This is a genomic window from Kitasatospora sp. NBC_00240, assembly GCF_026342405.1.
In the GTDB taxonomy this organism is placed as follows: Bacteria; Actinomycetota; Actinomycetes; order Streptomycetales; family Streptomycetaceae; genus Kitasatospora.
This window is the reverse complement of record NZ_JAPEMU010000001.1, coordinates 341003-398673: the sequence shown is the minus strand read 5'-3', so window position 1 is coordinate 398673 and position 57671 is coordinate 341003. Positions and strand designations below refer to the sequence as shown.

At 74.9% G+C, this 57671-nt stretch carries 43 protein-coding genes, 1 pseudogene and 1 riboswitch (2 of these 45 running past the window's edge); of the genes and pseudogenes, 20 read left to right on the top strand and 24 right to left on the bottom strand.

Going from position 1 to position 57671, the window contains the following annotated elements; genetic code table 11:
- The 3 genes from OG689_RS01660 to OG689_RS01650 form a co-directional block, all read left to right on the top strand.
- Positions 1-1356 carry the 3' portion of an allantoin permease gene (locus OG689_RS01660; protein ID WP_266316887.1) on the top strand. Its footprint begins 309 nt before the window's first position, so the window shows 1356 of its 1665 coding nt (coding positions 310-1665); its start codon lies off the left edge, out of view; its stop codon occupies positions 1354-1356.
- Positions 1357-1519: 163 nt separating this feature from the next.
- On the top strand, positions 1520-2149 hold the full coding sequence (locus OG689_RS01655) for a DM13 domain-containing protein (RefSeq protein ID WP_266316885.1): 630 nt from the start codon (positions 1520-1522) through the stop codon (positions 2147-2149).
- A gap of 133 nt (positions 2150-2282) precedes the next feature.
- Positions 2283-3077, top strand: coding sequence for a metal-dependent hydrolase (locus tag OG689_RS01650; protein WP_266316883.1), 795 nt, complete (start codon positions 2283-2285; stop codon positions 3075-3077).
- Between the two features lie 164 nt (positions 3078-3241).
- Here OG689_RS01650 and OG689_RS01645 read toward each other — a convergent pair whose 3' ends face one another.
- Positions 3242-4336 (bottom strand): DUF3048 domain-containing protein, encoded by a 1095-nt coding sequence (locus OG689_RS01645; protein ID WP_266316881.1) that lies wholly within the window; start codon positions 4334-4336, stop codon positions 3242-3244.
- Positions 4337-4679: 343 nt separating this feature from the next.
- A riboswitch (M-box (ykoK) riboswitch) is annotated at positions 4680-4853 on the top strand.
- 359 nt (positions 4854-5212) lie between these two features.
- Here OG689_RS01645 and OG689_RS01640 point away from each other — a divergent pair.
- Positions 5213-6382: a magnesium and cobalt transport protein CorA gene (locus OG689_RS01640; protein WP_266316879.1), complete on the top strand. Its 1170-nt coding sequence runs from the start codon at positions 5213-5215 to the stop codon at positions 6380-6382.
- Positions 6383-6438: 56 nt separating this feature from the next.
- Here OG689_RS01640 and OG689_RS01635 read toward each other — a convergent pair whose 3' ends face one another.
- The 3 genes from OG689_RS01635 to OG689_RS01625 form a co-directional block, all read right to left on the bottom strand.
- Entirely contained in the window at positions 6439-6588 is a 150-nt protein-coding gene (locus tag OG689_RS01635) for a hypothetical protein (RefSeq protein WP_266316878.1), read from the bottom strand.
- A 222-nt stretch (positions 6589-6810) separates the two neighbouring features.
- Positions 6811-8913: a TerD family protein gene (locus OG689_RS01630; protein ID WP_266326790.1), complete on the bottom strand. Its 2103-nt coding sequence runs from the start codon at positions 8911-8913 to the stop codon at positions 6811-6813.
- A 342-nt stretch (positions 8914-9255) separates the two neighbouring features.
- Entirely contained in the window at positions 9256-11124 is a 1869-nt protein-coding gene (locus OG689_RS01625; protein ID WP_266316876.1) for a serine/threonine protein kinase, read from the bottom strand.
- A 178-nt stretch (positions 11125-11302) separates the two neighbouring features.
- On the opposite strand from OG689_RS01625, the gene OG689_RS01620 reads away from it, so the two are divergent.
- The gene (locus tag OG689_RS01620) at positions 11303-12307 is read left to right on the top strand and encodes a YdcF family protein (RefSeq protein WP_266316874.1); all 1005 of its coding nucleotides are present in this window, start codon (positions 11303-11305) and stop codon (positions 12305-12307) included.
- A 126-nt stretch (positions 12308-12433) separates the two neighbouring features.
- Here the strand turns inward: OG689_RS01620 and OG689_RS01615 are convergent, their stop codons facing one another.
- From OG689_RS01615 to OG689_RS01605, 3 genes are all read right to left on the bottom strand, one after another.
- Positions 12434-13090, bottom strand: coding sequence for a DUF4360 domain-containing protein (locus OG689_RS01615; RefSeq protein ID WP_266326788.1), 657 nt, complete (start codon positions 13088-13090; stop codon positions 12434-12436).
- Positions 13091-13273: 183 nt separating this feature from the next.
- The gene (locus OG689_RS01610) at positions 13274-13729 is read right to left on the bottom strand and encodes an anthrone oxygenase family protein (protein WP_266316872.1); all 456 of its coding nucleotides are present in this window, start codon (positions 13727-13729) and stop codon (positions 13274-13276) included.
- A 119-nt stretch (positions 13730-13848) separates the two neighbouring features.
- The gene (locus tag OG689_RS01605) at positions 13849-15360 is read right to left on the bottom strand and encodes an NAD(P)/FAD-dependent oxidoreductase (protein WP_266316870.1); all 1512 of its coding nucleotides are present in this window, start codon (positions 15358-15360) and stop codon (positions 13849-13851) included.
- Between the two features lie 182 nt (positions 15361-15542).
- Between OG689_RS01605 and OG689_RS01600 the strand changes: the two genes are divergently transcribed.
- Together OG689_RS01600 and OG689_RS01595 are read left to right on the top strand one after the other, a co-directional pair.
- Positions 15543-16274 (top strand): TetR family transcriptional regulator, encoded by a 732-nt coding sequence (locus tag OG689_RS01600; RefSeq protein ID WP_266316869.1) that lies wholly within the window; start codon positions 15543-15545, stop codon positions 16272-16274.
- 163 nt (positions 16275-16437) lie between these two features.
- Positions 16438-17544, top strand: a complete 1107-nt coding sequence (locus OG689_RS01595; protein ID WP_266316867.1) for a DUF5954 family protein — start codon at positions 16438-16440, stop codon at positions 17542-17544.
- A 147-nt stretch (positions 17545-17691) separates the two neighbouring features.
- Here the strand turns inward: OG689_RS01595 and OG689_RS01590 are convergent, their stop codons facing one another.
- Positions 17692-21234, bottom strand: coding sequence for a LodA/GoxA family CTQ-dependent oxidase (locus OG689_RS01590; RefSeq protein ID WP_266316866.1), 3543 nt, complete (start codon positions 21232-21234; stop codon positions 17692-17694).
- Between the two features lie 295 nt (positions 21235-21529).
- On the opposite strand from OG689_RS01590, the gene OG689_RS01585 reads away from it, so the two are divergent.
- The 3 genes from OG689_RS01585 (at position 21530) to OG689_RS01575 (ending at position 26496) form a co-directional block, all read left to right on the top strand.
- Positions 21530-22216 (top strand): maleylpyruvate isomerase N-terminal domain-containing protein, encoded by a 687-nt coding sequence (locus OG689_RS01585; protein ID WP_266316864.1) that lies wholly within the window; start codon positions 21530-21532, stop codon positions 22214-22216.
- A 212-nt stretch (positions 22217-22428) separates the two neighbouring features.
- Positions 22429-22968 (top strand): membrane protein insertion efficiency factor YidD, encoded by a 540-nt coding sequence (gene yidD / locus OG689_RS01580; protein WP_266316862.1) that lies wholly within the window; start codon positions 22429-22431, stop codon positions 22966-22968.
- Between the two features lie 405 nt (positions 22969-23373).
- A complete protein-coding gene (locus OG689_RS01575; protein ID WP_266316860.1) occupies positions 23374-26496 on the top strand; it encodes a phosphocholine-specific phospholipase C in 3123 nt (1040 codons plus the stop codon).
- Positions 26497-26578: 82 nt separating this feature from the next.
- On the opposite strand, the gene OG689_RS01570 is transcribed toward OG689_RS01575, so the two are convergent.
- The 4 genes from OG689_RS01570 to OG689_RS01555 form a co-directional block, all read right to left on the bottom strand.
- On the bottom strand, positions 26579-26911 hold the full coding sequence (locus OG689_RS01570; RefSeq protein WP_266316859.1) for a hypothetical protein: 333 nt from the start codon (positions 26909-26911) through the stop codon (positions 26579-26581).
- A gap of 73 nt (positions 26912-26984) precedes the next feature.
- Positions 26985-28679: a SpoIIE family protein phosphatase gene (locus tag OG689_RS01565; protein ID WP_266316858.1), complete on the bottom strand. Its 1695-nt coding sequence runs from the start codon at positions 28677-28679 to the stop codon at positions 26985-26987.
- A gap of 297 nt (positions 28680-28976) precedes the next feature.
- Entirely contained in the window at positions 28977-29798 is an 822-nt protein-coding gene (locus OG689_RS01560; RefSeq protein ID WP_266316856.1) for a DUF4184 family protein, read from the bottom strand.
- Positions 29799-29923: 125 nt separating this feature from the next.
- Positions 29924-31204, bottom strand: coding sequence for a DUF5685 family protein (locus OG689_RS01555; RefSeq protein WP_266316854.1), 1281 nt, complete (start codon positions 31202-31204; stop codon positions 29924-29926).
- A gap of 221 nt (positions 31205-31425) precedes the next feature.
- Between OG689_RS01555 and OG689_RS01550 the strand changes: the two genes are divergently transcribed.
- From OG689_RS01550 to OG689_RS01540, 3 genes are all read left to right on the top strand, one after another.
- Positions 31426-31635, top strand: coding sequence for a hypothetical protein (locus OG689_RS01550; RefSeq protein ID WP_266316852.1), 210 nt, complete (start codon positions 31426-31428; stop codon positions 31633-31635).
- Positions 31628-33190, top strand: a complete 1563-nt coding sequence (locus tag OG689_RS01545; RefSeq protein WP_266316850.1) for an MDR family MFS transporter — start codon at positions 31628-31630, stop codon at positions 33188-33190. Before OG689_RS01550 ends, OG689_RS01545 begins: the two co-directional genes overlap by 8 nt.
- A gap of 191 nt (positions 33191-33381) precedes the next feature.
- A complete protein-coding gene (locus OG689_RS01540) occupies positions 33382-34125 on the top strand; it encodes a 3-oxoacyl-ACP reductase family protein (RefSeq protein WP_266316848.1) in 744 nt (247 codons plus the stop codon).
- A gap of 75 nt (positions 34126-34200) precedes the next feature.
- On the opposite strand, the gene OG689_RS01535 is transcribed toward OG689_RS01540, so the two are convergent.
- Together OG689_RS01535 and OG689_RS01530 are read right to left on the bottom strand one after the other, a co-directional pair.
- Entirely contained in the window at positions 34201-35229 is a 1029-nt protein-coding gene (locus OG689_RS01535; RefSeq protein WP_266316846.1) for an aminoglycoside phosphotransferase family protein, read from the bottom strand.
- 252 nt (positions 35230-35481) lie between these two features.
- Positions 35482-36798 carry a DUF2252 domain-containing protein gene (locus OG689_RS01530; RefSeq protein ID WP_266326786.1) on the bottom strand — a complete coding sequence of 439 codons (1317 nt, stop codon included), beginning with the start codon at positions 36796-36798 and terminating at the stop codon, positions 35482-35484.
- Between the two features lie 281 nt (positions 36799-37079).
- Here OG689_RS01530 and OG689_RS01525 point away from each other — a divergent pair, with 281 nt between their 5' ends.
- On the top strand, positions 37080-37517 hold the full coding sequence (locus OG689_RS01525; protein ID WP_266316845.1) for a DUF2809 domain-containing protein: 438 nt from the start codon (positions 37080-37082) through the stop codon (positions 37515-37517).
- Between the two features lie 40 nt (positions 37518-37557).
- Here OG689_RS01525 and OG689_RS01520 read toward each other — a convergent pair whose 3' ends face one another.
- Positions 37558-39705 (bottom strand): MMPL family transporter, encoded by a 2148-nt coding sequence (locus OG689_RS01520; protein WP_266316843.1) that lies wholly within the window; start codon positions 39703-39705, stop codon positions 37558-37560.
- A gap of 209 nt (positions 39706-39914) precedes the next feature.
- Here OG689_RS01520 and OG689_RS01515 point away from each other — a divergent pair, with 209 nt between their 5' ends.
- Complete coding sequence (locus OG689_RS01515) at positions 39915-40553, top strand: MarR family winged helix-turn-helix transcriptional regulator (protein WP_266316841.1); 639 nt, start codon at positions 39915-39917, stop codon at positions 40551-40553.
- A gap of 65 nt (positions 40554-40618) precedes the next feature.
- On the opposite strand, the gene OG689_RS01510 is transcribed toward OG689_RS01515, so the two are convergent.
- The 4 genes from OG689_RS01510 to OG689_RS01495 form a co-directional block, all read right to left on the bottom strand.
- Positions 40619-41863 (bottom strand): NAD(P)/FAD-dependent oxidoreductase, encoded by a 1245-nt coding sequence (locus OG689_RS01510; protein WP_266316840.1) that lies wholly within the window; start codon positions 41861-41863, stop codon positions 40619-40621.
- Positions 41864-41959: 96 nt separating this feature from the next.
- Positions 41960-42958, bottom strand: coding sequence for a MerR family transcriptional regulator (locus tag OG689_RS01505; RefSeq protein WP_266316839.1), 999 nt, complete (start codon positions 42956-42958; stop codon positions 41960-41962).
- A gap of 344 nt (positions 42959-43302) precedes the next feature.
- Positions 43303-43938, bottom strand: a complete 636-nt coding sequence (locus tag OG689_RS01500; RefSeq protein ID WP_266316837.1) for a hypothetical protein — start codon at positions 43936-43938, stop codon at positions 43303-43305.
- A 144-nt stretch (positions 43939-44082) separates the two neighbouring features.
- On the bottom strand, positions 44083-44751 hold the full coding sequence (locus tag OG689_RS01495; RefSeq protein ID WP_266316836.1) for a hypothetical protein: 669 nt from the start codon (positions 44749-44751) through the stop codon (positions 44083-44085).
- 210 nt (positions 44752-44961) lie between these two features.
- Between OG689_RS01495 and OG689_RS01490 the strand changes: the two genes are divergently transcribed.
- Positions 44962-45177: a hypothetical protein gene (locus OG689_RS01490; protein ID WP_266316835.1), complete on the top strand. Its 216-nt coding sequence runs from the start codon at positions 44962-44964 to the stop codon at positions 45175-45177.
- 148 nt (positions 45178-45325) lie between these two features.
- On the opposite strand, the gene OG689_RS01485 is transcribed toward OG689_RS01490, so the two are convergent.
- The 5 genes from OG689_RS01485 to OG689_RS01465 form a co-directional block, all read right to left on the bottom strand.
- A complete protein-coding gene (locus OG689_RS01485) occupies positions 45326-46108 on the bottom strand; it encodes an SGNH/GDSL hydrolase family protein (RefSeq protein ID WP_266316834.1) in 783 nt (260 codons plus the stop codon).
- A gap of 118 nt (positions 46109-46226) precedes the next feature.
- Entirely contained in the window at positions 46227-46958 is a 732-nt protein-coding gene (locus OG689_RS01480) for a hypothetical protein (RefSeq protein ID WP_266316832.1), read from the bottom strand.
- On the bottom strand, positions 46958-51205 hold the full coding sequence (locus tag OG689_RS01475) for an NEW3 domain-containing protein (protein ID WP_266316830.1): 4248 nt from the start codon (positions 51203-51205) through the stop codon (positions 46958-46960). The genes OG689_RS01480 and OG689_RS01475 overlap by 1 nt, the downstream gene beginning before the upstream one ends.
- Positions 51206-51274: 69 nt before the next feature.
- On the bottom strand, positions 51275-52315 hold the full coding sequence (locus OG689_RS01470) for a LacI family DNA-binding transcriptional regulator (protein WP_266316829.1): 1041 nt from the start codon (positions 52313-52315) through the stop codon (positions 51275-51277).
- A 323-nt stretch (positions 52316-52638) separates the two neighbouring features.
- Entirely contained in the window at positions 52639-52944 is a 306-nt protein-coding gene (locus OG689_RS01465; protein ID WP_266316828.1) for a hypothetical protein, read from the bottom strand.
- A 382-nt stretch (positions 52945-53326) separates the two neighbouring features.
- Between OG689_RS01465 and OG689_RS01460 the strand changes: the two are divergent.
- The 4 genes and pseudogenes from OG689_RS01460 to OG689_RS01445 all read left to right on the top strand — a co-directional run.
- Positions 53327-53764, top strand: a pseudogene (locus tag OG689_RS01460) (glycosyl hydrolase-related protein); the annotation flags it as partial.
- A gap of 142 nt (positions 53765-53906) precedes the next feature.
- Entirely contained in the window at positions 53907-56345 is a 2439-nt protein-coding gene (locus OG689_RS01455) for a SpoIIE family protein phosphatase (RefSeq protein WP_266316827.1), read from the top strand.
- Positions 56346-56671: 326 nt separating this feature from the next.
- Complete coding sequence (locus OG689_RS01450; RefSeq protein ID WP_266316826.1) at positions 56672-57457, top strand: electron transfer flavoprotein subunit beta/FixA family protein; 786 nt, start codon at positions 56672-56674, stop codon at positions 57455-57457.
- A 44-nt stretch (positions 57458-57501) separates the two neighbouring features.
- Positions 57502-57671 carry the 5' portion of an electron transfer flavoprotein subunit alpha/FixB family protein gene (locus OG689_RS01445; RefSeq protein ID WP_266316825.1) on the top strand. Its footprint extends 793 nt past the window's final position, so only the first 170 of its 963 coding nucleotides appear in the window; its start codon is at positions 57502-57504; its stop codon lies beyond the right edge, outside the window.

Sequence of the window (57671 nt, the reverse complement as noted above, 5' to 3'; positions counted from 1 at the left end):
GACCTCGACCTGATCACCCGGGGCTCCGGATTCGGGTACTACGGCTCGGTCCTGACCAGTGTGATCTTCGCCAGCTTCACCTTCATCTTCTTCGCGCTCGAAGGCTCGATCATGGCCCAGGGGCTGAAACTGGGGCTCGGGCTGCCGCTGTGGCTGGGGTACCTGGTCTCCACCCTGATGGTCATCCCGCTGGTGGTCCACGGGATGAAGGCGCTGAGCAAGCTCCAGGTCTGGACGACACCGTTCTGGCTGCTGCTGATGGTCGGTCCGCTGGTGTACCTGGTCGCCTCGGACCCGGGCACGGTGGACCGCTTCCTCTCCTACGGGGGCTCGGACGACGGCGGCGGGATGAGCACCGGCCAGGTGCTGCTGGGCGCGGGCGTGTGCCTGTCGCTGATCGCCCAGATCGGGGAGCAGATCGACTACCTGCGCTTCATGCCGCCGAAGACCGCGGCCAACCGGCGCGCCTGGTGGACGGCCGTGGTGATGGCCGGCCCCGGCTGGGTGGTGCTGGGCGCGCTGAAGCAGGCGATCGGGGTCTTCCTGGCGGTCTACATCCTGGCCGAGGCCGGCCCGACGGCGGCCACCGAGCCGATCCGGCAGTTCACCGGCGCCTTCGACGCGATGATGCCGTCCTGGCTGGTGGTCCCGCTGGCGGTGGCGCTGGTGGTGATCAGCCAGATCAAGATCAACGTGACCAACGCCTACTCGGGATCGCTGGCGTGGACCAACTCCTTCACCCGGGTCACCAGGCACTACCCGGGGCGGATGGTGTTCGTCCTGGTCAACCTCGCCTTCGCGCTGATCCTGATGGAGGCCGACATGTTCAGCTTCCTCAACAGCATCCTGGGCTTCTACTCCAACTGCGCCATCGCCTGGATCGTCACGGTGGCCACCGACATCATGGTCAACAAGTACCTGCTGAAACTCTCCCCGCGGGCACCCGAGTTCCGCCGGGGCATGCTCCACCCGGTCAACCCGGTGGGGCTGGTCTCCTTCGTCGCCGCGTCCGGCCTCTCGATCGCCATGTACTTCCACGCCCTGGGCGACACCCTCCAGCCGTACTCGCCGGTCGCGGCGGCGCTGATCGCCTTCGTCCTCACCCCGCTGACGGCCGCCCTGACCGGGGGCCGGTACTACCTGCGGCGCACCACCGACGGGATCGACGCACCGCACCTGGACGCCGACGGCAACCCCAGCGCCGCGACGTACGAGTGCCACGTCTGCCGGCAGGAGTTCGAGCGACCGGACCTCGCGGCCTGTCCCACCCATGACGCGGTGGTCTGCTCGCTCTGCCTGAGTACCGACAAGGTCGGCGACCACGTGCTGCCGGCGACGGCGCCGTTGGGCGGCTGACCCGCACGCGCCGGGGCGACGTACCGGGGCCGACCCGCTGAACTGCCCGCCCGGCCAGGCATTGTCGAATCCTTACGGCCGTGCCCGGCGGCCCCGGCGGCCGCCGGGCGCGGTGTATCCATGGGCGCAGGCAGCAGAGTGCTGCGCGCTCCTGGAGGCTGAGATGTCCGCTCGTCCGCCGCTGTCCGTCCGCCGTCCTCGCCGGTGGCCGCTGCCGGTCGCCGTCCTCGTGCTGCTGGCCGGCGGCTTCGGCCTGTACCTCTTCCAGCCCTGGAAGGCGTTCACCAGCACCAGGGTCGACGAGGCGCCGCCGGCCGGCGCCGCGCCCCTCGCCACGCCGGCCGCCGGCACCCCTGCGGGCGGCGCGTCACCCTCGTCGTACTCGTCGCCGTCGCCGTCACCCTCGTCGTCACCCTCGCCGTCGGGGCCCGGGCCGGCCGAGTCGGCCTCTTCGGCCGGCGGGTCCTTCCAGTCCGGCGAGCACCCCACCACCGGGACCGCCCGTCTGGTCCGCCTCGCGGACGGCAGCACGGTGCTGCGCCTGGAGAACCTGCGGACCTCCGAGGGCCCCGACGTCCGGGTCTACCTCTCGGCGGCGCCGGCGGCCGAGTCGAAGCTGGACTCCCTGGGCGACGCCCCGGTCGAACTCGGCCGGCTCAAGGGGAACCTCGGCAACCAGAACTACGCCGTCCCCGCCGGCACCGATCTCACCCGCCTGCACAGCGCGGTGATCTGGTGCGCACGCTTCTCGGTGGGCTTCGGGGCCGCCGACCTGCCGGCGTCCGACCGGTAGCCGGGCGGGCCCGGCGGGGGAGCGGGACGCCGGCAGGCCGGGGGCGTGTGCCGGGGAAGATCACGGAGGGATAGGCTGCCGCACCGTCAGGTGCCGATCGGCCCCTGCGACCTACTGAGGGGTGGAGAACGCCATGATGGGACCGGCGCACGCGCTGTCCGGCGCAGCGGCCTGGCTGATGGCGGGGGCGGCCTCGGCCGCGCTGGACCGGCCGATGCCCTGGCCCGTGCTCCTCGCGGGCGCGCTGATCTGCGCCGGAGCGGCACTGGCCCCCGACCTGGACCACAAGGCCGCGACCATATCGCGGGCCTTCGGGCCCGTGTCGCGCACGCTGTGCGAGGTCGTCGACAAGCTGTCGTACGCGGCCTACAAGTCGACCCGGGGGAAGGGCGACCCCCGCCGCAACGGCGGTCACCGCACGCTGACCCACACCTGGGTCTGGGCGGTGCTCTGCGGGGCCGGCGCGGCCGCGATCGCCGTGTACGGCGGCCGCTGGGGTGTGCTCGCGGTGCTCTTCGTCCACATGGTGCTGGCCATCGAGGGCCTGCTCTGGCGGCACGCCCGGGCCTCCAGCGACGTGCTGGTCTGGCTGCTCGGCGCGGCCAGTGCCTGGATGCTTGCCGAGACCCTCGACAAGCCCGGCAACGGCTCGGACTGGCTGTTCACCGACCCCGGCCAGCAGTACCTGTGGATCGGCCTGCCGATCGTGCTGGGCGCGCTCGTGCACTGCCTCGGCGACGCGCTGACCGTCTCCGGCTGCCCGGTCCTGTGGCCGATCCCGATCGGACGCAAGCGCTGGTACCCGATCGGCCCGCCGAAGGGTATGCGCTTCCGGGCCGGCAGCTGGGTGGAGATGAAGGTCCTGATGCCGGTCTTCATGGGCCTGGGCGGGGTGGCCGCCCTCGGCGCCCTGGGGTTCATCGGCTGAGGCCCGGTCGAACCGCACGCCCTCGTCGGCGGGCCGTCGACCGCCCGGCCGGGCCGGCCGACGTCCCGTCCTCGCCTCCCGTCCGGGCCGGCCGACGTCCCGTCCTCGCCTCCCGTCCGGGCCGGCCGACGGCGGTCGGCCCGGTCCGCCCGGCCGGGCTCCCCTCAGCGGGGCTCCAGTACGACCCAGACCTGGCCGGGGTGGAAGGTCATCGGCTGCCCCGCGTACGAGAACGTGGTGCCGGCGTCCGGTCCGGTCCGGGACCAGGTGCCCTGGTAGGCCCTGCCGTCCCGGAGGACCACCGCCTCGCCGCTGCCCACGGTCGGGGCGAAGGGCACCAGGTGGCCGGCGGAGTCCCGGAGTCCGAGGGGCGAGGTGCGTTCGTCCACCCGCTGGACCACGACGGTCGGCGCCCCCAGCTGCCCGCCGTCCGTCGTCCGGGCCGGCTTGCCGTCCAGCGCCACCAGGTACCTGCCCGCGGTCGCGGACCAGTTGAAGGTGAACGAGGCCGCCGGCATCCGCGCGCCGAAGCTGTCGGCCGGGACGCCGCCGGTCGGCGGGTCGCCGAACCGGAAACCGATGTCGCGCGCCGTCGCCGCGTCCGGCGAGGCGCGCAGGATGCCCGAGGGCACCACGTACTCGTTGTAGGGCGCGGGCCTGGAGGTGCCGCGGAAGAACGAGTCGCTCTGCAGCGGGGAGCGGTTGAAGACGTCGGCGCGGTCCAGCACCGGCAGGAACCTGCTCTGCGCCCCGGAGTACACGAAGGCCGCCCTCCCGTACTGCTGGAGGATTTCGAGGTCGCTCTCCCGGGCGCTGCGGACCGGGCCGACGGTGTCGCCCGGCGGCAGGTGGTCGGAGTCGTAGACCGCCAGGAAGCGCGAGATGCCGCCCTCGACCTCGATCGCGTAGACCACGTCGGCCGCGTCGAGGCCGGTCTGCGGGCGGGCGTTCACGATGTTGTCGATCTTCACGGCGATGATCCGGCCCGTCCCGCCCGGGAGCCCGGTGAGGGGCGAGACCGCTGTACCGGACGTCCCGGGGCCGACGGACGGTGACGGGCCGCCGGACGGCGAAGGGCTGCCGGGCGGGGCCGCGGGGACGGCCGGTGGAACGGTGTCCACCGGCAGCGGCGACCGGCCGCCGGCGAGGGTGAGCACCACCGCGAGGGCGACGGCGGCTCCGGCGAGGAGGACGGTGCCGACCCGGTGGGCGAGCGGCAGGGACCGCCAGCCGGCCAGGACGCGTTCGAAGGTCTTCATCTGCGGGATCACCTCCGGGCAGCGGCGCCGGTTCACGGGCGGGGCTGCTGCTGGTCCGGAATGCTGTACCCGGGAAGACGAGACGGGCCCCGCGGGTGGTTCCGTCCTCGGGCGACGCGGGAAGCCAGGCCCGACCCGCTCGGTGCCGTCCGGTGCGGCGTTCCGGTGCCCGGCAGGCACACGGGGCAGGCAGGCAGGCAGGCAGGTCCGGTGCCGGTCCGGCGCGGGGCAGGCGCGGGGCAGGCGCGGGGCAGGTACGGGCTGCGAGGGGCGCCGGGACGATGCTCGCGCGCCCTCCTGCGTCCCGCCGGCGCCCGGCGGGGCTAAGCTGGGCGAAGTTGTGAAGGCACCTCGTTCGGTGAGGCGTCGCCACGGACACAGGCCACTGACCCCACGACGTCGAGAGACGCCCAGGTTCAGGACAGGTCTCCCCGGCCTAAGGGGTGACCCCAAGTGGCTGCACCCCCGGGTGCTACGCCGTGGCGTGCCAAAGCTCTGACGAGTTCAGGGGTGCCCGCCCACTTCCCGGCGCGCCCTGCGCGCGGGCGAGGCGGGGCCTCCCCTGACCGCCGCGATCCGGCGCCCCCGAACGGGTGCCCGACGGCAGGGAGGTGAGAGCGGTGGAGTCCAGTAGTCCGGGCCGAAGTCGGCCCCGCCCCCGAACGTGCTCCTCGTCCCCCCGCACCGCGCGCCCGTCCCCGTACGCCCTACGGCCCTCCCGCACCGCCCGGCGCTGACCGTGCCCGGCCGGCGAAGGCCGCCCCGGCGTGCGCCGGACGGTGGCGGCGCTGCCCCGCCGGTGCCCCGGCGACGCCTGCCGCAGCGGGCGTCGCCCGGTGTGTTCGCGGCGGACATCCACCTGTGGAGGTTCCTGCCATGTCCGACTGGCGTGTGCGCGCCGTGCGCGCGAGCAAGCGTCCGTTCAGCCGTCCCGCCACCGGGGAGGCCGGCGCGCCACCCGTGCCCGCTCCCGAGCACTCGATGGACCCGAGGCCCGAGCCCAAGGCGGACACCGTCTCGCTGGAACGCTCCGTGGTCGACGCCGCCGTCTACCGCGCGGGCCGCCGCACCGGGACCCCGGCCACCCTGTCCGACATCTACCGTGAGCTGCCCGGCAAGCCCGGCACCATGGCCTGGATCGGCCTGTTCCGCCCGGCGGACGCCCAACTGCTGGAGGCCGCGGAGCGGTTCGGCCTGCACGAGCTGGCCGTCGAGGACGCCATCGTCGCCCACCAGCGTCCCAAGCTGGAGCGCTACGGCGACACCCTCTTCGTCGTCCTGCGCGCCGCCCGCTACCTCGACGACGTCGAGGAGGTGGACTTCGGGGAGATCCACCTCTTCGTCGGCCCCGACTTCGTGCTCACCGTGCGCCACTCCCAGTCCCCGGACCTCTCCGCGGTGCGCCGGCGCCTGGAGGGCGACCCCGAACTGCTGGCGCTCGGGCCCGAAGCCGTCCTCTACGCCGTTCTGGACGCTGTCGTCGACGGCTACGCGCCGGTGATCGCCGGGCTTCAGCACGACATCGACGAGATCGAGACCGAGGTCTTCGGCGGCGACCCCAAGGTCTCCCGGCGCATCTACGAACTCTCCCGCGAGGTCATCGAGTTCCAGCGGGCCACCCGGCCGCTGCTGGACATCATGAAGAACCTGGAGGCCGGCTTCGGCAAGTACGGCACCGACGAGGAACTCCAGCGCTACCTGCGCGACGTCGCCGACCACGCCACCTACGCCGCCGAGCGGGTGGACGGCTTCCGCCAGATGCTGCAGAACATCCTCACTGTCAACGCCACCCTGGTCTCCCAGGCCCAGAACGAGGAGATGAAGCAGCTCGCCGAGGCGGGGCACGCCCAGAACGACGAGATCAAGAAGATCTCCGCCTGGGCGGCCATCCTGTTCGCCCCGACCCTGATCGGCACCGTCTACGGGATGAACTTCTCGACCATGCCGGAGCTCCAATGGGCCTTCGGCTACCCCTTCGCGATCGGCCTGATGGGGTTGGTCTGCGCGGGCCTGTATGTCGTCTTCAAGCGCCGCGACTGGCTGTAGCCGTCCTGCGGCGGCGGCACGGCGCCGTCGGCGGTCACCGCGCCGGGCACCCGGTGTCACCAGGTCCGACGGCGGGCCGGGGGAGCGGCCGCGACGGCACCGAAGGCGGGGGCCGCCGGCCGGCGGTACGGGAGCCGGGCGTGCACGGTCTTGCCGCTGCCCGGGTCGAGGGTGACCCGGACCGGCCCGCAGAGGGCGGCCACCACGTGCAGTCCCAGGCCGCCCGTACACCTCCGACGCTGTCGGGGGCGGCGGTGAACCCGGCCTGCCGGCGTCCCGACCCGGCGGCCTGGCCGGCCGGCGTGGTCCGGGTGAAGTGGTCCTGTCGGGGTCGGTTCGCTGGTCCCTGGCCATGCCTCGCACGGGTTCCCGCGCCGCGTCCGGCCGAGGCGGTTCGTCCGGGTGGGCGGGTCGCGGATGGGCGACGATCAGTTCGCAGTGGTGCCGGGCGGCGCGGCGTCACCGGTCGGGCGCCGGATCGCCCGGCGGTCCAGCCGGGTCACGATCCCGGTGTGGAACCGCTCGACGGCGGCGTCGACGGTCCGGATGAAGCCCGTCTCGGCATTGCCGCGGGTACTCCCGACACTCTTGGCCAGGGTCAACCGGAACCCGGTGATCCGGGAGGCGTCCTTGGGCAGCAGGTCGCCCGGTTCAGGCCGCAGCCTCTCCAACGTCCCCCGGGGGCCGGGCAGGGCGCCGTCGGTCAGCGTCTCGACATGCAGATCGGCCGGCGCCTCGGCAAGCTGCCGGACCAGCCGCTTGACCCAGCTGAGCGGGTAGCCCTGCTCCGGGGAGGGGATCTCGACCGAAGTCCGCAGTTTGCCGACCCTCAGGTCCGCGACGATGGAGAGGTTGCCGACGGCGTCCTCGATCCTGATCTCCGCGTGCAGTCGGCCGTCTGCGCAGAGGCTGTCGGCGAGGGCCGCCCGCCGGGCCCGCGGGTCCTCACCACGGCGGCTCCGCTGCACCGGCAGGACCTTCACCCCCAGCTCGCCGCCGAGTTGGAGGCAGACCTGGCGAACCAGCCGCTCCCAGCTCTCGATGACCTGGGTGGCGCGCTCGTCCCCCTGGCAGAGCGTCTCGTCGTCGATCCCGTTTCGTACCGGGACCCAGGCCGGACCCATGTTCTGGAAGCCGTGGCAGCCCGAGTTGTCGTGCTGGAGGTAGTGCAGCAGTTCCTGCAGCAGCCAGGCATGGGCCGGGTTGACGACGCCTTCGTGGCGGATCAGCATCTTCGCCTGGTAGGCGACCTCGGCCCAGGAGAGGTGCCAGAGCGACACCTTGTGCTTGCGGCGGCCGTCGACCTTGACCGGGACGAGCGGGCTCCCCTCGAGCGCGACGTCGTTGGAGAGCGTGATCACCGCCTCGTAGCCGCGTCGGGCGGCGATGTCCATGTAGTCCTGGACCTGCTCGGCCTTCAACGGGTTGCCGTTGGTCTTGCTCTCCACCAGGGCCGTCCAGAGCCGGCCCGCGCGTTCGACCCGGATCACCCCGTCGGGGCGCTTGGGCGAGTCGCCGTGCGGCAGCGAGACTTCGGTGAAGGTCTCCATCCGACCGGCGGGCGCCCCGAAGGCCGCGGTGAGCCGCCGGCCGAACTCCGGCACCTGCGCCATCACGGAGAGCAGCACGGAGGTCGCCCGCACTTCGCGTTCCCGGTCGCTTTTGAGCGTCGTGGCGGGGAACAGCCTGGCCGACCGCCAGGCGTCGTTCTCGGCCAGGGATTTCTTCGGCTCCCGGGGCAGCGTGACCTTCCGCCTGGCGGTCTGCAGCCGCTTCGGGGCGGCCGGCTCCGCGGCCACGCCCGCGGCCCGGGTGGGGAGCAGGTTCTTGGCGTCGGTCGACGTACGGCCGGTCACGGAGGCCTCGTCGTCCGAGCGGTGGGGGGTGGTGGCCGGATCGGGGCGGTCCGCTGCTCCGGAGCCGTCGGCGGGTGGGCCGGCGACCGACCCGGTGGCGCCGTCCGCCGCGGGGCCGCTGTCGGGATCGGCTTCCGCATCGTCGTCGATCTCGATGCCGAAATCGGTGGCCAGCCCCGCGAGGCCGGTGTCGTAGCCCTGCCCGACCGCGCGGAACTTCCACTCGGGGCCGCGGCGGTAGATCTCGCCGAAGACGAACGCGCTCTCCAGGCTCGCGTCCGCGATGGAGAAGCCGAGCAGGTGTTCGCCGGTGCTGTCGGCGAGACCGAGCCGGAGGTTCTCCAACTGGCCGAACACCGCGCGCTGGTGTCGGCTTGCCGCGATCACGAGGCGCTCGACGTCGGAGGGCACCGCCGTCAGGTCGAGCTGGATGCGGTCCTCGCTGCCGTCCTCGGTCGGGGTTTGGCCCAGAAGTTGCACACTGCCGTCCGAGGCGGCCGGGTTGTTGTAGAAGAAGAAGTCGTCGTTGCTCCGGACCTTGCCGTCCCCGGCAAGCAGCAGCACCGACACGTCGGCGTCACCGTCACCGGCCGGGCTGGTCCAGCCGAGGCTCACGATGAGGGAGTCGATGCTCTCGCCCAGTGTGGCGAGCCCGACGTTGGCACCCTTGACCATTTCCTGCACTGATGTCCCCCCAGAGGAACCGGGCTGCGCGTCGGAGGTCGAGCAGCCGTCCTGCCATGGCAATCGCGGGCGGCACCGGTCCGCTCGGCAGCTCGGAGCCTAGCCCTCCGGGGCCCTGGTCAGGTGGGGTGTTGAGCAGATTGTGTGTGCGCAACCGGAATGTGACCTTCGGACGCCCAGCGTGCACCGCGCGTGCTACGGCGCACGGCTCGGCCGGAGCGCACGGCCGGAGCGCACGGCCGGTCGCCGGTGGTGCTCGCCCGGTGCCCTGCGCCGCCCGCCGCCGAAGGGTCGTCAGGACGGTGCGTCAGGTGAGAGAGATGCTCGGGCGGGTCAGGCCCCGCGCGGGACGGTGCGGATGACGGTGCCCTTGACGTCGGTCGAGAGGTAGCCGCCGCCGTAGTCGTCGGACAGGTAGACGGCGATCGAGGGCTTCTCCTCGATGATCTCCGGCCCGATGATCAGATAGCGGCTGGTGGGGTTGGCCACGTTCAGGGTCTGCTCGGCCTTCTTGATCAGGTCCGGCAGGATGTCCCAGTTGTAGAGCTGCAGGTCGGCCAGCTTGTCGCGGGAGGTGAGCGTGGCGCCGGGGGTGCGGGTCGTCCTGCCGTCGCGGTAGGTGATCCGGTCGTAGACGGAAGGGTCCGACGCGGTGGGCGCCTCCGCGATGGCGTACTCGGGGTAGACGACCAGCCGCTTGATCTTGGTGCCGGACATCAGCGGGCGGATCGCGTCGATGGTGGCGCGGACGCCGTCCGGGGTGAGCAGGTTCTGCTTGCCGGCGGGCGGGGCGGCGGGCTTGACGGTCGGTGCGGCGCTGGTGTCGGAACCGCCGCCGGTGGGCGAGACATCGGTGCCGGGGGTGCCGGGGGCGGTGGTGGCCGGGGGCTTGTCGAGGGACTTGGTGTTGGTCCCGGTGCCGTTCGGCCACAACGTCCAGGCGAGCAGGCCGGTCAGGCAGACCGCGACCACCGAGAGGGTCACGACCGCGCCGCGGTGGCGGCGCGCGGGCGCCGGCGGCCGGCCGGGCCCGGTCGGCCCCGCCGGCAGGATGTCGTGCGGCCCGCCCGGGTAAGGGCTGTTCCCGTACGGGTGGTTGCCGGTCGGTCCGCTGTCGTAGGGCGGGGCGGCGTACGGGCCGCTGCTGTACGGGCGGACGTCGTGCCGTCCGCTGTCGTAGGGCGCGCCGGCCACCGGGGCGCCGGAGTACGGGTTCGACGGCTGGGCGGGGTACGCCCCACCACCGGGCTGCCCGCCGGGCTGGGGGTGCGCGGGGGTGAGCGGTCCGGTGAAGTACTGCGGGGTCTCGGCCGGGGCCGGTGCGCCGCCGAAGCCCGCGACCGGGGAGCCGGGGGTCGGCGTGGCGGTCTCGGCCGCGGCGAGGATCCGGTCGATCGTCGCGGCGTCCGGCCGCTGCGCGGGGTTCCTGGCCAGCATCGCCGAGAGCAGCCCGCCCAGCTGCCCGGAGTGGACCGGCGGCGGCAGCGGTTCGTCCAGCACGGCCGCGAGGGTGGCCAGCGAGGTGGCCCGGCGCAGCGGGTGGTGGCCCTCGACCGCCACGTAGAGCAGCATCCCGAGCGACCAGAGGTCGGAGGCCGGGTTGCCCTCCTCGCCGCGGATCCGTTCGGGAGCGATGTACTCCGGGGAGCCGATCAGCGAACCCGTCGCGGTGAGCGCGGTCGCGTCGTGCATCGCCGCGATGCCGAAGTCGGTGAGCACCGGGGTGCCGTCGGTGCGCAGCAGGACGTTGGCGGGCTTCACGTCCCGGTGCTGGATGCCGGCGGCGTGCGCGGCCCGCAGGGCGGCCAGCACGCCGCGGCCGGTCCTGGCCGCCTCCTGCACGCCGAGCGGCCCCCGGGCCAGCCGGTCGGCCAGGCTGCCGCCCGTCACCAGCTCCATCACGAGCCAGGGGTGGGCGTGCTCGGCGCTGTCCACGATGTGGTGGATGACCGCGACGTTGGGATGCTGCAGCCGGGCCAGGGCGCGCGCCTCGCGCAGCACGCGCTCGCGGGTCTCCCGGGCCGCCGTCGGGTCGGCGGCCTCCGTCGCGGGGTCGAGCGCGCGGACCTCCTTGAGCGCGACCTCGCGGTGCAGCGCGTTGTCGCGGGCGCGCCAGACCAGCCCCATGCCACCGCCGCCGAGGCGTTGCAGCAGTTCGAAGCGGCCGTCGATGAGCCGCGTGTCGGGCCCCCCAGTGTTCATGACGGTCATCGTAGGAGACGGGAGTGACGTCCGTGCGCCACGGTGGCGCCGTCGCGGCCGCCCGGGCGGCCGCGATCCGGCCCGCTGAGCCGCGACGGTCCGCGCCCGGGGCAGGCGGCGGGCGACGCGCCGACCGCCGCGGGGGCTCCGTGCCCGGCCCGTCCGTAGGATCCTGCGCATGCCCGCCTATCTGCTGTCCGTCGCCTTCCTGCTGCTCTTCGCCGTCGGTGTGCGGCGCGACCGGCGCCGGTTCGGCAACGCGGTGCTGCTGGGCCTGTCGGTGCTCTTCCTGGCGGCCGGCCTGTTCGGCGAGCTCGCCCGTCTCCCCGACGGCCTGGTGGACGCGGTGCTGGTGGTGATCCCGGCCGCGGCCGGGCTGGGCCTGGTGGCGTCGGCGGTCTTCCTGGTCGCCAACGGGGTCACGATGGTCCGGCAGGAGGGCGGCCGGCTGGCCAATCTGCTCTCGCTGACGGCCGGGCTGGCGATCCTGGTCCTGATCGCCCTGCTGCTGGCCGCGGTGCACTTCGACTCGCGTGCGCTGCGGGCCGTCGCGGGCGGCACCCTGCTGGTGGCGGGGTACCTGGGCTTCCTGTTCCTCTGCTTGCTGGGCTACGCGTTCCTCTACGGACGGCTGACGGTGCGCCGGGAGGTCGACTACGTGCTGGTGCTGGGCGCCGGCCTGGTCGACGGCGACCAGGTGCCGCCGCTGCTGGCGGGCCGGCTGGAGCGGGCGTACGGCATCTACCGGGCGCAGGCCGCCCGTGGGCGGCCGCCGACGGTGATCGTGTCCGGTGGCAAGGGCAGTGACGAGCGGGTGCCGGAGGCGCAGGCGATGGCCGGCCACCTGGTGGCGCTGGGGTGCCCGGCGGAGCGGATCGAGCAGGAGGACCGTTCGCGCAGCACGGAGGAGAACCTGGAGTTCAGCAAGGTGCTGATGGAGCGGCACGGGACGCCGTACCGCTGCGTGGTGGTCACCAACACGTTCCATGTCTTCCGGTCCGCGGTCACCGCCCGCCGGGCCGGGGTGCCGGCCCACGTCCTGGGCGCGCACACCGCGCCGTACTACCGGCCGAGCGCGACGATCCGCGAGTTCGTGGCGGTGCTCGCGCTGTACGGGAGGCTCAACGCGGCGGTCTGCCTGCTGCTGGCCGTGCTCGGTGCGTTGGCCGGCTGGGCGTCCTGACGGGGCGGGGGCTCGCGGTCCGGGTCACGCGGTGCGGGTCACGACGTCGTGGTCACGACGCCTTGGTCACGCAAGGTGCCCGGCCGCGGGTGTGCGGCCGGGCACCTTGCTCCTGGGCCTGCCGGGTCAGGGGCAGTACTCCCAGGCGAGGTGGTAGGTCGTCCGGATGCTGCTGTCGGTCGAGTCCATCGTCATGAAACTGGTGGTCTTGGCCGGGTCCGAGGTGCCGGCGTTGACCCGCAGTTCGGTGTTGATGTTGAAGTTCCGGCTCTCGCCGCAGGGCGCCCAGACCAGCGCGGCGACCGGGACGGTGTCGGTCGCCTGCCAGCTGTCGTCGAGCGCGCCGGTGAACCGGTGGCTCCGCGAGGCGGTCTGGGCCGACCCCTGGAAGTAGTAGTTCGCCTGCTGGATGCCGACGGCGCCCTTTTCCAGGTGCGCGTAGCCGCGGTAGTCGGCGGAGGCGATCGCGTAGGTGAAGCCCTGCGGGACGTGCACCCGCAGGTTGAGCTGGCAGTTCTTGCGGAAGTCGGTCGGCTTGGAGCCGAGGCCGACCTGGGCCATGTAGTCGCTGTACGTGACGGTGAAGGCGGTGCTGTCGGGGGAGACCGCGATGGCGGCCGTCCCCGCCGGACAGCCCGAGCCGTTGACGGTCGCCACGTCGATGACGATCTTGTCCGGCGGGGGCGGGGTGGTCCAGCCGGAGCCCGCTCCGGTGTCCAGTCCGGTGAAGGAGCTGCCGAGCAGGGCGGCTGCGGCGCCGCCGGTGGCGAGCATGCGTACGATCATGGGTTTTCCTTCCGATCGTCCAGGAGTCCCCGGCCGCGGGGGTGGTGCTGCGCGGCGGGACTTGGCGTGTACATGTCAGCACACCGTCACCGTCGACGTACAGAGGGCGATTCCCGGAGGGCCGGAAGCCGCCACGGGGCGGCTCGGCACCCGTGGCGGCCGCCGAGCACCGTCAGCCGGTCAAGCGAGCCGCCGGGCCACGGCCGCAAGGAGCAGGGCGAACGCCGTGACCGCCGCCAGGGCGCGGACGGTGTCGAGCCGCTCCCAGCGCCGGATCCGGTCGTGCCAGTCGAGCGGTGGGGCGCCGGGCGCCCAGTCCAGCAGGGCCTTGTTGATCGGTACCGTGCCGGCGAAGGTGACCACCGTGAAGACCAGCAGGGCGGCCAGAGCGGCGCAGCGCAGGGTGAGGCCCGGCTCGGCCCGGCCCCCGACGGCGGCCGCCACCGTGCTGAGCAGCGCCGGCCCGTACACGGCCGGCACCAGCACCCGCAGCCTCCGGACCAGCGCCTGCCGCAGCCGTATCTGGTCGTACCCGTCGGGGACGTTCAGCGCGCCGCGCACGCCGAAGCGGACCACGAACTCGATGCCGGCGAGCAGCCCGGCGAAGAACAGATTGACGATGTCGAGGCTGTGCACGGGGTGTCCTTCGTTCCGTGGTCGGTGCCCGTCCCGTCCCGGGCCGGTGTGGCCGGATGTGGAGGGCGCGCCGGGGTACGTGCTGGGGGCGTGCGAAGTCGGATGCGCGCCGTGGGTGCTCAGGCCCGTTGCCGGGTGGCCGTGAAGGGGAGCGACATCGTCGCCGCCTCGATCGTGCCGCTCATGGCATCGCCCGTGACCGCGGCGGTGCACCGGACCGTCATCGGGAACGGTGAGGTCAGGCGGGCCGTGAAGGTGACCTCCGCGCCGTCCGCGCCGGCCCGGGCCGCCTCGATCGCGCGGCCGTCCAGGGTGCCGGTCAGCTCGCCGTCCCGGGTGCCGCCGGCCGGGTGGAGGATCAGTTCGGCCCGCTTGGTGCCGCCCGGCGTGCGGAAGGTGACGGTCCAGCCGCCGACGGCCGACGCCTCCCCCGGGGTGGGCATGGCGTGCCGGAGCCGGTACTCCGCGGCCGCCCGCTTGTACCTCTCCCCGGCGGCCGCCTGGTCCGGGATGTCCGCGGGGTCCGGCTCGGAGTCGGCGAAGAAGCCGTCGAGCGCCTGGTTCGCGCCCACCGCGAGCGGGCCGGAGCGGCCCAGCATGACCGACTCGTAGCGGGCGACGGCGGTGTCGACGTCGGCTTCCTCGGCGAGCGCCCGGGCCAGCTCGGCGCCGTCGAGCAGGGCGAGGTTCATACCGTACCCGCCGAAGGGTGACATCAGGTGGGCGGCGTCACCGAGCAGGGTCGCGCCGGCCGTGTGCTCCCAGGCGAGGGGGGCCGGCAGGGCGTGCAGCGCCCGGTTGCCGAAGGCCTCGGCCTCGGTGATGAAGGGCAGCAACTCGGCGGCCCAGCCGTCGAACTCCCGGAGCAGGTGGCGCCGTACGGCGGCGGTGTCGGTGAGGTCCACGCCGGCCTCGGTGTGCCAGTCGAGCCCGGTGCGCAGGCCGATGAGACCCCGCACGACACCGTTGCTGTTGCGCTGGCCGATGATGGCACGGCCGTTCCGGCCGTTGGCGAACATGTGGCCGTCGCCGACGAGTTCGGCGATCTCGGGGTGTCGGGTGTCGACGTCCTCGAAGCGGACGTCGAGGAACGAGACGCCGCTGTACACCGGCACCGCGCCGGTCAGCAGGGGCCGCACCCGGGACCACGCGCCGTCCGCCCCGATGACGAGATCCGTCTCCTCGGTGGCGCCGTCGGCGAAGCGGAGGCGGTGGGCACCGCCGCCGAGCGGGGTCGCGCCCACCAGTTTGCGGCCCCAACGCACCGTGCCGGGCCGTACCCGGCCGGCCAGCAGCTCGCGCAGTTGCCCGCGGTCGATCTCGGGCGCGGCGTCCTCGTCCGGGCCGGGGAGGTACTCGGCGAGCACGGTGCCGTGCTGGTCGAGGGTGCGCTTCGCCTGGCCCTCGATGCGGGCGACGGCTCGGAACGCGTCCAGGAGTCCGGCCGTCTCCAGGGCGATCTGGCCGGTGTCGGCGTGCAGGTCGAGGGTGCCGCCGGCGTCGCGCGCGGTGGGGGAGGCGTCGGCGTCGTGGACGGTGACCTCGATGCCGTGGCGCTGCAGGACGCGGGCGCACAGCAGGCCTCCCGGGCCGGCGCCGATGACGGATATCCGTGGGGTGCGGTTCTTCATGAGGGGACTCCGGGTCGTTGTTTCGGTGGTGGCGGCCGCCGTGGATCGGCGGGGACCGCCGGTGGCAGGCGTGGCAGGCGTGGCAGGCGGGTGTGACGGGCGGGCCGTACGCCCCCAATAGTTACTGTCACTAAAAAAGTACTGTAGCAGAAAGGTTCTAGGGGCTGGATTATCCTTGCGGCATGAACCCACGCACAGTCGACTGGTCCGCCGGGCGCCCCGCCCACGACGCGGCCGGCCGGGCCGAGGGCCTGCGCGAACGCAAGAAGCGCCTGATGCGCCAGCAACTGTCCGACACGGCCACCGAGATGTTCGTGGAACGGGGTTTCGAAGCCGTCCGCGTCGCCGAGGTCGCCGCCGCCTGCGGAGTGTCCGAGAAGACCGTCTTCAACTACTTCCCGACCAAGGAATCGCTGGTCCTCGACCTGCCGGAGGTGACCATGGCCGCCCTGCGTACGGAGCTGGCGCGGCCGGACCGCACTCCCGTCGACGCGGCTCTGGCGGTCCTCGAGGACGAACTCGGCGCACTGACCTCCTGGCTGGAGCAGCACGAGGACCCGGCCCGGGCCGCCGCCCGGCTGCGGCAGTTCGGCGCGATGATCCTGGCCACGCCGTCCCTGCGGGCCCATCAGCGCGACATGACGGACCAGCTGGTCGCCGCGGCGGCCGAAACCCTCGCCGAACGGGCCGGGGCCGGCCCGGAGGATCCGGAGCCGCAGATCGCGGCCACCGCCCTGCTCGGCCTCTGGCCGATCCAGTTCAGGGCGCTGCGCACGCACCTGGACGGCACCCGGACGCCCGCGCAGGTCCGCGCGGCGGTCACCGCCGACGTGCTCCGCGCGGCGAACCTCCTCGCGGCCGGGCTCGACGGCTGGGCGCCCACCGGTACGGGGCCCACGGCGGCGCAGCGGTAGCGCGGCGGAGGGGGCTGGGGGCGTCCGCCGACGGGGCGAGCTCCCCCGCCGGGCGGGCCGGGCCCGCGCAGGTCCGCCCCCGGTCGGCGCGGGCCGGCCGGCGCGCGCCCTGAATTCGCCCATTCGGCTGCGGAGGGTGACCGCTCGGGAGCATTGTGCATGCATGACTGAGTACGGCGAGGACGTTCCCGGCTACCGGACGATCAGGGTGGGAGCCTCGCAGGCCCCGGTCGCGGACCTGGCGGACCTGGCGGCCTGGCAGGCGAGGGAGCCCTACCCCGAGGTCCTGTCGGCCGGACACCCGGTCTTCGGCGTGGCCCACGAGCGCGAGCAGGGCGGATGGGAGCTGCACGCCGGTTTCGGCTGCATGACGCCGCAGGGCTCCCGCGAGAACATGTCGATGGCCTTCCGGCGGCTGGCCGCCCGGGCCGAGCAGGACGGCGACCGGGCGGCGCAGCGGGAGTGCCTGCGCGCGGCGGAGCACCTGGACCGGGAGAAGACCGACGAGATGACCGTCCTCGGCACCCGCTACCGGGTGGTGCGGGCCGAGCGGTTCGTCCGGACCGGGCCGGACGGCCCCGAGCCGCCCCGCTCCACCGATCCGGACCCGGTCCTGCCCGCCCGATCGGTCCGGGCGCACGACCCGGCCGCCGGGTTCGTCATCGACCCGACCGTGCCGACCGGCATGTCCGAGGCGATCCTGAAGGCCGAACTGCTGGCGCTGGTCCGGGCGGCGGGTACGGTGCCGGCCCCGGTCCGCAGGGACTCGCGATCGGCCGCCCGCTCGCACCCCGGCGGGGTCCTGCTGCCGGCCGCGTTCATGGTCGCGGAGCGGATCGGCGGGCAGTGGGCACCGGAGTCGCACACGGACTCCAGCACCCCGCAGGGCGCCCGGGACTCCCTCGCCCTGGGCCTGCGGGTGATGGACCCGGTCCGTCGCGGGCTCTCCGCGGCCGAGCGGGTCGAGTACGCCCGCGCCGCCGACCGGCTCGACCAGGAGCGCGGCTCCGACCTGCGGGTCGTCGGCCGCCTGCTCCGGGTGGTCCGGACCGAACGGCTGATGCGGATCGGCCCGGACGGTCCCGAGGGCCCCCGCCCCAGCGACTTCGACCCGGAACTGCCCGTCCTGGAGCAGGACCGTCAGCTCCGCGAGCAGGGCGACGGTCCGGACGAGGACACTCCGATCGAACTCGACGAGGCGAACCAGGAGTTGGCCCGTCTCTTCGACGCCGAGGAACGGCGCCGGCGGGAGCGCCCGGGCCGCTCCTGACCGGAACCCGCTGAGAAGACGGGCCGGGTGGCGGCGGGCCCGGACACCCGTCGGGGTCCGCCACCGTCCGCCCGGCCCGGCCCGGCCCGGTACGCGCACGGGCAGCAGCACGGGCACCCGCACCGGCGGAGGCGTCGCTGCCCGCCGTCAGTGCACCGCCCCCATGCCGGTGATCCGCGGCCGGACGCCCTCCGCCGCGGCCTCGTCGAGAGCCACTGCCTCCGGCCCGCTCCCGGCCGGCGCCCCGGTGGCCGCTGCGCCCACGCCGACGGCTGCTCCCACCCCGACCGCCCCGTTCACCGCGGCCACCGCCCCCGCCCCGGCCGCGACCGGGCCCGCCTCCGCCGCCGGGACCGGCAGCGGAGTGGAGAGGAGTACCCGGGACTCCGGCGCCTGCAGGGTCGGGAGCGGGCAGCCCGCGGTGATCCACTCCATGGCGATCTCGCGCCCGTCCTTGCCGGTACTTGGCACCACGGCGCGGAACGCCCGCCCCATCGAACCGCTCGGCGCGAGCAGGTCGGTGACGAAGCTGCTCTGCTCCGGGCGCCCGGGCGTGACCAGCCGGTTGTCCGGGTGCGCGATCGCCGCCAGCAGTGAGCCGGTCGGCTGGGTGAACCACCAGGCGACGGTGTCCTTCCGGGTCGCCGACGGGTCCATCGGGTCCGGCCCGGTGAGGACGGAGCCGATGTGCCCGGCGGTGCCGGTCTGCCGGGGCCGCAGGGTGTCGACGAGGCGGATCATCGCCTCCAGCGGCGAGAGCACCGGGGGAGCGACCGGCGGCCCGGCGGTGAGGGAGCGGGTCCACTCCCGCCACAGCTCCAGCTCGCCCTCGGTGAAGACCTTGTACATGGGCCCGGTGAAGGCGGTCAGTTCGAAGAACGGGCTGCCCTCCGGGTCGCCGGGAAGGATCAGCCCCGACTCCTGCAACTGTCCCAGCAGCCCGTAGGGGTCCAGGAACCAGTCGTTGAGCCGGTTGTCACCCAGCTGCTTCCCGTCGTGGTTGACCGAGGCGTACGGAGCCTTGCGGAGGATCAGCTCGACCAGCCGGTCCTGCGGGGTGGGCGGGTTGAGCGCCAGCCCGGTCAGGTCCTCGCCGAGGGTGCCGGTGATCTGGAACGCCACGTAGCCGTTCCAGATCCGCTGCCACTGCTGCTGCACGGCCTCGTCGCCGCCGGCGTCGTAGATCGCCTCCAGGTAGCGCGCGACCGCGTCGCGGGCCTTGGCACCGTGCCCGGAGGCCGCGTTGTCGATGCCGACGTGCATCTTGTAGAACTGCGAGTTGATCCCGTAGTAGTCGAACAGCTCCACCGTGGGCTTGATCCCGACCACCTCCCACTCCAGCTGCAGCGTCATGCCCAGGATCTCCGGGAAGAACCGCTCGGAGTAGAGCGAGATCGCCAGCTGGAAGGCGCTGACGGTGTAGGCCGAGTCGAGCATGTCGGGCAGCATCGCGAAGTCGTAGGAGTCGACCGGCGGCAGGTACAGGCCCACGCTGCGCAGCAGGTCGTTGTAGAGGTTCGAGTGGTTGAGGGCCGGGTCGCCGCCGCCGACCTCGTCCACCCAGATCGAGAACAGCAGGGCGTGGATGTCGCTGATCGGGCCGACCGGGGTGGCGTTGCGCAGCCAGGCGCCGTCGAGCAGGTTGAAGGGCGCGAACTGCCGGATCCGCTCGATCAGCGCGGGCCGGTTGCGGAAGGTCGGGTCCTGCGCCGGTGCGGAGTTCTCGGCCTGCTGGACCAGCCTGGTGTAGATCAGCTGCAGGCGGGCCTCGAACGCCTCCTGGGTGTACCGGAACGGGCGCAGGGTCAGCGGCAGCAGCGGATCGGCCTGCTTGGCGACCGCGCCCGCGAGCACGCCCTCCACGTACTGGGCGGCGGCCTCGACCTGCTTCGGGAACCGGTCGGGGTGCTGGAGCATGTAGAACCACTCGCGGTCGGTGAGCCCGACCCGCTCGGCGCGCTCGGTCTCCACCAGCACGGTCTCGCCGGCGGTGCCGGTGCGGGCGACCACGAAGCCGAGGCTGCTCCACTTCTCGACCATCTCGTTGTCGCCCGCGTGCTCCCGCAGGACGCGCCAGCGCCGGTTCATCCGCTCCAGGTAGGCGCGGGTGGTCTCGCTCGGGCGCCGCTCGAGTTCTGGGCGGTAGACCGCCTGGGTCCCGACGCCGCGGGCCCAGGGCCTGCGGTAGGCGTCCGGCTCGCCGGGCTGCCCGGAGGAGCCGGCGGCCCGGACCAGGTTGCGGTACTGCTCCTCCGGCAGTACGTCGTCCGGGCGCTGGGCGGGCCACCAGTAGGTGTTGCACTCGTAGAAGTCGGCCTGCCAGGGCACGGCCATGTGCTTGGTCACGTCCCCGGCGGCGAGGCCCTCGCGGAGCCGGAACGCCCCGGCCCAGGTCGCCGGGTCGTCGGCGATGTACGTCATCTCGATACCGGGGAAGAACGGCCCTCCGACGCACGGCTCGAGGGCTGCCCGGACCAGCGCGTGCGGCTGTTCGGCGAGCGGCAGGTCGGGCAGGGGGGCGGGCCCGGCGGTGGTCGCGGCGGTGGGGTCGAAGTCCGCGACGAAGTCGCCGGCGGCCCAGCGGCGCAGCCGTTCGTACTGGCCGGGCAGCAGGGTGAACCAGGTGCGGGGCTTGCCCTCGGTCGGGCTGCCGTCGTCGCCGGCGAGCTGCGGCATGAACGCGAAGTTCGCCTGGGTGACGTCCTCCACGGCGGGGGTGCGCAGCCGGTGGAAGACGGTGCCTCGTACCACCGCGTCGTCGGAGGCGTCGGAGGCCAGCCGGGCCAGCAGTCCGGGATCGAGGAAGTCGCCCTGCTCGCCCGGGCCGTGGCCGCGCAGGGCGTTGAGGTTGACCCACTGGTAGCCGCTGATCCGGGTCAGCAGCGGCAGGACGTCGCGGGTGAACGACACCTCCGGCGGCGCCGTCAGCCAGCCCTCGCCCTCGGCGACCTCGCGGGCCACGTCGTAGAGGGTGACCAGGTTCGTGGTGTCGGGGGCGAAGTCGGGCGGCGCGACGAGCACCCAGGCGGGGGTCACGGGGATGCTCCGCCCGCCGGGCACGGTCACGGTGGCGGTCACCGGGCCGTCGGAGGTGTCGTCGTGCCAGAAGTCGTTGTTGGCGTAGGTGGTGAGCGGATTGTCGGGTTTCGCGCTGGCCGAGTGCCCGTGGCCGCCGAGCACCAGCAGCCGGCCGTCCTCGTCGGTGCGCAGTTCCCCGAGCGGCACGGGGATGCCGAGGAAGGTGCCGGTGTCGAAACGGGCCTCGCTGCCGTCCGCGTCCGCTCCGCGCACGCTGCGCGGCCCCGGGGCGATCACCAGGGTGGCGCGGGCCGCCGGGTCGGCGGGGTCGACGGACCGGTTGCGCAGGTTGTCGGGCGACTCGGAGCGGTTGAAGCGGCCGTGGAACCGGTACCAGGCGGCCTTCGCGTTGGTGAGCTCGGCGGTCCAGGTGATCTCGGCGTCGTCGGCGGTCACCTCGCCCAGGACGGTGCCGTCCTTGTCGTAGCCGTAGAGCCGGAAGCGCGCGGCCTGGCGTTTGACCCGCCCCTCGGCGTCCTTGAAGCCGCCCTCGGGGTGCGCCCCGCCGCCGGGTGTTTCCGGGCCGACGAAGTAGCCGCCCGGACTGTTGCCGACGCGGGCGACGCCGATGGTGGGGTGGATCTCGCAGTAGGCGATGTCTTCCAGGTTCACAGCGGCCTCCAGGCGGGGACACGGCGGTCACGACCCAGAGCACGGCGTCCGTCCGGGGTCCGCGGATCTGTGGGGGACCGCACCGGGCTCTGACGATGCGTCATAAGGATCGCATACGTACGAACTGGTCGGGCGTCGCCACGCCCGAGCTCCACCCGGCGGCCTCCCGGGCCGGGGCGACGGCCCTGAGGAGTGGGGCGGCCTTCGAGGCGAGCGAACCGGAGTGATTCAGTCCACTCATACCGGATTGGCCCTGTCCGGCGGAGCTGCCACGCGGCCAGAATCGGCAGTGATCATGGCACGGAGCAAGGAGTACGGGATGGACGCGACGGACGGCATGTCGGCGGTGCGGCGGGCCTACCTGGAGACGGCGCGGACCGCCCGGGACCTGCTCGCCGAACCCGCCGTCGCCGCCGCCTGGCACGCACCCGGCGCGCTGGACCTGATGACCGTCGGGGACCTGGCCGGCCACCTCGCCGGACAGACCTTCCTCGTCCCCCAGGTCCTCGCCGAACCCGTCCCCGCCGCCCACCGGGCCCCGCTGCCGCTGCTCGACTACTACGCCGCCGTCCGCTGGATCGGCTCCGCACCCGACCACCCCGTCAACCTCCGGATCCGCCGCGCCGGTGCCGAGGCCGGTGCCGAGGGCCCGCAGGCCCTGGCCGCCCGGACCACCGCCACGGTGGACGCGCTGCGCCGCACCCTGCCCGCCGAACCGCCCGACCGCCTGGTCCACCTGCCCCGGGGCCCGTGGACCCTTCGGCTCGACGACTTCCTGGTCAGCCGCATGATGGAACTCGCCGTCCACACCGACGACCTCGCCTTCAGTGTCGGCCTGCCCACCCCGCCGATCCCCGCCGCCGGCCTCGACACCGTGATCCGCCTCCTGACCCGGCTCTCCGTCCGCCGCCACGGCCCGACCGCCCTGCTCCGCACCCTCGCCCGGGCCGAGCGGGCCCCGGCCACGGTGGCGGCGTTCTGACCTCCGGCCGCCTGCCGGACGGTCGGACCGAGGCCGGCCCGCTGCCGGCCGCCTCGACGGAGCCGGCCGTCCGGGACGGCCTCGACCGGCCCCGGGCCGGGCCCGCGCGGGAACCACCGGCACCGCTCCGGTCGTCACAGTGCCGAGGGCAGCACCGGTATGCCGTACCTTGGGCGGCTGCCGCAGTGAACCGAACCGAAAGGCCGTCAGCCGTGTCCCCTTACGACTCGTACGGTGCGCAGCAGCAGTCGGGCCCGCCGCGCCGGCCCGCCCCGGCCTGGTGGTGGCTGCCCGAGCAGGAGCGCCGGCGGCGGAAGGAGCAGCGCCGCCTTCGGCAGGAGCACCGGAGGCGGAACAGGAAGAGCGACCGGGACTGCTGCGACGGCTGCGACTGCCTCGGCGAACTGGCCGATCCGTGCATGATCGCGCTGATCCCGGTGATGCTGCTGTCCGCGCTGAAGGCCGCCACGGGTGCGGCCACCGGCCGGCGCGGCACCCGGGCGGCGGACCCGGCGGCGCCCGCCCCGGACGGGGTGCTGGCGGCCGGGATGTACGGCGCGGTGCACTATTACCGCACCCGGATCAGCCCGGGCCGCGCCCCGCGCTGCCCGTACACGCCGTCCTGCTCCACGTACGCCGTGCAGGCGCTGCACCGGCACGGGGCGGTCCGAGGTGCCCGGCTGACGGTCGGCCGGCTGGTGCGCTGCCGCCCCGGTACGAAGGGCGGGTCGGACCCGGTGCCGGGTCGCTGACGGCCCGGGGTGTCGACGGGTCTGCCGGTGTGCCGCCGCTGATGGACCGGGGGCGGGATGTCCGCGGCGGTGGACCGGCTCGACGGGGCGGCGCCGGTGCTGCCCTTCGAGCCGAACGGCACCGCGGAGAACGGGGTGGACGGTCCGTCGGCCCGCGCGTTCGACGGCCTGACACCCGGCCGTTCGTGGCCGCCCCGTGGTCGACCCGGCGGCGGGCGCCGCAGGTCCGGCGGGCCCGTGGGCTGCCCTGGCCCGCCGGACCCCGTTCAGATGTCTATACAGGTTGGGGACCGCCATCGGTCATCGAGCCGTTACCCAACACCTCGTCCATGGTCACCTTGGGGCCATAGACATAACGGGTCTGGACCAAGCAGACGGCCAGCACCGTGATCGAGGAGCCATCCCATGAGTCCGATCCCCGAAGTCTCGCGCCGCACCCTGCTCGGCGGCGCGGCGGCGGCCGCCGTGCTGTCGGCCCTCCCGCTCAGCGTGCGCGAGGCACTCGCCGCGCCGGCCAGGCCCGGCCGGCTCGCGGACATCGAGCACGTCGTGGTCTTCATGCAGGAGAACCGGTCGTTCGACCACTACTTCGGCTCGCTGCCGGGCGTCCGCGGCTTCGGTGACCGGGCCGCCGTGCGCGGGGTCAACGGGCGCTCGCTCTTCCACCAGCCGGACCCGTCCCGCAAGGAGGGCCACCTGCTGCCGTTCCCGATGAACGCCGCGCACACCAACGCGTACCAGCAGGGCGCCCCCGCCTTCGGGTTCGTCGACTCGATGAACGCCTGGAACAACGGCCTGGCCGACGGATCGGTGACCCGCCGCTCGGGCGGCTGGCTCGGCCAGGGCTACTACGAGCCCGCCGACATGCCCTTCTACAACGCGCTGGCCTCGGTCTTCACCACCTGCGACGCCTACCACGCGTCGGTGCAGTGCAACACCAACACCAACCGCGAGCACCTGATGACCGGCACCAGCGGCGGCACCGTCCGCGACACGCCGGTGACCGACAACACCGAGATCCCCGGCGGCTACGAGTGGACCACCTACGCCGAGCGGCTGGAGCAGGCCGGCGTCAGCTGGAAGACCTACCAGGCGCTGGACAACTTCGACGACAACGCGCTCGCCTGGTTCGCCCCCTTCGTCAAGGCCAAGCCCGGCGAGCCGCTGTACGAGCGCGGCATGCGGGCGGTCGGAGACCCGGCGAAGAGCAATGACCCGTTCGCGATGGGCGACGCCCTGGTGGAGGCGTTCACCGCCGACATCCAGGCCGACACCCTGCCGCAGGTCTCCTGGCTGATCGCGCCCGCGGCCCTGTCCGAGCACGCCAACTACGCGCCGCCGAACGGCGAGCACCTGACCGCCCGGCTGCTGTCCGCGCTCGCCGCCAAGCCCGAGGTGTGGGCGAAGACCGTCTTCATCCTCAACTACGACGAGCACGGCGGGTTCTTCGACCACCTGCTGCCGCCCGTGCCGCCGCTCGCGGCCGGCCGGGGCAAGTCCACCGTGCCGGTCGACGGCGAGGTGGTGGTCCGGGTCGGCAAGGGCGGCAGCACCTACCACCGAGTGGTCGGCCAGGACGGCAGATACCGGGTGAAGGCCGCCGACGGCTCGCTCACCTGGTCCGACACCCTGCCGGCCGGCGAGAGCCTGGTCTCCGGCCCGTACCCGATGGGTCTGGGCGTCCGGGTGCCGATGATCGTCGTCTCGCCGTGGACCAGAGGCGGCGTGGTGGACTCCACGGTCTACGACCACACCTCGGTGATCCGGCTGCTGGAGAAGCGCTTCGGCGTCCAGGAGCCCAACATCAGCCCCTGGCGCCGCGCCGTCACCGGCGACCTCACCGCCGTCTTCGACTTCTCCGGCCGTGACCCGCAGTGGCCGCAGCTGCCCGACACCAGCGGCAACCGGCAGAAGGTCACCGACACGGGCAAGCTTCCCGCGCCGACGGTGCCCAGCCCGCAGGCCCTCCCGCAGCAGCAGCGCGGCACCCGCACCGCCCGCCCCACCCCGTACAACCTCACCGTCAAGTCGCGGCTGAAGGACGGCGTGCTGACCGTCGACTTCGTCAACCAGGGCCGCCAGGGCGCCGTCTTCGCGGTCTACCCCGCCCCCGGCGGCGCGCCCCGGCACTACACGGTCGGCGCCAAGGACCGGCTCTCCGACACCTGGACGGTCGGCCCCGAGGGCTACGACCTGCGGGTGCACGGCCCCAACGGCGCCCTCTGGCACCTGCGCGGCGACGCCGCCGCCCTGTACGAGGCCTCGATCTCGGAGGAGCAGAACGGGCGGGTGCTGGAGGTCGACGTCATCAACCGGACCCGCACCGCCCAGACCTTCCTGGTCGGCGACCTCGGCTACGGCGACGGTCTGCGCGAGGTCCGGGTCGCGGCCGGCGACGACAGGACCGTCAACGTCGCGGTGGGCCGCGAGGGCTGGTACGACGTCACCGTGGCGCTGCGCGGTGACCTCACCTTCCGCCGCCGGCTGGCCGGCCGGTTCCCCGGCGACGAGCAGGGCGTCACCGACCCGGCGATGGGCCTGGCCGAGCCGCTGACCGTGGACGTCTCGCTGCAGGCCGCGTCCACCACCATCGACGAGGCGATCCTGCTGCCCGGCCGCCCGGCCCGGATCACCGCCCGCTTCGCCGCCCCCGCGACGGCCCTCACCGCCGTCGAGGCGCAGCTGGTGGTACCGGCCGGCTGGACGTTCAAGGCGCTCACCCCGCCGCCGGCCGCCCTGGCCGCCGGCGCCGTCGCCACCGGCGAGTGGGACGTGACGCCGCCGGCCGTGCTGCCGGTCGGCGCCACGCACCGGATCCTGGTCACCGCGCGAGCCCTGGCCGGCGACCGGTTCGCGATCGCGGACGGCGAGGTGGGCGCCCGCACCGCCCCCGCCATGACGGGCCATCTGCTCGACGAGGACTTCGAGTCGCTGGCGGGCGTGCTGCAGCCGCTCGGATCCGTACTGGGCTGGACGGCGCAGGCCCCACAGGGCTGGTCGGTCGTCAACGCGCCCGGCATGCCGCAGGGCACCGCACGCCTGCAGGGCTGGACCTTCCACACCAAGCGCGCCTGGTCCACCCCGGCGGGCCAGGACCGGGGCAACTTCAGCCGCGGCCTGGGCGTCCTCGCGGTCGCCGACCCGGACGACTGGGACGACACCGGCGCGCCGTCCGGCAAGGGCCGGTTCGACTCGACCCTGGTGTCGCCCGCCGTGCCGATCCCGGCCGGCGTCGGCACGCTGTACCTCGGTTTCGACTCGCACTACCGCCAGGAGGCGCCGCAGAAGGCCTCCGTCACCGCGGTGTTCGACAACGGCACCGAGGTCCGGCTGCTCTCCTACAGCAGTGACGCCACCGGCAACGACAACGCGGGCCAGGACGTGCAGAACGCGTTCGTCTCCCGGCAGATCGCCGTCCCGGCGGGCGCCGGCTCGGTGACCCTGAAGTTCCGGATGTACGACGCGGGCAACAACTGGTTCTGGGCGGTGGACCACGTCCGTCTGGACAGCAAGCCGGTCACCGGCTGACCCGTCCGGACGGACCGGGGCCGGCCTCGCACCGTTCGGGTGCGGGACCGGCTCCGGCCGCGCGGGACCGTGCCGGCGCGGTTCAGGCCCTTGCCGTACCGGTGTGCGGCGACCAGTCGGCCGGCGGCAGCCCGGAGAGCACGTCGCGCAGTCCGTCCGCCTGGTCCGTCAGACCGGCCCGGTCGAGCAGGTCCGCCAGCAGTTCCGCCACGGCACGCGCCTGACCGCCATGGGCGGTGGGAGCCTCGGACGCCAGCCGGGTGTAGATCTCCGCGGCCTCCGCCGTCATCCGCAACGCCCACGGCAGGTCGTACCCCGCGTCGGCATGGACCTCGGCCGCCACCCGGAGGGCGCGGGCGAGGCCGGGTTCATGGGCGGCGGGGTTCGCCGCTGCCAGGCGGCGCAGCAGGGCCACCGCCTCCTCGACGGCGGCCAGCCCCTCCTTCGGCCGGCCGGCCGCCGCGCCCGGTCGACCCGGCCGCGGCCGGTCAGCGCCGCCGGACCCGCGCGGCCAGCAGGGCGATGTCGTCCTCGGCGGCCCGCGGGGCCAGTTCGCCCAGGACGGCGTCGAGCAGCGCCGGCAGGGCGCCCGTCGCCGGCAGCCGCAGGCCGGCCAGCCTGGCCAGCGAAATGTCGATGTCCTCGCCGCGCCGCTCCACCAGGCCGTCCGTGTAGAGCAGCAGGACCTGCTCCGGCAGCAGGTCGCGGGTGGCCTGCTCGTAGCCGCCGAATCCGGTGCCGAGCGGGGGGCCGGTCGGCACCGTCACCAGCTCGGTCGGCTGCCCGGCGACGATCAGCGCGGGCGGCAGGTGGCCGGCGCTGGAGAAGGTCCAGCGCCCGCGCCCCGGGTCGGCGAGCGCCAGCAGGCAGGTCGCGGGCCGGGCCGCCTCGTCCTCGGAGATGAGGGTGTCCAGCTGGCGCAGGATCCGGTGCGGCGGCAGGTCCATCGCGGCCACGTAGCGGAGCATCGAGCGGTAGTTGCTCATGTCGACGGCGGCCTCGACCCCGTGACCCATCACGTCGCCGATGACCAGCAGGGTCCGACCGAACGGCAGCCGGACGGTCTCGTACCAGTCGCCGCCGACCACCGAGGTGGTGCCGGAGGCCAGGTAGCGGGAGGCGAGCTCCAGGTTGGGGTGCGGGTTGCCGGGCTCGGCGAGCAGCGCCCGCTGGAGCTCCAGCGCGATGTCCTGCGAGTGGGCGTAGCGGCGGGCGTTGTCGATGCTGACGGCCGCCCGGCCGGCCAGGTCCTCGACCAGCGCGATGTCGTCCTCGGTGAAGCCCAGGGACGAGCCGCGCAGCCGGGCCAGCGACAGCACGCCGTTCAGCCGGCCGCGGGCGGTGAGCGGGACCACCAGGAGGGAGTCGATCCCGGCGGCCCGGTACGCCGCGAGGTCGCCGGCGTCGGCGGCCGCGGCCGCCAGCCCGGCGTCGGTGAGCAGGTTCGCGGCCACCGGCCGGCCGGTGGCCAGGCTCCGGGCGGCGGCGGAGCCGTCCCGGTGGCGCACGCTCTCGCCGGGCCGGGCGAGTGCGTCGAGGTGCCGGCGGAGCTCGGGCGCGCACGCGACCGCGGTGCGCGGCAGCCGTGGCACGCCGAGGGCGGTGCCGCCGTCGCGCTCCGCGCTCCCGGGCGGCAGCACCTCGACGGTGGTCAGGTCGGCCAGCCCGGGCACGGTGAAGTCGGCGAGCTCCACGCAGGTGGTGTCGATGTCCAGGGTGGTGCCGATCCGGCCGGCGGCCGCGTGCAGCATCGCCAGTCGGGCGCGGGCATGCTCCAGGTCGTGCCGGCTGCGGTCCTCGGGCCGGGCGTCCTCCAGCAGGACGGCGATCAGCCCGGCCGGTCGGCCGTCCAGCTCCAGACGCTGGTAGCGGGCCCGTGGCCCGCCGGCCGCCGCCTCGCGGGGGCGCCCGTCGGCCAGCACCAGGCGCAGGGTGTGCGCGGCGGTGGCCTGCGGTGTGTCCGCGAGCGGCCGGCCCACGAGTTCCGCCGGTGCCAGGCCGGTGGCCAGGACGAACGCGGCGTTGACGTACTGCCAGCGGAGGTCCGGGTCGAGCAGTCCGACGCCGACCGGGAGCTGGCCGAGCACCTGGCCGAGCAGTTCGGTGCTGCCGGTGGCCAGGGCGGCGGCCGCAGCGTCGACCGAGGCGTCGGCGGCCTCCCGGCCCGAAGCCTGCGGGTGCACCGGGCCCTCCTCGCTCGCCGTGCTGCTACGGGACACTGTCCATGATCAGGCGACTCCGCCCGAGCCGCATCCACGCCGGCCCAGTCTGCCGCAGCGGGCTGGCCGGTCCCGCACCGGGCCAAGCGCCGCCCGCCCCGATCGCCCGCGCCGCGGGCCGGCCGGCGGCCGTCGCTCACACCAGGTGACCCGCGCAGCACCGTGGGCCAGGACATCGACGAGCCCGGCGGCGACGGGAGTGGCGTTCGGGGACGGGCGAGGCGCCGGCCTGTCCGCCGGGGCCGCCCCGCGGCCGGTCGCTCAGCTCCGGGACGCGGGTCGGGGACGGAGCCGTACGGCGTGCGCCAGGACCGCGTAGCCGGTGAGGGCGAGGGCCGCGCCCGCCGCCGCGCCGAAGGCCGTGGTCGGCACCAGCTGGACGAGGGGGCTGTCCGGCAGCAGGCTCCAGCGCCGGACCACCCGGTGTGCGGCACCGAGCAGCGCCGCGCCGGCGGTGACGCCGAGCACCAGCGACCGCGGCCAGGGCGCCGGCCGGACGCCACCGGGGACGGCGAGGTCCCCGGCGGTCCGCAGCAGCCGGCCCAGGCTGTAGCCGAGGACGCCCAGCGCCAGCGCCGAACTGCCGTACTGCAGAACCTGGTACAGCGGAACACCGGCCACCGACCGGGCCAGTACCGGCAGCAGCCGGACGCCGGCCCGGTCGTGGTGGGTGAAGGCGTCCCAGCCGACATGGGTGCCCGCGCCGATCGCGGCCGAGACGGTGAACCAGGCGACGGCGGCCGGTCCGGCCCAGGCCCGGCGGGGCCGGACGGGCGCCGTGAGGGCCTCGGCGGCGGCCGCCGCCCGGGCCGGCAGCAGGGCCACCAGCGGGGCCCGCAGCAGCGCGTGCCACACCAGGACGACCAGGGCGGTCAGGACGACGTCCACGGTGGGCACGCCCCACCAGGCATGGGTGACCGAACCGAACCCGAACACGCCGTGCAGCACCGAGTCCGCGAAGTACGGCAGGTCGGGCGCGGTGGAGCCGGCCACCAGGGCGGAGGCGACCAGCGGGCCGCCGCGGGCGCCGGTGCGACCGAGCAGCGGCAGGACGGCGGCGGGGTGGCTCAGGGTGAAGGGCATGAGGTCCACCCAAGCACGGCGGCGGGGGAGGCCGAGCCCCCGCCCGGCCGCCGACGGGGCCCGCTGCCGGGGCGGCCCGACCGGCCAGGCTGCCGGGGGTCAGCGGTCACGCCCGATGCCGGGGGTCAGCAGTCGCACCCGCAGTCGCATCCGCAGCAGTCGCATCCGTCCCCGCAGCACTGGCAGCCGTCGCCGCAGCAACTGCAGCCGTCCCCGCAGCACTCGGCCTTCTCGCAGCAGTCCTGCCGCGCGCACCAGCCCTGCTGGCGCTGCCCGTCGAACGGGTCGTTGTGCTCGCAGCACATCAACTGGCAGCTGCAGGCCATCAGCGTCCACAGCGCGCAGCCGGCCAGCAGGTTGCGCGGCGGGCGGCCGTTGCCGCCCGGGGGCGGGCCGAAGTCGTGGTCCGGCGGCTGCTGGTAGGGGTTGCGGCCGGGCGGGGCCTGCTGCTGGGAGGCCTCGGCGGGGTGTCCGGCGGGGTGTCCGGGAGCGTGCCCGGCGGTGGGTGCGGCGGTGGGTGCGGCGGTGCAGGCCTCGGTGTGGGCGTGCCGGCGGCCGAAGACCCGCTCGACCGCGCGCTCGGTCTCGCGCCCGAGCAGGGCGTGCGTCAGCGAACGATCGGTCAGCTCCACCTCACGCAGCGCCAGCCGGATCCCGTGGACGGCGTCGCGGCAGAGCCGTTCGGCCTCCGCCCGGTCGGTGCCGGTCGCGGTCAGCGGGTTCCAGGCGCCGGTGGCGGCGTCCTGGGCCTGGTCCTCGGCGGCGTCCAGCAGGTGGGCCAGCCGTCCGAACAGCCGCCCGGCCTCGGCGAGCGGGGCCGCGTTGCCGGTACGCCCGGCGAGGACGGCGGTGTGGGCGAAGGCGGCCGCCGTCGCGCTCTCGGTCGGCTCGGTGACCAGCAGCACCGAACTGCCGGGCCGGGCCGCCCGTTCCAGCTCGCCCTGGCGCGCACCGGCGGTGAGCAGCACGCCGGTGTCGAAGCCGACGGCCGAGCCGCTGCCGGCGCTCTGGCGGTCCCACCGCCGGGTCACCGCGCGGGCGCCGACGGCTATCGGACGGCGGGCGAACAGGCCGTCCCGGTCCTCGACGTGGTCGCGCATCTTCACGGCGGCGAGCGCGAGCGAGACCGCGGCGGCCAGCTTGGCGCCCTCGCCCCTGGCGACCTCGGCGGTCCGCATCCCGCGCAGCGGGCAGGGCCCGGCGGTGCGCCGCCAGGAGCCGTCCGCCTTGGCGGCCTGGGCCTCCACCAGGACGGAGATGATCAGGCCGTCGTAGTTGGTGGCCGTCCGCGCCAGCTGTCCGTGGTTGTCCCGCAGGGCCAGGCAGAGCCCGCACAGGTGCGCCGTCCAGGAGCTCCGGAGCCGCTCGGACAGCCCGTGCCGACAGGGTCTGATGATGCCGAACATGATCCCCCTCGTACCCACGGGCCACCCGGCCCGGCTGATCGAGGGCCAATTGTACGATCACCGCCCGCCCCGTCGTGCCGCCGTCGACAGCGGATCCCCGCCCGGGTGTTCGGGGCCCCCGGGCGGCCGACCGGGCCGGCGGCGGTGCCCGCCGGGCGGCCGGCGCGGGCCGGCCCGAAGGCCCTCTGGCGACCTCCCGGGGGCGGGATACCATCACAGAAATGGGAATGTTCGACAGCACGCCAAGTCCCGGCCCACAGGCCGGGTATGCCGTCGCCACCGCGACCGGGACCGGCTCCACCAGCGCCGGTACGACCGGGACCGGGACCGCGACCACCGCCGTCACCGCCGCAACCGCCGGGTACGCCGTCACCGCCGGGTACGCCGTCACCCCCGGGAGCGCCGCAACCGCCGGGGTGCGCCGTGGCTGAGCGCTTCGCCCCGGCCGGGCGGCGGGTGCTCGCCGTCTGCATCGCGGCGGGGTTCACCACTCTGCTCGACCAGTCCGTCCTCAACACCTCCGTGCCGGCCCTACGGGACGCCCTGCACGCCCGGTCCGACCAGATCCAATGGGTGGTCGCCGGGTTCTCGCTGGCCTTCGGCCTCGCCCTGGTGCCCGGCGGGCGGCTCGGCGACGTCCGGGGGCGCCGGACGCTGTTCATCACCGGTCTCGCCGTCTTCACCGGCTTCAGCCTGCTCTCCGCCACGGCCACCCACCCGTGGACGCTGGTCGCCGCCCGGCTGCTCCAGGGCGCCGGCGCCGGCCTGGTCAACTCCCAGATGATCGGCACCATCCAGGACGTGTTCACCGGTCAGCAGCGGGCCCGCGCCCTGGGCCTCTACGCGGTGACCGGCGGGCTGGCCACCGCGCTCGGGCCGCCGGTGGGCGGGCTCGTGCTCGCCGTGGCCGGCGCGCAGGACGGCTGGCGGCTGACCTTCCTGCTGAACGTCCCGTTCGGACTGCTCACGCTCTTCCTCGCCGCCCGCTTCCTGCCGCCGCCGCGCTCCAGCACCGGGCACCCCGACCTCGACCCGGTCGGGCTGCTGCTGGTCGCGGCGCTGACCCTGGTCGTGATGGTGCCCTTCGTCCAACCACCGGGCGTGGCGGGCGCGGGCGCCTACCTGCTCGCGGCGGGCGCGCTGGCCCTCCTGTTCGTCCATTGGCAGCGCCGGTACGCCCGGGCGGGCCGGCACCCCCTGGTCCATCCGGCGCTGGCCCGTTCCCGCCCGTTCGCGCTCGGCACGGTGGTCGCGATGGCGCAGTTCGGGTCCTCGATCGCGGCCGGTCTGGTGCTGATCATGTTTTTGCAGGACGGCCTCGGGATGTCGCCGATGGGCGCGGCCCTGGTCAGCCTGCCGGCCGCGTTGGCGATGGGCCTGTCCTCCGCGCTGGCCTGGCGGGTGGTCCGGCGGTTCGGCCGGCACACCGTCACCGTCGGGATGGCGCTGTCCGCCTTCGCGCTGCTGGCCGGCGGCCTGATCGTGCTGCGGGCGCCGGTCGCCGTGCTGCCGGTGGCCCTCGCACTGGTCCAGTTCTTCGCCGGGATCGCCGTGGGGCTGGTCAACGCGCCCAACCAGGCCGCGGTGCTGCGGCACGCGCCGGCCGAGGCGGCCGGGGTCGGCGGCGCGATCCTGCAGATGTCCCAGCGGATCGCGGCGGCGGTCGGGGTCTCGGCGCTGTCCGGGGTCTACCTGCGCGGTACCACCGCCGGCGGCGGCTCCGGGCACCGCACCGCGTACTTCTACGCGAGTGCCACCTGCGCGGCGATCGCGGCGGCGGCCGTGGTGGTGTCGGTGTTCGCCGCGCGGGCGGCCGAGGCGTCCCCGCTCGCTGCCGGGGAACAGCCCTTGCCGGCCGTACCCCTGCCGTCCCTACCTTCGGTGCCGCTCGTACCGTCGCAGTCCGACGGCCGAGGGCCGCGCGACCCGGCCGCCCGGGTGCCCGCCGCCGGACCGGGGCGGCCGGACGGGCCCGCGCCGGGCTGAGCCGCCGCCGGCCCCCGTGAGGCCGTCGCCCCTGCCGGGCGCGGTTCCTGCGGAGCCGTCACGTCCACGCCCGCGTCCGGGACAAGGCGCCCGGACGCCGCCGAACGCCACGTCCGATTGCCGCCGGACTCCTCGTGGGCGAACCGACAGCATCGTCATGTCCGCACGACCGACGAGGAAGAGGAGCGAACATGACTGCGGTACTGGACGGCAAGGTGGCGCTGGTGACCGGCGGCAGCCGGGGGATCGGGGAGGCGGTGGCCCTGCGGCTGGCCGAGGACGGCGCCGACGTCGCGCTGACCTACCTGGGCAACGCCGAGCGGGCGGCCGACGTGGTGGACCGGATCAAGGCGCTCGGCCGCCGGGGCCTGGCGGTGCAGGCCGACAGCGCGGACCCGGCGGCCGTGCGCGCGGCGGTGGACCTGACCGCCGCCGAGTTCGGCCGGCTGGACATCCTGGTCAACAACGCCGGGACGGGCGTCCTCGGGCCGGTCGAGGAGCTGTCGGCCGCCGACGTGGACCGGGTGCTGCACGTCAACGTCCGGGCGCCCTTCCTGGCCGCCCAGGCGGTGCTGCGGCACATGGCCGAGGGCGGCCGGATCATCACCATCGGCAGCTGCATGTCGGAGCGCAGCGCCTTCGCCGGCGGGTCGTTGTACGGGATGAGCAAGAGCGCGCTGAACGGGCTGACCAGGTCGCTCGCCCGTGAGCTGGGCCCCCGGGGGATCACCGCCAACCTGGTGCAGCCCGGCCCGATCGACACCGACATGAACCCGGCCGACGGCCCGGCCGGTGAGTTGCAGGCGGGCCTGACCGCCCTCGGGCGGTTCGGGCAGCCCTCGGAGGTGGCCGCCATGGTGGCACACCTGGCCGGGGACGGCGGCCGGTACGTCACCGGCTCGGCGATCCTGGTGGACGGCGGGTACGCGGCCTGAGCACCGGAGGGCGGGCCGGCTCGGCCGGTCGGTACGCCCTCCGGCCCGGCGCCGGGCCGTGGCAGGTTCGGTGCGTCAGTCGCCGGTCGGCCCCGCGGGCGCCTCGCGGAGCCGGTCGACCGCGGCCCGCAGGTCGGCCCGGACGAGTTCGGCGAACGGCTCGTGCCCGGCCGGGTCGTAGCCGCGCGGGGTGGCCTCGACCAGCATGATCACGTCCAGGTAGATCCGGTACAGGTCGATCCGCCCGGCGGCCTCCGGGGTGATCTCGAAGTCCGGCCCGACCACCGCGCGGTACCCCGCCAGGAAGTCGGCGTCCGCCGCGATGTCGCCGAACAGAGAGGGGGAGACCAGGTCGGCCAACGGGTCGCCCCAGAAAGCACGTTCGCCGTCGATGACACCGCTGATCCCGGGCCGGCCGGTCTCCTCCGTGAGCAGGACGTTGCCCTCCCAGAGATCGAAGTGGACCAGCGAGGGGACGGTCACCGCGTCGAGCAGCCAGGCTCGTTCACGCACGAGGGCCAGCAGGCTGCCCGGGTCGACCGGCAGGGCCACGGCGTACCGGGCGGCGTCGGCGAGCACGTCGTCCAGCATCCGGCCGAAGGCAGCCCGCCAGCCGGGCAGCAGCCCGTGCTGCGGGTAGCCGAAGCCGGTGCCCCGGACGGCGCGCAGCCGGGCGGTCAACTCGCCGAGGTCCCGCCGCAGTCGGGCCTGGTCGGTGTCGCTCAGATCGGGGCGGGCGCGGTCCCAGCCGGTCCCGGCAAGGTGGGACATCAGCAGGTAGTCGCCGTCGACCAGCCGCCGGTCGAAGTCGGCTGCGATCACCTGGGGGACCGTCACCTCGGTCTGCGTGCCGATCAGTCGGTAGAACTCGGTCTCGGTCCGCATCAACCCGTGCTCGTAGGTGAGCAGCGGGGTCGCCGGCGGTGGCGAGATCTTGAGGACGGCCGTCCGCCCCGACGGGCCGAGGGTGAGCCGGTAGGCGGCGTTGAAGGTGCCGCCGGTGAGCTCCTCGACCTCGGTCACCTCGGTGCCCGGGGCGCAGGATGCGGCGACGACGGCGCGGATCTCCTCCAGGCCGAGCTGTTGCTTCGTGGCGCTGTGCATGGGGCCCTCTCGCGGCTGGTGCTCCCAGGCCGGCCGTGCCGGCGCGCCGGTGCCGCCCGTGCCCGTGAGGTGCCGGCCCGAGGCGTCCGTCCGGCGGGGGCGGCGCAGCCGGAGGGAGAGCGTTCTCCGGGACATCGGGACGCTACCGGGAGCCCCCCGCCGTGGTCAACAACGGGCGGACGGCCGTCGCGTGGGCGACGGCCGTCCAGGTCCTCCGGGCCGGATCGCCCGGTCCGGGCGGGACCGAGGTGCTCAGACCCCGCTCTCGGCGGCCAACCGGCCGCTGCGGATGGCGGCGACCAGATCGGCGTGGTCCGCCTCGGTCCGGTCGGCGTAGGCCACCGCGAAGGCGGCGACCGCCTCGTCCAGCGCCTCGCTCTTGCCGCAGTACCCGCTGATCAGCTCCGGCTCGGCGGTGTGCGCGTGCGCCCGGGCGAGCAGCGCACCGGTGATCCGGGCGTAGTCGTCCAACTGGGCGGGCAGCAGCGCGGCCGGGTCGACGCTGCCCTTGCGGTTGCGGAACTGCCGTACCTGGTACGGCAGTCCGTCCACGGTGGTCCAGCCGAGCAGGGTGTCGCTGACCACCTGCATCCGCTTCTGGCCCAGCACCACCCGCTGACCCTCGTGCGCCGGCACCTCGCGGACGGGGTAGCCGGCCCTGGCCAGGTGCGGGAGGAGCACCGACGGCCTGGCCTCCTTGACCTGCAGCACCAGCGGCTTGTCCCGGTGGTCGGTCAGCAGCACCACGTACGAACGGGTGCCGACACTTCCGGTGCCGACCACCCGGAAGGCCACGTCCTGCACATGGTGCCGGGAGAGCAGCGGACGCAGCTCCGCCGGCACCGTGTCCGCGTAGGGCGCGAGCGAGGCGGCGACCGACGCGGCGAGCTCGTACGGCACCTGGCTGAGCACCGGGGGAGCGGCCGTGAAGCGCCAGTGTCCCTCCGCCTCGCGCACGGTGGACTTGGCCGCGAAGCGGGCGCTGGTGTTGCCCAGTGCCTTGGCCGAGACCTTGTTCAGCACCTCGGTCAGCTCGTGGGCGTCGGTGACCGCGACCAGGTGCTCGTCGGCGACCGCGTTCCAGGCGTCCAGCGCGGGCAGCTTGGCCAGCGCGCGCATCGTCCGGCGGTAGGAGCCGGCCGACTCGAAGGCGGCCTGCCGGGCGACCTGTTCGTCGGCGCCCACCTCGCGCGCGGCGAGCACCAGGCTGGCGGCGAGCCGCTTGAGGTCCCACTCCCAGGGGCCGGGCACGGTCTCGTCGAAGTCGTTGATGTCCATCACCAACCGGCCCCGGGCGTCGCCGTACAGGCCGAAGTTGGCCGCGTGCGCGTCACCGCAGAGCTGGGCGGTGATTCCGCTGGTGGGGGTGTGCGCGAGGTCCGCTGCCATCAGGCCGGCCGAGCCGCGCAGGAAGGCGAACGGCGTGGCCGACATCCGGCCGAGCCGGATCGGCACCAGGTGCTCCAGCCGGCCGGCGTTGGAGGCCTCGATGGCCTCGACCGCGCCGGGCCGGTCGGCGGCCGGGGCGAACTCGGCGTGCTGCTCCCGGGTGGCGTTCTGCCGCAGCACCTTGCCCCGGCGCTTGGCCGAGGAGCCGCCGGGTCTGGGGGCGAACCCCGCCACCGCGAATCCGTGCGCCGGCGTCGGCGTGCCCGCCGCCCCGTCGGCGTCCGCCACATATGTCGTTTCCGTCAGCCCCACCGCTACCGCCCCGTCCGATCCACGCGCCGCCGCCCACGGCGGGCCGCCCCTGTCGCGATGAAGGCTACCCACCTGCGGCGGGCCGCCGACAGCCGGAGTCCGGGGTAGCGGCGCAGGCCGCCCGTCCGGGCCGTCGTAGGGTGGCGGCCATGAGTGATCTCCGGGGGGACACCGGGCTGGTGCGGGTCCGGGCGGGCGCGGGCGCGGCGGCCGTGCTGACGCTGGTGGCGGGCCTGGGCGTCCGGGCGGTGGCCGCCGGGGAGATGGCCAAGTACGCCGGTGACGCGCTCTACACCGTGCTGCTCTGCGCACTCGTCGTGCTGCTCGCGCCGCGGAGCCGCCCGAGGTCGGCCGCCGCCGTCGCGCTGGCGGTCAGTTGGGCGGTGGAGTTCGCCCAACTCACGGATGTGCCGGCCGAACTGTCGGGGCGCAGCACCCTCGCGCGGCTGGTGCTCGGCTCCACCTTCAACCCGCCCGACCTGTTCTGGTACCTGGTGGGCGCGCTGTTCGCGTGGTCGGTGCACGCGGCGGCCCTGAGCCTCGCCCGCGGGGGCCGCCGGCCGCACGGTGCGGCCGCCGGCCCCTGACGGCCCCTGCGTAGCGCCCGTGCGCCCCTTCGCCCGGCCGTCAGCCGCTGACGCCGTCGGCCAGCGGGGCGGCGGCGGCCGGCTCGGCGGAACCGCCGTCCTGCGGGGGGCGACCCGGGCCGTCGGGGCCGAGCCGGGCGGGCCACCAGGTGCGTTCGCCGAGGTCGTACACCAGCGCGGGCACCAGCAGCGAGCGCACCAGGAGGGTGTCGAGCAGGACCCCGAAGGCGACGATGAAGGCGATCTGGGCCAGGAAGGCCAACGGGATCACACCCAGCGCCGCGAAGGTCGCCGCCAGCACCACGCCGGCGGAGGTGATCACCCCGCCGGTGGCGGTCAGCCCGCGCAGCACGCCCTCCCGGGTGCCGTGCCGTCGCGATTCCTCGCGGACCCGGGTCATCAGGAAGATGTTGTAGTCCACGCCGAGCGCCACCAGGAACACGTACCCGTACAGCGGCACCGAGGGGTCCGTGCCGGTGAAGCCGAACACGTGCGGGAAGACGATCGCGCAGACGCCGAGGGTGGCCAGGTACGAGAGTGCGACGGTGGCCGCCAGCAGCAACGGGGCGACCAGCGAGCGCAGCAGCAGGACCAGGACCGCCAGGATGCAGAGCAGCACCACCGGGATGATCTTCGTACGGTCGTGCCGGGCGGTCGTCCGGGTGTCGAACTGCTGGGCCGTGTACCCGCCGACCTTGGCGTCCGCGCCGGGCACCGCGTGCACGGCCGCCCGCAGGCGCTGGACGGTGGCCATCGCCTGGTCGCTGTCGGCGGCGTCCGCCAGGGTGACGTCCAGTCTGATCCGCCCGTCCTCCACCCGGGCCGGCCCGTCCGGCGCGCCGCCGGTGTAGGCCCGGACCCCGCTCACCCCCGGTACGGCCGCAGCCGCGGCGGTGGTCCGCTCCGCCGTCCCGACCTCGGCGATCACCACGGCCGGGTTGCCGGACCCGCCGGGGAAGTGCGCCGACAGCAGCTGCTGGGCGGTCACCGAGGGCTGCTTCTTGATGAAGAGTTCGCTCTGCGGCACGCCCTGCGCGTTGAGGGTCGGGGCGAACGCCGCGCAGGCGGCCAGCACGGCGAGCGCGGCCACCCAGGTGGCCCGCGGCCGGCGGCCGACCAGGGCGGCGACCCGCCGCCAGACGCCGTGCACCGGGACGCGGCCGTCGGCGGGCGGCCTGGCCGGCCAGTAGGCGGCCCGGCCGAGCAGGACCAGCGCGGCCGGCAGGAAGGTCAGCGCGGAGAGCACGGCGCAGCCGATGCCGATCGCTCCGACCGGCCCCAGCGACCGGTTGTTGGTGAGGTCGGAGAGCAGCAGCACCAGCAGGCCGAGCGCCACCGTCAGCCCGGAGGCCGTGATCGGCTCCACGGACCGGCGCCAGGCGATCCGCATCGCCGTCCAGCGGTCCGGACGCAGCTGCAGCTCCTCGCGGAACCGGGCCGAGAGCAGCAGGGCGTAGTCGGTGGCGGCGCCGATCACCAGGATCGACAGCAGGCCCTGGATCTGGCCGTCGACCCGGACGATCCCGTGCTTGGCCAGTACGTAGACGATCGCGCAGGAGACGCCGAGCGCGAACACCGCGCCGATGATCACCAGCAGCGGCAGCACCACGCTGCGGTACACCGCGAGCAGGATCACCAGCACGACGCCGAGCGCCACCCCCAGCAGGATCCCGTCGATCCCGGCGAAGGCACTGCCCAGGTCGCTCTGCAGGGCGGCCGGCCCGGCCAGCCCGACGGTGGTGCCCGGCACCCCCTGGACCTGCGTCCGCACGGCCGTCACGCTGTCGCCGACCGTCCGGCCGAGGTCGGCGCGGAGCGCCACCACGCCGGACAGCGCCCGCCCGTCCTCGGAGGGCAGGGCGGGCGAGACGGCGCCGGTCGCGCCGGGCACCCGCGCGGCGGCGCGCAGCGCCGAGTCGGCGGCGGTCCGCTGCTCCGGGGTGATCCGCCCCTCGCCGTCGGCCTGCCAGACCACCACGACGGGCAGCGTCGCGTCGCGCTCGAATGCCTTCCGCAGCCGGACCACCTCGGTGGACTCCGCGCTCTGCGGGAGGAAGGCCGCGCTGTCGTTGGTGGAGACCTCGCCCAGCTTGCCGGCGTAGGAGCCGAAGGTGCCGCCGAGGCCCAGCCAGGCGACCAGCAGGAGCAGGGGGATCAGGAATCGCGTACGGCGGGTGGATCTCGTCATGGCGGAAGTCCTTCGTGCGTGTCCGGCGTGCTGCTGCCGGCGGCGGGCCCGGCGCGGGAATGATATCTCAATGATTGAGAGACTTAATCGTTGAACTTCTTTTGCCCGGGCCGGGCGCGTTCGGCGGCGCCGCGGGCCCGGTCACGGCCGGCGTCTAGGCTGGGGCCCACGGCGGGCGCGTCCGGCTCCTGCGACCGTACGGACGGAAGGTGACCTTGCCCCAGCAGCACGCGCCGGTACCCGGGCCCGAGACCAGCGGCGAGGACGACGGCGACCGGCAGAACGAACGCCGGGAGCTCGGCCGGCTGCTCCAGGGGCTGGCCTCCGAGATGAACCTGCTCGGACACGACTTCGCCGCCTCGCAGGGCCTGCACGCCACCGACGTCCAGGCGCTGCTGGCCGTGATGCGCGGCGCGGGCCCCGGCCAGGCCGCGGGCCCGGGCGCGGGGCCCGGCCCTCAGGGCGGCACCGGGCCGGACGCGGAGGCCGCGGCCGTGACGCCGGGCCTGCTCCGGGAGGAGCTGGGAATCACCTCCGGCGCGGTGACCGCCGTACTGGATCGCCTGGAGCGGGCCGGCCATGTGCACCGCAGCCGCGACAGCGCCGACCGCCGGCAGGTCCGGGTGCACTACAACCCCGGCGCCAGCCGGATCGCCACCGCCTGGTTCACGCCGGTCGCCGAGCGCACCGACATCGTCCGGGCCGACTTCACACCGGCCGAACTGCAGGTGGTGGCACGGTTCCTGGGCCGGATGACCGAGGAACTCGCCGGCCTGCGCCAGGAGCGGCGGACCCGTCCCGAGGCCGGTCCGGAGACCCGCTCGGGCGCCCGCCCCGACGCCGGCTGACCCTGCCGGAGCAGCAGGGCCGGGCCGCTCTGCAGTCCCGGCGCTCGCCGTCCCGGTCCGCGGTCTCAGCGGCCCAGGTCCTGGAGAACCTCACGCGCCGCCCTCGTCCCGGAGGCCATCGCCCCCTGCAGCGAGCCGGTCGCCCGGTGGTCCCCGCAGACGTAGCGCCCCGCGCCGAACCGGCTGGAGCGGATCAGCGGCCACGGCGCCGGCATCGCCGGCAGCGCCTCCCGCACCGGGTACGAGGCGAGGTGCTCCCAGCCGGAGGTGTCCGTCCCGTACAGCCCGGCCAGTGCGGAGCGCACCTCGGCCTCCCGGTCGTCCGCCGCCGCACCCAGCACCGAGGTGGAGACCAGCGCGCGGCCGTCCGTCGCGTACCCGGGCGCGACCTCGCTGAGCACCACCGTGTTCAGCACCCGCCGCGCCGAGTCCACCAGCAGGGTCGGCTCGGCCAGCGGCGGAGCCGGCGCCGCGTGGTACAGCGTCGTCACCGTACGGGTGGCCGGCACCGGCAGGCCCGGCAGCAGCGCCCCGGCCGCGCCCGGGCCGGTCGCCACCACCACGGCCCGGGCCGGCAGTTCGGTGCCGTCGGTGAGCACCGCCCCCGCGGCCGTCAGCTCCCGCACCGGCGTGCCGAGCCGCAGTACCCCGGCGGGCAGGCCGGCCGCGAGCTGGGCCGGTACGGCGCCGATGCCCGCGTCCGGCAGGCAGAGGGTGCCCCGCAGCATGCTGCGCCAGACCAGGTGGAAGAAGCGCGCGGAGGTCTCCAGGTCCGCCTCCAGGAAGACACCGGACAGGAACGGGCGGAAGAACTCCTCCACCATGGCGGGTGAGACGCCGGCCGCGGCGAGGGCCGCGCGGGTGGAGGTGTCCCGGCCGCGGCGCAGCACGGCCGGCGGCAGCAGCATGTCCCGGGCGCCGAGCAGGCCGAGGGCGGCGATGTCGCGTGCGGACCCGAGCCGCCCGGGCAGCAGGTCCGCGGCGGCCCCGGGGCGCCGGGTGGGATCGGTGAACCGCAGCCGGCCGCGCGGGGTCTGCACCAGCACGCCCGGGGTGAACGGGCGTAGCCGCAGCTCGGGCAGCCGCAGCCGCCGCTTGACCTGCGGGTACGAGGTGTTGAACACCTGGAAGCCGTGGTCCAGCTGGAACCCGCCGCGCCGGTCGGTGCGCACCCGGCCCCCGACCACCTCGGCCCGCTCCACCAGCAGCACGTCCAGGCCGGCCGCCCGCAGGTCGAGGGCGCAGGCCAGGCCGGCCACCCCCGCGCCGATCACCAGGGCGTCGTGTTCTCGGGTGGGCTCTGCCGGCATCTCGCGCCGCCTCTCGGGTGACCTGCTGTCAGGGATCCGGCACCGACCCTAGATCCTGAGCTGTCGTCGGGGCGGGATCAGCGCGCCGGGCCGGGATCAGCGCGCCGGGGCGGGCGGCTCCAGTTCGCCGACCGCCTGGGAGAGCGAGTGCAGCCGGGCGACCCCGGGCGGCAGGTCCCGGCCGCTCCAGCCCGGTCCGGCGGCGTACAGGGCGGCCCGCTGGCGAGCGCCGGGCGGGCCCCATTCGGCGGTGCTCAGCATGGCCAGGCCGCGGGGGTCGGCGCTCGTCCGGCTCTGGCTCCACAACACGACCGCGGCCGGGCCGGTCCGCACGACCGCGGCGGTCAGCCCCACCGTCGGCACGGCGGCCCCGAAGAGCCGTACGGGGATGCCGCGTTCGGTGAGGGCGGCGCCGAGCGCCTGCAGCGGCAGGACGTGCATCTCGTCCGGGGCGGCGGCCAGCAGGACGGCCCGCCGGCCCGAATGCTCGGGCGGGGCGTCCGGGCCGACCCGTTGCAGGGCGCGGCCGATCGCGCAGGACAGCAGATGCTCCACCTCCACGTACCTGCCCCCGGACACCGCCCACTTGGCGCCGACGGCGCGGAGCACCGGGGCGGCCAGTTCCTCCCAGGTGGCGACCACGCCGTGGGTGGCGAAGCCGGCGGCCAGCAGCTCGTGCATCGCGGGGTCGTCGAGCCGGACGGCCGCCCTGGCGAGCCCCCGGCAGAGCGCGCCGGCCGGGCCCACCGGCAGGGCGTGGCCACCGCCGATCCGGTTGGCCGGCCGGCCTTCGGCGGGGGCTTCGGGGGCGGGGACGGGTGCAGGCGCGCCGTCTGCTCCGGGCGCGGCACCGGATGGGCGGTTGCAGACCCGGGCGGCCTCGGCCGGCGGCAGCCCCTGGGCGGTCAGCCGGCACATGAGTTCGAGCCGCTCGACGTCGGGCGGGAGGTACCGGCGGTGGTGGCCGGGATTGTGTCGGTCGGGGCCGATCCCGTAGCGGCGCTCCCAGCTGCGGATGGTCGTCGGCGAGACCCCCAGCCGGCGGGCCAGTGCGCCCGTGCTGATCCCCGCGCCCTCCGCGGCCACCGCGGCCACCGTGCCCTCCGTGCCGTCCCGGTCAGCCGCGTCCGGTCCTGCCGGTGGCGTGGCCGCCGGCCGCGCGGGCGCGTCCGGCCCGCCGTGCTGGGACAACCGCCTCGGCATCCGGACCTCCAGGGCCGCTCGGGCACCGTCCAGCCGGTCCGGGCCACTCCGTGCGGCTCGGACCGCTGCGGGATCGATGCGACGTCCCCTCCACGATGCGCCGTAATCCCGTGAGATCCAAAACGGCGACGGGGCGTGGCGACCCGGGCCCGTTGCCTGTGCCGCGCGGGACGGGGGCCGGCGTCGCGCCCCCGCCGTTCGGACTCGACGGCCGGTCACCCGCACCCCCGCCGCCGTCAGTGGCCGCCCTGGGGTTCGTTGCAGCCGCCCTCCAGGTATGCACCGTGCGCCTGGATCCGCGGGGTGGCCCCGAGCGTTCCGGTCAGGCAGGGGCCCGAGCCCGGGATCCACAGCGAGAAACCGACCGTGCCGCCCGAGCTGTGCACCTCGCCGCCCCGCGTCGGATAGCCCAGTCGTTCGAGCTCCGCCCGAAGCTCGGCCTCGCCGAGGGCGGCGGGCCGGCCGGTGGCCTTGAGCGCCGCCGTGATCCGCGCCGCGTGGGCGTCGCCACGGCAGCGGGACTGCGGGGTCAGGGCCACGGTCTGCTTGTAGGCGTGGTTCTCGGCGTACTTCCGCGCCGACGGATCGTCCGGCGCCCCGTCCGCGACGCCGGCGGAGGCCGACGGGGACGGGGCCGAGGCCGTGCCGGCGCCCGCACAGCGGGCCGCGACCTCCGGGAAGAGCGCGTCCTGCTGCGCCTGCAGCTCGGCGACGCCGGGCGGTGTGCTGGCCACGGCCGGAGCCTTCGCCCCCGCCGCGCTCGACGACCCCGAGCCCGCGCCGCTCGCGCTCCGCTGACCGCAGCCCGCCAGCAGCAGGACGGCCGTCCCCACGGCCACCCCCGCCGTCGCGGCGAATCCTTGACGCCTCATCGGCACTCCCCCCGTTCCGCGCCAGGTCGGCGCGCCCCTGCCCGTCCGTGTGCGTACGGGCGAGCGACATTCTCGCGCACGGCAGCCGGGGCCGGCGCGGGGGGAGGCCCTTCGCCCCGGCCGCCGGACCGCACACGGAGCCGGCTACCACCGGGTGAAGTCTTCGGACAGCTCCCCGGCGAGATGGTTCCGGGCGTGGGTGCGCATCCGCGCGGCGTAGCGCGGGTCCCTCGCGGCCGCGGAGTAGCCCTCGCCCGCCACGGTGATCACCCCGGCCGTGTGGGCGAGGTAGACGTCCATACCGGGGTACATCAGCTCGATGCACGGCAAGTCGTCGACGTCGAGGGCGAGGACGGGGTGCTCGCCGTACTCGTCCGGCTCCCCGGCGGCCAGTACGCGGCGGGAGTCCGAGCCGCCGGGCAGCAGGAAGCACTCCGCGAAGCGCTCCGAGAGGGGGTCGAAGGTCTGGCCCCAGCCGTCGCCGAACTCGGCGCGGGCGATCTCGCCCAGGGGACGCGGGGTGAGCACCGGGCCGCCGTCGGCGCCGTCCGCCGGGCCGAACCAGCCGGAGCGGCGCAGGAGTCCGCTGTCGAACGCCAGCCAGCGGCGCAGGCTCGGCGAGAGGACCCGCCCGCCGGGGAGGGTGAGCGCGGCCAGCTCCGCGGCCGGCACCGGCTGCGCCCGCCCCTGCGCCAGCCAGGGGCCCGCGAACCGGTTGTGGCCGAGGACGAGCCGCAGCGGGTCGGCCTCGACGGAGCTGATGGCACGTTCGGTGAGTGCGACGCCGTGGTCGGCGGTGCTGGACGAGGTCATCGGTCCGGGCGTCCTTCCGGTGCGGGCCCTCGGATGGGTCGGTCGGCACGACCCTACGACCGCCCACCGACACCGAGAGTCGTCACCGAATTCGGGAGGCGGTGCGGGCGGGATGTGCGCGACACTCTGCCAGGTGATCGTGATGCAGCCCGTCCTTGAGGTTGACGCCCCTGACGGCTTCGCGCTCTGGCCCGTCGCCGAGTGAGCCCCGTGATCGAGTTGCCCGCCACCGAGCTCCGCCACCTGCTGGCCGGCGCAGAACGCGACCTCACCGACTTCTACCAACTGGCGGCCGACTGGATCGCCCAGCACCTTCCGGACCAAGCCATCCGCGTGACCGCCGCCGTCGCCGACGCTCTGGATCTGCCACAACCCAACGCGGCGGCCTGGAAGTCGGCCAAGCACCCACCCCACAGCGGTGCTTGACAGCCCATAGCGGCATCAATCCATCACGGCCCGGTCCGGGCCCGGGACGGGAAGCCGTTCGGGCCGGGCTCCGCGACTCCGGCCCGGGCCCGGTCCGCCGCACACTCCCGGGGGAGGGGTGCGGCGGACCGGCGCCGGCGCGAGGGGCTCAGAGCGGGAGCAGCTCCGGGCGCTTGGCCTCGACGTGGTCGCCGGAGGACTCCCCGCGCAGCCGGCGGCCGACCCAGGGGATCAGGTAGCTGCGCGCCCACTGGATGTTCTCCCGGCGCTGCTCGGCCGGCGAGAGGACGTGCTGCGCGGGCCAGGGCGCGTCCGGATCCTGTTCGACCGGGATGCCGAGGGCGCGGGCGGCGAGCAGCGCGACCCGCTGGTGGCCTTCCGGGGAGAGGTGCAGCCGGTCCTCGCTCCAGGCCCGGCGGTCGTGCACGGCCCGCAGCGACCAGAGGTCGGCCACCGCGCAGCCGTTCCGGTCGGCGATCGCCCGCAGGTGGCCGTTGTAGGTGGCGATCCGCCCGCGCAGGTGCTTGAGGACCGGCACCCCGCGGGTGTCGAAGCCGGTGCAGATCAGTACCGTGCCCGCCGCCTCGCGCAGTTCGAGGACGGCCGCCTCGAAGCGCTCGGCCACCTCGTCCGGGTCGCTGCCGGGCCGCAGGATGTCGTTGCCGCCGGCGCAGAAGGTGACCAGGTCGGGCGCGATCCGCCGGACCTGGGGCACCTGTTCGGCGACGATCTGGTCGAGCAGTCTGCCGCGGACGGCGAGGTTGGCGTAGCGGAAGTCGCCGTCCGGGCGGCGCTCCGCGAGCAGCCCGGCGAGCCGGTCGGCCCAGCCGGCGAAGACGCCGTCCGGTCCCGGGTCGTCCAGGCCCTCGGTGAAGCTGTCGCCGAGGGCGGCGTACGAACGTGGGTCAAGAATCTCCTGGTGGTCGGCCATGGAAGGAGATACTTCACTGTCTCAAGTAACCTACGCCACCGTAGGTGCCCTGTCGCGGTGCGTGAGATTGGCCACTGCCCGGCGGCGGGAGGCATGGCGGCGGCCGGCGGGCCCGGCTTCAGTGCCGGTGGTGGTTGTCCGGCTGGGCCGGGTCGCCGGGGTGCTCCAAGCCTGGGACGAGCTCCAGCCGCCGGCCTCGGGCCGCGTCCAGCCAGCGGACGAAGACGGCACGCCGGGCCGCCTCGGTCAGCCGCTCGGAGGCCGGCTCGGCGGCGGGCTCCGGGACGGTCGCCGCGACGAGCCTGGCCGTCCACCCGCGGACGGTGACCTGCCGCCCCGCGGGCGCCGCGCGCAGGGCCGCCGCCAAGTCCCGCGGCAGACTGTCGGGGTGGGCGTCGAAGTCTCCGTCCGGCGTGCTGAGCCGCCAGGGCCGGTCGGCCGGGGCGGACGCCGGGCCGGGGGCGTACGCGGCGACGGCCTCGGGGGCGGCCGTCACCCCGGCGGTCACCGCCCGGTACACCGCGCGGACGGCCGAGCTGCCCTCGAACGCGGCCGCGGTGATGGAGCCGAGTTCGACGGCGGCGCGCTGGTCCAGCCGGACGGGCGGGTCGGCCGAGTGGCCGAGCCCGCGTTCGGCGGCCTCGGCCTCGCAGAGCCGCTCGGTGAGCAGGACCTGGGCGGCCCACCGGGTCAGCTGCCGGTCCTCGGCGGAGCCGGCGAGCGGCAGGGCGGAGGAGCGGCGGCCGGCGCGCATCTCGGCGAGCCTGCGGTCGAGCTCCGCCCGAGGCAGGGGCCGGCCGTCCAGAAATCCCAACACCGCAGGACCGGGCCCGGCATGATCGTGCGTCATCACGCCACCACCAGTTCCACGGTCGGCGCGTACTGGCAGCGCCCGAACCACATCACCTTGGTGAGCGCCCAGACCCGGGCGGGCTCGGCGTCGGGCGGCGGGGCCACCTCGAAGCGGGCCGTCCGAGTGGCGCCCGCGGGCAGGGCGAAGCCCCGCACCGGATCGGGGATCGCGTCCCAGGTGCCCCAGGGCGAGACCACCTGCAACTCGCCCCGGATCTCGCCCCGGGTCCGGTTGGTGAGCACCACACCCAGCGTGGCGCGGCCACCGGGGGCGACCCGGACGGCGGACGCCAGGACCTCCACCGAGAGGCCGGTGTCCCGGCCGGCGTCCGCCGTGGTGCCGTGGGTGACGTCGCGCTGCCAGAAGCCCTCGTCGGGCTCCCGGCGCAGGGCCGGCGGGTCGCCCACGGCGAGGGTCGCGACGTCCTCGACGCTCTGCCTCCGGTACTCGATCCGGGCGGCCGCGAAGTACAGGCCGGGCTCGAGACCGGCCGGGGGTGTGAGCGTCACCGGGAAGCGCAGGTGCCCGCCGGGCGCGAGCCGGTACGGGCGCCGGCCGACGCTCACCCGCCAGCCCTCCGGGGCGAGCACCACCGCCGTCCCCTCGGTCTCGGCGTCGCGCAGGTGCGAGGCGAGCACCACCGAGATCTCGACCGGCTCACCGTCCGTCCGCAGCAGGCCCGGTGAGACGCCGACCGACACCGGCAGGTAGCCCATCGGGGCCGGACCGCGGTTGTGCAGCCAGTACCGGGCGTGCACCGGCTGCGCCACCTCGGCCGTGGGCCCGAGCGGGGCTCGGCCCGACAGCTCGCCCGTCCTGCTCGCACCCGAGGGGCCGGCGGGCAACGGCACGGCCAGCAGGGTCGCCACCGCCGAGCCGGTCAGTGGCACTCCCCGGGCGGCCGCGTCGTCGAGCGGCCCGCCGGTCGGGCGTTCCAGCAGGTCGGCGGGGCGCAGCCGGCTGAGCCGCAGGGCGCCGTCCAGCCGTGCGGTGCGGCCGAGGCCGGTCGACTCCAGCAGGCGCAGGGTGACGCCGGCCGCCGGGTCCGGGCGGTCGGCGCTGCCGTGCGCGACCGGGTTGCCGCTCGGCTTCAGGGTGCTCAGCAGTACCTCGCGGGCGGGGTGGACCCGTAGGTAGGAGTGGGTCGGCGGGAGCGGGCCCCGGCGCGGGTCGAGGAGCCGGGGATACAGCGGGTGGTTGAACTCCTGGCCCTGCGAGGGCAGCCGGAGTTCGCGCCAGTCGCCCTCACCGGACACCAGTGCGTAGTGGAAGTCGTGCGTCCAGTGCTGGAGTTGGAAGGACGAGCCGTCCGGGGCGGTTCGCCTCGGCGGGTCGATCCAGATGCCCGAGGGCCAGCCGGTGCAGGAGCGCAGCAGGGACAGGTGCAGCGCGCCCGACGGATCCACCGCGAAGCCGGGCAGGCCGTAGGTGAGCAGCGCTACCGTCCGGTCGGTGAGCCGCTCACCGGCCGGGATCGCGCCCGGGCAGCCGGCCGTCACCCGGGCGTCCGCGAAGTCCTCGACCAGCGCCCCGAGTTCACCGTCCAGGACGATCAGCGCCGGCAGTGCCCGCAGGTCGCGCAGGTCGGCGTTGGGCTGCCAGACCTCGGCCAGCGGCTTCTCGGCCGGCACCCAGACCCGCCCTCGCCGGGCGAGCTCGGTGGCATGCTCGGCGCAGGCCCGCTCCAGCAACTCCTTTGCCACGTCGTTCTGTTCCGGGCCGCCGAGGACGATCCGGAAGTCCGGCAGGTTGGAGTCCACGTCCAGCCAGCCGTAGCGGGCCCAGTCGGCGGCCGCGGTGGTCGCCGTGACACCCACCCGGGCCAGGGCCACCACCAGGTCGCGGGCCCCGGCGGCGGCGTCCAGGTCGCGGACCACGACCTCGGCGACGCCCAGCGCGCGTTCGCCGGCCGGGGCGCCGGCCGCGTCGGTGAGCGAGACCCGGGCCGTGGAGCCCAGCCCGAACCAGGTGTTGGCCGGATTGTCCAAGGTCCACGGCGCCTCGGCGGCGTCGACGTCGGGCAGGGCGAAGCCGCGGCCGACCACGGCCCCGGCCACCTCGCTGACCGGCAGCGCGCCGGGCAGGTCCAGCGGGAACCGCAGCCTGAGCAGCCGGTCCGCGCCGCGCTGGTCGACCACCCTGGTCCGGCAGTCGAGCCGGGCGACGCCGTGCCACAGCGTGACGGTCTGCTCGTACCGGATGCCGTCCACGTCGCCGGTCACCACCAGCCGCTCGCCGAGCGGCCCGGACTCCGCCCGCACGGTGGCCGGCCCCTCCGAGGCACCCTTGACCGGGCCCTTCGGCAGCAGATGCCAGGGGCCCTCGCCGAACTCGGGATGGGCCGGGTACTCCTCGTACACCCGCAGCTCGTTCCCGACCGCGCCCGGACGCAGCAACTCCCGCCCGCGCGCCTTCTCCAGCACGCCGACCAGGCCGCCACCCCGGGCCGGGTCGGCCGTCGCTCGGTAGTGCTCGTTCTCGACGGTGAAGCCCGGCCGGGCGCTCCAGAGGGGCGCCGCGGCACCCGGGCGGCCCGGCAGCAGCCGCCAACTGCGCCAGCCGAGCGCGGGCACGTCCGAGGCCAGGAAGCGCAGGGTGCCCCGGTCCACCGCGCAGGGCAGCTCGGCACCCGTGTCGTCCAGCACCCGGCCGCCGTCGAAGCCGGCCGGCAGCCGCAGCGCCACCGGGCCCGACCGGTCGAAGGACAGCGTGTTGGCGACCACCACGGCCGTGCCCTCGCCGGTGCTGTCGACCCGGGACAGCAGCGCGTCGAGCGCGGTGTCCCGGACGCCGGCGGCCAGGTCGTGCGCCTCGCGCCAGCCGGCCAGCAGATCGATGTACACCTGGTCGGACTCCGACCCGGTGATCGCGTCGTGGTGCGCGCCGTAGGCGAGTTGGCGCCAGACCTTGTCCAGCGCCGCGTCCGGGTAGCTGCCCAGCCCCTCCAGCACCGCGAGGGTGGCGAGCTTCTCGGCGTCGACCGCCGCGACCTCGCCGGCCCGCTGCGCCTGCTTGGTGTCGATGTACGAGACGTCCTTGCCGGTGTAGACCGGGTTCATGTCCCGGGTCTGCGGGCTCGGCCGCCGCCCGGTGGCGGCGGACTCGGCGCGGACGGCCGTCAGGAAGTCGCGCGGGGTGCCGCAGACGAACCTCGGCCAGCGGTACTTGGCGGCCCAGGACCGGTGGACCTCGGTGACCCACTTGTTCGGCGGGGTGTAGTCGGTGCCGACCGGGAGCAGCAGGTTCCGGCCGGCGGCCACCGGCTTCAGCTTGCGGTACAGCTCGTACACGGCCTGCTCGGCGGCGGCCAGGTCGGGCGCGGAGTCCATCCACCAGCCGGCCGAGTAGTGGTGCGGCATGTAGTGGGTGAGCACCCCGAGGCCGGACGGTGAGATCCACTCGAACTCGCTGGGGAACTGCATCACCCGGGCGTTTTCCTTGGCCGCACCGAAGTTCTTCTGGATCGGGCCCCACTGGTGGAAAGGCCCGCGGGCCCAGGCGCTGCCGGTCAGCCCGGCGGCCGCCAGGTAGCCGGGGAACTGCGGGTCGTGGCCGAACACGTCGAGCTGCCACGCCGTCCGCGGGTCCCCGCCGAGGATGTCGCGCTGGTGGCCCACGCCGTAGACGATGTTGCGGATGGTGCTCTCGGCGCCCGTCAGGTTGGTGTTGGGCTCGTTGTACGTGCCGCCGACCAGCTCGACCTGGCCGCTGTCGAGCAGACGCCGCAGATCGGCCCGGCGCTCCGGGTGCTGGTCGAAGAACGGCTTGAGGTAGTCGATCTCGGCCAGCACGAAGCGGTAGACCGGGTCGCGCAGGGCGAGGTCCAGATGCGCCTCGACCAGCGCGAAACCGTTGCGCTCCCAGAGCGGCCGGGTGGTGGCGTCGCTCGCCAGCAGCTCCCAGGGTGAGGTGTAGGCGGCCTGGGTGTTCCACCACACCGGGTCGTAGTGGAAGTGCGAGACGAGGTACATCGTCCAGCCGGGCTCGGCCACGGTGACGGTCGCCTCGCGCCGCGCCCCGCCGGCGGTGACCACCACCGGCAACTCGCGGCCCGGCGCCGCCCCGGTGACGGTCAGGGGCACCTCGACCACGCCGCTGCCCACGGCCCCGCCCCGGACGCCGGGGCCGGTGACGGCGACCCGGGTGGGCGGGCCGTCCAGCGTGACGCGCAGTACCTGGCGCGGGGCGTCCTCGGCGCCGACGAAGAGATCGGTGCTGGCGACGTCGGTGATGCTGACCGGCACGGCGGTGGTCCTCTCGGCGGGCGGGCGGGGGAGCGGCGCGGATCGGTGCGGGTCGGTACCGGCCGCAGCCTAAAGCGCTTTAGCCGACCTGCCAAGGGCGGGCGGCGCCGTGCTCTCCCGGACGGTGAGCCGCGGGGTCGGCGTGCGGACGTCCCGGACCGCCGCCGGGTCGTTGATCGCCGCCAGCAGCAGCTCGGCCACCTGCTCGCCGAGGGCGAAGGTGTCCCGGGACAGCGCGGTCAGCGAGGGATGGACGATCCGGGTCAGCAGGGAGTCGTCGAAGGAGACGATGGACAGGTCGCCGGGCACCGCCACACCCATCTCGGCGGCGACCCCGAGCCCGGCCAGTGCCATCACGTCGCTGTCGTACACGATCGCGGTGGGCCGCCGGGGGCGGGACAGCAGCGCCCGGGTCGCGGCGGCGCCCTGCGCGTCGCTGAAGTCGGTGGGCAGCGACTCGGTGTCGGTCAGCCCGAGCCGCCGGGCGGAGTCCCGCAGGGCCCGGATCCGGCGCTGGGTGTGCTGGAAGGCGGGCAGGCCGGCGAGATGGGCGATCCGGGTGTGACCGAGGGCGGCCAGGTAGTCGATGATCGACAGCATCGCCTCGCGGTCGTCGGCCCAGACACTCGGCAGGCTGCTCCGCCGGCCGGGCCGGCCGAGCACCACGGCCGGCACCCGCAGTTCCTCCAGGACGGCCGGCCGCGGGTCCTGGACCTGCGGGTCGACCACGATGAAGCCGTCCACCCGGTGCTCCGAGGCCCAGCGCCGGTACACCTCGATCTCGGCGGCGGTGTCCTCGACCACCAGCAGCTGCAGGGCGACCGTCCGGCTGGAGAGACCCGCCTGCAGCCCCGACAGCAGCTGCGCGAAGAAGGGCTCCACCCCGATCGTCCGGGCCGGCCGGGCGATCACCAGCCCGACCGCCCCGGCCCGGGCGCCGCCGAGAGCCCGCGCCGCACTGTGCGGGCGCCAGCTCATCTCCTCCGCGATCCGCAGGATCCTGGCCCGGGTCTCCTCGCTGACACCGGGGCGCCCGTTGAGCGCGAAGGACACCGCGCCCTTCGACACCCCCGCACGCTGCGCGATGTCGGCGATCGTCGGTCTGCCCACGAGGTGTGACTCCTGTCTGCGGCCCAGCTGCGTACGGTCGGCGCGAGGTGCCCGCCGACGGAGTGTCCGGACCCGCGGACCGCGGCGCCGGGCTGTCCGGACCGGCGGCCTGCCGGGGCCCGGCCGAGCCGGCGGCCCGGGCGGCCGGGTGCTCGCGCGGTGGGTCCTTCGAGGCCGGAGTCTAGCCGTGGCCGGGGTCGGCCGAACTGCTGGACCGGTTTAGCGATGCCCGCGTCAGACAGGTCGCGCGGAGCCGGTCGCCCGGCCCGGCGACCGGCTCCGCGCCGGGCCCGTCACCGGGATCTCCCACTCGGTTCCGAGGCCTACGTGCCCCAGGCCTCGAACTCGTAGATCCGGGCCGCCGGGTCGGCGGTCCGGGTCGGCCTGGTGATCACCAGTCGGACGTACCGCGCGGTCACGTCCATCGGGTGGTCGGTGGCGGCCGCGGTGCCGGCCCGGTCCGGTCGCGGGACGAACCAGGCGTCGTCGGGCGTCGCCCCCAGGAAGCTCCTGCTCCCGTCGGCGTTGCGGCGGTACACCTCGTAGTGGTGCACCTGCCCGGCCGCCGAGGCGGTCCAGGTGAGCCGCAGCGACTTGCGGGTGGCCGAGACGTCGGAGCTGCCGAGCACGGTGAGCCCGGCGGGGCGGACGCCGCGTCCACCGTCCCGTCGTAGAAAGCGATCTGACCTGTCCTCAGGTCGTGGGCGGTGGCCGACCCGGCGGCCTGCAGGCCGATCCGGGCGACGGTGCGGCCCTGGAAGGCGGACAGGCCGAGGGTCTTGCGCTCCCGGTCGCCGCTCGCGGTCGCGCCCAGGTCCAGGGCGGTGAAGGAGGCCGGCGCGTCCGTGAAGGAGACCGCCGCCTTGAGGTTGGCGGCCCCGGCGGCCGGGGTCTTCAGCACCAGCGAGAGCTTGCTGTCCGCTGCCACCGGAAGCCTGGTCCGGTAGAGCCGCACGGTGTTGACGGCGTCCGTCCGGCCGGTCAGCCGCAGCGAGGAGCCGTCCTCGTAGGCGCGCGCCCCGGTTCCCCGACCCGCACACCGACCAGGGCGTCCACCGGTTCCGGCACGCCCTCGTCCCCGGCGCCGGGAGTGGCGACGCCGTCCGCGAGGGCTACCGGATCAGCCTCCCCGAACGGCGGGTGCCCGGCAGTGCCGACGTGGAGCCGCTGGTCCGCCTGGACAACGACGCGATCGTGCTCAGCGCCCTCAAGCCGGCCGACGACGGCAGCGGCGACGTGGTCGTCCGGCTGTACGAGGCCGCCGGCGGCCGGGCCCAGGGCCGGCTCGGCACCTCCTTCACCCCCACCGCGGTGCGGGAGTGCGACCTGCTGGAGCGCCCGGGCGAGGACAGCGGCGCCCTGGTCCGGGGGAGCGACGGCCTGCGGGTACGCCTGCGCCCCTTCCAGCTGATCACCCTGCGGCTCACCCCGGGCGAGGCGGGCGCCTGACCCGGTGCGCCCGGGCGGACACCGCCGCCGCGGTGCCCGCCCCGGGCCGGCCGTGCCCGCCGCGACCCGGCCGGTACGCGGTGGCAGGCCCCAGGGCGGCGGAGGAGTATGGAGCGCGTACCCCTGCAGGAGGGTCCCGCACATGCCCGTCTCGGACAGCCGCGCCGGCACCGGCCGAGCCGTTCCGTTCGACCTGATGCCGACCGCCACCGCCGTCGTGGACGAGCAGGGGGCGGTGGTGGGGTGGTCGGACGAGGCCACCCGGCTGCTGGGCGTGGGGCCCGAGCAGGTGCTCGGCCGGCCCGTCAGCGCCCTGCTCGCACCCGAGCAGGCGGACGTCCTGCCGCCGCGCGGCGGCGCCGAGCGCTCCGCGGCCGGCCTCAGCAGCGGCGCCGTGATCCGGGTCGTCCACCGGGACGGGCAGGTGCTCACCCTCGGCGTGCAGGCCACCGCGCTGAACGACATCTCGGGCGCCCGCCGCTGGCACCTGACCGCCATCGACCTGGGCCGCGCCCCCTGGTGGCGTGCCAGCCACTCCGTCCTGGAGCGCTTCCTCACCCGCTCGCCCTACGGCATCGCCGTCCTCGACACCCAGCTGCGCTACGTCTGGACCAACGGCACGCTGGAGCGGATGGCCGGGGTCAGCCTGGAGCAGCGGCTCGGTCGGCGGATGCGCGACGTGCTGCCGAAGCTCTCCCCGTTCCAGGTGGAGCGCCAGCTCCGGTCCGTCCTGGACACCGGCCGGCCGGTGCTGAACTTCGAGTACCGCGGCTACGTCCCGATCGACCCCGGGCGCGAGCACGCCTTCTCGACCTCGATCCTGCGCCTGGACGACGACGACGGCCGGGTGCTGGGCGTCTGCTACATCAGCGTCGACATCACCGACCGCTGGCGTACCCGGGAGCGGCTGACGCTGCTCACCGAATCGGGCACCCGGATCGGGACCACCCTCGACCTGGAGGCCACCGCCCGGGAGCTGACCGAGGTCGCCGTGCCCGGCCTCGCCGACCTGGCGCTGGTCGACCTGCTGGACCCGGTGCTCCAGGGCGACGAACCGGGCCCGCCGGGCCGGTCCGGCCCGCCGCCGCTGCGCCGGATGGCCCACCTGTCGGTCCGGACCGGCACCCCCGAGGCGGTCGTCCGCATCGGCGAGGACCCGGGGTACCCGGCCTCCTCCCCGATGATCCGGTGCCTGGCCGAGGAGGGGGCCGTGCTGGAGCCCTCGCTCCAGGGCCGGCCGTGGACGACTGAGGACCACGTCCGCGGCGCCAGCCGCCAGACCTGGGACCTGCACTCCCTGATGGCCGTCCCGGTCCGGGCCCGGGGGACGGTGCTGGGCGTGGCGGTGTTCATCCGTTCGGGCGGGTCCGACCCCTTCGAGTCCGAGGACCTCGCCCTGGCCGAGGAACTGGTCTCGCGGGCCGCCGTCTGCCTGGACAACGCCCGGCGCTACACCCGGGAGCACCGCACCGCCCTCACCCTGCAGCGCAGCCTGCTGCCCCAGTTCCTCCCGGCGCTGCCCGCCATCGAGGCCGCCTACCGCTACCTCCCGGCGGCCGCGGACGGCAGCGCCGGCGGCGACTGGTTCGACGTGCTCCCGATCTCCGGGGCCCGGGTCGCCCTGGTCGTCGGCGACATGGTCGGCCACGGCATCAACGCGGCCGCCGCGATGGGCCGGCTGCGCACCGCGGTGCACACCCTCGCCGACATGGACCTGCCGCCCGACGAACTGCTCGCCCACCTCGACGACCTGGTGCTGCGCCTGGTGGACGAACGCTCCGAGCAGTCCGAGGGGTCGGAGACCGCCGCCACCGCCCAGGGCGCCACCTGCCTGTACATCGTGCACGACCCGGCCACCGGGCACTGCACGATGGCCCGGGCCGGCCACCCGGCGCCGGCGATCCTCACCCCGGACGGCCGGGTCACCTTCGCCGAGCTGCCGCCCGGCCCCCCGCTCGGGGTCGGCACCCTGCCCTTCGAGTCGGCGGAGTTCGACCTGCCGGAGGGCACCGTCCTGGCCCTCTTCACCGACGGCCTGGTGTCCGGTGCGGGCCTGGGCCCCGCGGCGGCGGGCGAGCGGCTGCGCGGGGTGCTGGAGGCCGCGCGGCCCGGCCTGGAGCACGCCTGCGAGGACATCCTCGCGAGCATGCTGCCGGACGGGCCGGACGACGACGCCGTCCTGCTGCTGGCCCGCACCCACCGGCTCACCGAGGACCGGATCGTCACCTGGGAGTTGCCGAGCGACCCGGTGGTGGTGGCCGAGGCCCGGTTGCTTGCCGCCGGCGCGCTGGCCGCCTGGGGCCTGGACGACCTGGTCTTCACCACCGAGCTGGTGGTCAGCGAGCTGGTCACCAACGCCATCCGCTACGGCTCGGCACCCGTCACCCTGCGCCTGATCAACGAGTCGGTGCTGATCTGCGAGGTCTCGGACGGCACCAGCACCTCGCCCCGGCTGCGTCACGCCCGGACCACCGACGAAGGCGGCCGGGGCCTCTTCCTGGTGGCCCAGCTCTGCCGGCGCTGGGGCACCCGCTACACCGATACCGGCAAGATCATCTGGGCCGAGCAGAACCTGCCCTGAGCCCCCGGCGGGCGCCTGGTGGGCATCCGGCCGCATCCGAATGGCTGAAGTCCAGTGCCTCAGTTGCCGGGTACTCAGTGCCGCACGAGCGCCCGAGCGGGTGGAATGTCCCCCATTTGATGGCACTCAGTGCCTTTACAGAGGGTACTGAGTGCCATATTCTGCGGAGGTGCGTTCGTCCGCCGGGCCACCCGGCCCTGGGCCGACAGGCCGGGCGCGCCTCCCGCGGCCCGGCCGCTCCGCCGAAGTGGCGGGGCCCGTGCGGCGGCGGCCCGCGCTCCGCGGGACCGAACAGTCCGACCGACATCTGCCACAGGAGACAGGCCGTGAGCTTGAGGATCGTTGTCTGTGTGAAGTACGTGCCCGACGCGACCGGTGACCGGCGCTTCGCGGACGACCACACCACCGACCGGGAGGGCGTCGACGGCCTCCTGTCGGAGTTGGACGAGTACGGCGTGGAGCAGGCGCTGCGGATCGCGGAGGCGCACGGCGACGCGGAGGTGACGGTGCTGACGGTGGGCCCGGACGACGCGAAGGACGCGCTGCGCAAGGCCCTGTCGATGGGCGCTGACAAGGCCGTGCACGTGAACGACGACGACATCCACGGCACCGACGTGATCGGTACCTCGGCGATCATCGCGAAGGCGTTGGAGCAGACCGGTTTCGACCTGGTGGTGGGCGGCATGGCCTCCACCGACGGCACGATGGGCGTGCTGCCGGCGCTGCTCGCCGAGCGGCTGGGCGTGCCGCAGCTCACCCTGCTGTCCGAGGTCGCGGTCGAGGGCGGCACGGTCAGGGGCCGTCGCGACGGCGACGCCGCGACCGAGCAGGTCGAGGCGCAGCTGCCGGCGGTCGTGTCGGTGACCGACCAGTCCGGGGAGGCCCGCTACCCCTCGTTCAAGGGGATCATGGCCGCGAAGAAGAAGCCGGTGCAGTCCTTCGACCTGGACGATCTGGGCATCGACGCGGAGGAGGTCGGTCTGGCCGGTGCCTGGACCGCGGTGGAGGCCGTCACGGCCCGTCCGGCGCGCACCGCCGGCATCGTCGTCAAGGACGAGGGTGAGGGCGGCAAGGCGCTCGCCGCCTACCTCGCCGAGCAGAAGTTCATCTGACCCGCGGTTCCGCACAACCACCACTGATCAGGAGTAGACGAACCATGGGTGAGATTCTCGTCCTCGTCGACCACGCCGACGGCGTGGTCCGCAAGCCGGCCCTCGAACTGCTGACCCTGGCCCGCCGGATCGGCGAGCCGTCGGCGGTGGTGCTCGGCGCCGGCGCCGATGCCGCCGCGATCGCCGCCAGGGCCGCCGAGTTCGGTGCCGCGAA

Excerpts from the sequence above, each read along its gene's own strand:
- OG689_RS01485 (WP_266316834.1), bottom strand. The coding sequence starts at position 46,108 with ATGGCCGACCACCAGGAGATTCTTGACCCACGTTCGTACGCCGCCCTC.
- OG689_RS01455 (WP_266316827.1), top strand. The coding sequence starts at position 53,907 with ATGCCCGTCTCGGACAGCCGCGCCGGCACCGGCCGAGCCGTTCCGTTC.
- OG689_RS01585 (WP_266316864.1), top strand. The coding sequence starts at position 21,530 with ATGGCACGGAGCAAGGAGTACGGGATGGACGCGACGGACGGCATGTCG.
- OG689_RS01525 (WP_266316845.1), top strand. The coding sequence starts at position 37,080 with ATGAGTGATCTCCGGGGGGACACCGGGCTGGTGCGGGTCCGGGCGGGC.
- OG689_RS01600 (WP_266316869.1), top strand. The coding sequence starts at position 15,543 with ATGAACCCACGCACAGTCGACTGGTCCGCCGGGCGCCCCGCCCACGAC.
- OG689_RS01480 (WP_266316832.1), bottom strand. The coding sequence starts at position 46,958 with ATGACGCACGATCATGCCGGGCCCGGTCCTGCGGTGTTGGGATTTCTG.
- OG689_RS01560 (WP_266316856.1), bottom strand. The coding sequence starts at position 29,798 with ATGCCCTTCACCCTGAGCCACCCCGCCGCCGTCCTGCCGCTGCTCGGT.
- OG689_RS01510 (WP_266316840.1), bottom strand. The coding sequence starts at position 41,863 with ATGCCGGCAGAGCCCACCCGAGAACACGACGCCCTGGTGATCGGCGCG.
- OG689_RS01555 (WP_266316854.1), bottom strand. The coding sequence starts at position 31,204 with ATGTTCGGCATCATCAGACCCTGTCGGCACGGGCTGTCCGAGCGGCTC.
- OG689_RS01535 (WP_266316846.1), bottom strand. The coding sequence starts at position 35,229 with ATGCACAGCGCCACGAAGCAACAGCTCGGCCTGGAGGAGATCCGCGCC.
- OG689_RS01540 (WP_266316848.1), top strand. The coding sequence starts at position 33,382 with ATGACTGCGGTACTGGACGGCAAGGTGGCGCTGGTGACCGGCGGCAGC.
- OG689_RS01655 (WP_266316885.1), top strand. The coding sequence starts at position 1,520 with ATGTCCGCTCGTCCGCCGCTGTCCGTCCGCCGTCCTCGCCGGTGGCCG.
- OG689_RS01575 (WP_266316860.1), top strand. The coding sequence starts at position 23,374 with ATGAGTCCGATCCCCGAAGTCTCGCGCCGCACCCTGCTCGGCGGCGCG.
- OG689_RS01595 (WP_266316867.1), top strand. The coding sequence starts at position 16,438 with ATGACTGAGTACGGCGAGGACGTTCCCGGCTACCGGACGATCAGGGTG.
- OG689_RS01605 (WP_266316870.1), bottom strand. The coding sequence starts at position 15,360 with ATGAAGAACCGCACCCCACGGATATCCGTCATCGGCGCCGGCCCGGGA.
- OG689_RS01625 (WP_266316876.1), bottom strand. The coding sequence starts at position 11,124 with ATGAACACTGGGGGGCCCGACACGCGGCTCATCGACGGCCGCTTCGAA.
- OG689_RS01495 (WP_266316836.1), bottom strand. The coding sequence starts at position 44,751 with ATGACCTCGTCCAGCACCGCCGACCACGGCGTCGCACTCACCGAACGT.
- OG689_RS01640 (WP_266316879.1), top strand. The coding sequence starts at position 5,213 with ATGTCCGACTGGCGTGTGCGCGCCGTGCGCGCGAGCAAGCGTCCGTTC.
- OG689_RS01550 (WP_266316852.1), top strand. The coding sequence starts at position 31,426 with ATGGGAATGTTCGACAGCACGCCAAGTCCCGGCCCACAGGCCGGGTAT.
- OG689_RS01630 (WP_266326790.1), bottom strand. The coding sequence starts at position 8,913 with ATGGTCAAGGGTGCCAACGTCGGGCTCGCCACACTGGGCGAGAGCATC.
- OG689_RS01650 (WP_266316883.1), top strand. The coding sequence starts at position 2,283 with ATGATGGGACCGGCGCACGCGCTGTCCGGCGCAGCGGCCTGGCTGATG.
- OG689_RS01520 (WP_266316843.1), bottom strand. The coding sequence starts at position 39,705 with ATGACGAGATCCACCCGCCGTACGCGATTCCTGATCCCCCTGCTCCTG.
- OG689_RS01620 (WP_266316874.1), top strand. The coding sequence starts at position 11,303 with ATGCCCGCCTATCTGCTGTCCGTCGCCTTCCTGCTGCTCTTCGCCGTC.
- OG689_RS01645 (WP_266316881.1), bottom strand. The coding sequence starts at position 4,336 with ATGAAGACCTTCGAACGCGTCCTGGCCGGCTGGCGGTCCCTGCCGCTC.
- OG689_RS01500 (WP_266316837.1), bottom strand. The coding sequence starts at position 43,938 with ATGAGGCGTCAAGGATTCGCCGCGACGGCGGGGGTGGCCGTGGGGACG.